The organism is Tenacibaculum sp. SSH1-16 (genome assembly GCF_040104435.1).
In the GTDB taxonomy this organism is placed as follows: Bacteria; Bacteroidota; Bacteroidia; order Flavobacteriales; family Flavobacteriaceae; genus Polaribacter; species Polaribacter mesophilus.
Window position 1 is genome coordinate 1 of sequence record NZ_JBECOV010000015.1, and the last position, 57671, is coordinate 57671.

General features: G+C 31.3%; 56 protein-coding genes (1 of these 56 running past the window's edge). 36 read left to right on the top strand and 20 right to left on the bottom strand.

Going from position 1 to position 57671, the window contains the following annotated elements:
* The first annotated feature begins 281 nt into the window (after positions 1 to 281).
* The 9 genes from ABMY20_RS14380 to ABMY20_RS14420 all read left to right on the top strand — a co-directional run bounded on the left by ABMY20_RS14380 (position 282) and on the right by ABMY20_RS14420 (position 10721).
* Positions 282 to 713 carry a RusA family crossover junction endodeoxyribonuclease gene (locus ABMY20_RS14380; protein ID WP_349265616.1) on the top strand — a complete coding sequence of 144 codons (432 nt, stop codon included), beginning with the start codon at positions 282 to 284 and terminating at the stop codon, positions 711 to 713.
* A 1-nt stretch (position 714) separates the two neighbouring features.
* Entirely contained in the window at positions 715 to 1350 is a 636-nt protein-coding gene (locus tag ABMY20_RS14385) for a hypothetical protein (protein WP_349265617.1), read from the top strand.
* Between the two features lie 76 nt (positions 1351 to 1426).
* Complete coding sequence (locus ABMY20_RS14390; RefSeq protein ID WP_349265618.1) at positions 1427 to 1939, top strand: hypothetical protein; 513 nt, start codon at positions 1427 to 1429, stop codon at positions 1937 to 1939.
* Between the two features lie 35 nt (positions 1940 to 1974).
* On the top strand, positions 1975 to 2514 hold the full coding sequence (locus ABMY20_RS14395) for an HD domain-containing protein (RefSeq protein WP_349265619.1): 540 nt from the start codon (positions 1975 to 1977) through the stop codon (positions 2512 to 2514).
* 254 nt (positions 2515 to 2768) lie between these two features.
* On the top strand, positions 2769 to 3794 hold the full coding sequence (locus ABMY20_RS14400) for an OmpA family protein (protein WP_239180305.1): 1026 nt from the start codon (positions 2769 to 2771) through the stop codon (positions 3792 to 3794).
* A 255-nt stretch (positions 3795 to 4049) separates the two neighbouring features.
* The gene (locus ABMY20_RS14405) at positions 4050 to 6188 is read left to right on the top strand and encodes an amino acid permease (protein WP_349265620.1); all 2139 of its coding nucleotides are present in this window, start codon (positions 4050 to 4052) and stop codon (positions 6186 to 6188) included.
* Between the two features lie 114 nt (positions 6189 to 6302).
* Positions 6303 to 7607: an erythromycin esterase family protein gene (locus tag ABMY20_RS14410; RefSeq protein WP_349265621.1), complete on the top strand. Its 1305-nt coding sequence runs from the start codon at positions 6303 to 6305 to the stop codon at positions 7605 to 7607.
* Between the two features lie 113 nt (positions 7608 to 7720).
* Complete coding sequence (locus tag ABMY20_RS14415) at positions 7721 to 9562, top strand: cystathionine beta-synthase (protein ID WP_349265622.1); 1842 nt, start codon at positions 7721 to 7723, stop codon at positions 9560 to 9562.
* 160 nt (positions 9563 to 9722) lie between these two features.
* Entirely contained in the window at positions 9723 to 10721 is a 999-nt protein-coding gene (locus ABMY20_RS14420) for a glycosyltransferase family 2 protein (protein WP_173361065.1), read from the top strand.
* Here ABMY20_RS14420 and ABMY20_RS14425 read toward each other — a convergent pair.
* The 3 genes from ABMY20_RS14425 to ABMY20_RS14435 form a co-directional block, all read right to left on the bottom strand.
* Positions 10713 to 11381: a ceramidase domain-containing protein gene (locus ABMY20_RS14425; RefSeq protein ID WP_173361064.1), complete on the bottom strand. Its 669-nt coding sequence runs from the start codon at positions 11379 to 11381 to the stop codon at positions 10713 to 10715. The two genes, ABMY20_RS14420 and ABMY20_RS14425, sit on opposite strands and share 9 nt — an antisense overlap.
* An 89-nt stretch (positions 11382 to 11470) precedes the next feature.
* Positions 11471 to 12091: an L-threonylcarbamoyladenylate synthase gene (locus ABMY20_RS14430; RefSeq protein ID WP_159616482.1), complete on the bottom strand. Its 621-nt coding sequence runs from the start codon at positions 12089 to 12091 to the stop codon at positions 11471 to 11473.
* Between the two features lie 3 nt (positions 12092 to 12094).
* The gene (locus ABMY20_RS14435; RefSeq protein WP_349265623.1) at positions 12095 to 12595 is read right to left on the bottom strand and encodes a hypothetical protein; all 501 of its coding nucleotides are present in this window, start codon (positions 12593 to 12595) and stop codon (positions 12095 to 12097) included.
* A gap of 58 nt (positions 12596 to 12653) precedes the next feature.
* On the opposite strand from ABMY20_RS14435, the gene ABMY20_RS14440 reads away from it, so the two are divergent.
* Genes ABMY20_RS14440 through ABMY20_RS14450 form a run of 3 tightly spaced genes read left to right on the top strand, consistent with a single transcriptional unit; the run spans position 12654 to position 14957 of the window.
* Positions 12654 to 13070, top strand: a complete 417-nt coding sequence (locus ABMY20_RS14440; RefSeq protein ID WP_073181248.1) for a PaaI family thioesterase — start codon at positions 12654 to 12656, stop codon at positions 13068 to 13070.
* Between the two features lies 1 nt (position 13071).
* On the top strand, positions 13072 to 13923 hold the full coding sequence (locus tag ABMY20_RS14445) for an alpha/beta hydrolase (RefSeq protein WP_349265624.1): 852 nt from the start codon (positions 13072 to 13074) through the stop codon (positions 13921 to 13923).
* Positions 13920 to 14957 carry a chorismate-binding protein gene (locus ABMY20_RS14450; RefSeq protein ID WP_349265625.1) on the top strand — a complete coding sequence of 346 codons (1038 nt, stop codon included), beginning with the start codon at positions 13920 to 13922 and terminating at the stop codon, positions 14955 to 14957. Before ABMY20_RS14445 ends, ABMY20_RS14450 begins: the two co-directional genes overlap by 4 nt.
* Before the next feature lie 380 nt (positions 14958 to 15337).
* Here ABMY20_RS14450 and ABMY20_RS14455 read toward each other — a convergent pair whose 3' ends face one another.
* Positions 15338 to 15700, bottom strand: a complete 363-nt coding sequence (locus ABMY20_RS14455) for a PUR family DNA/RNA-binding protein (RefSeq protein ID WP_047789260.1) — start codon at positions 15698 to 15700, stop codon at positions 15338 to 15340.
* 82 nt (positions 15701 to 15782) lie between these two features.
* Complete coding sequence (locus ABMY20_RS14460) at positions 15783 to 17537, bottom strand: ABC transporter ATP-binding protein (protein WP_239180323.1); 1755 nt, start codon at positions 17535 to 17537, stop codon at positions 15783 to 15785.
* A gap of 155 nt (positions 17538 to 17692) precedes the next feature.
* Between ABMY20_RS14460 and ABMY20_RS14465 the strand changes: the two genes are divergently transcribed.
* The 8 genes from ABMY20_RS14465 (at position 17693) to ABMY20_RS14500 (ending at position 24624) form a co-directional block, all read left to right on the top strand.
* Positions 17693 to 18793 (top strand): Glu/Leu/Phe/Val dehydrogenase, encoded by a 1101-nt coding sequence (locus ABMY20_RS14465; protein ID WP_047789262.1) that lies wholly within the window; start codon positions 17693 to 17695, stop codon positions 18791 to 18793.
* A gap of 77 nt (positions 18794 to 18870) precedes the next feature.
* Positions 18871 to 19809, top strand: coding sequence for a transcription antitermination factor NusB (gene nusB / locus ABMY20_RS14470; RefSeq protein ID WP_349265626.1), 939 nt, complete (start codon positions 18871 to 18873; stop codon positions 19807 to 19809).
* Positions 19810 to 19848: 39 nt separating this feature from the next.
* On the top strand, positions 19849 to 20316 hold the full coding sequence (locus ABMY20_RS14475) for a DUF1573 domain-containing protein (protein ID WP_047789264.1): 468 nt from the start codon (positions 19849 to 19851) through the stop codon (positions 20314 to 20316).
* Entirely contained in the window at positions 20316 to 20636 is a 321-nt protein-coding gene (gene yajC, locus ABMY20_RS14480; protein ID WP_047789265.1) for a preprotein translocase subunit YajC, read from the top strand. The genes ABMY20_RS14475 and yajC overlap by 1 nt, the downstream gene beginning before the upstream one ends.
* Before the next feature lie 81 nt (positions 20637 to 20717).
* Positions 20718 to 21647, top strand: coding sequence for a hypothetical protein (locus ABMY20_RS14485; RefSeq protein WP_349265627.1), 930 nt, complete (start codon positions 20718 to 20720; stop codon positions 21645 to 21647).
* Position 21648: 1 nt separating this feature from the next.
* Positions 21649 to 22239, top strand: a complete 591-nt coding sequence (gene coaE / locus ABMY20_RS14490) for a dephospho-CoA kinase (protein ID WP_239180327.1) — start codon at positions 21649 to 21651, stop codon at positions 22237 to 22239.
* A 109-nt stretch (positions 22240 to 22348) separates the two neighbouring features.
* The gene (locus ABMY20_RS14495; protein WP_047789268.1) at positions 22349 to 23914 is read left to right on the top strand and encodes a HAMP domain-containing sensor histidine kinase; all 1566 of its coding nucleotides are present in this window, start codon (positions 22349 to 22351) and stop codon (positions 23912 to 23914) included.
* 11 nt (positions 23915 to 23925) lie between these two features.
* The gene (locus ABMY20_RS14500; RefSeq protein WP_047789269.1) at positions 23926 to 24624 is read left to right on the top strand and encodes a response regulator transcription factor; all 699 of its coding nucleotides are present in this window, start codon (positions 23926 to 23928) and stop codon (positions 24622 to 24624) included.
* 67 nt (positions 24625 to 24691) lie between these two features.
* Here ABMY20_RS14500 and ABMY20_RS14505 read toward each other — a convergent pair whose 3' ends face one another.
* Complete coding sequence (locus tag ABMY20_RS14505) at positions 24692 to 25225, bottom strand: hypothetical protein (RefSeq protein WP_159492472.1); 534 nt, start codon at positions 25223 to 25225, stop codon at positions 24692 to 24694.
* 192 nt (positions 25226 to 25417) lie between these two features.
* On the opposite strand from ABMY20_RS14505, the gene ABMY20_RS14510 reads away from it, so the two are divergent.
* From ABMY20_RS14510 to ABMY20_RS14535, 6 genes are all read left to right on the top strand, one after another.
* A complete protein-coding gene (locus ABMY20_RS14510) occupies positions 25418 to 26314 on the top strand; it encodes an ATP-binding cassette domain-containing protein (RefSeq protein WP_073181260.1) in 897 nt (298 codons plus the stop codon).
* Positions 26315 to 26323: 9 nt separating this feature from the next.
* Entirely contained in the window at positions 26324 to 27172 is an 849-nt protein-coding gene (locus ABMY20_RS14515; RefSeq protein ID WP_349265628.1) for an ABC transporter permease, read from the top strand.
* Between the two features lie 50 nt (positions 27173 to 27222).
* Positions 27223 to 30072 carry a T9SS type B sorting domain-containing protein gene (locus tag ABMY20_RS14520; RefSeq protein WP_349265629.1) on the top strand — a complete coding sequence of 950 codons (2850 nt, stop codon included), beginning with the start codon at positions 27223 to 27225 and terminating at the stop codon, positions 30070 to 30072.
* Between the two features lie 11 nt (positions 30073 to 30083).
* Positions 30084 to 32696 (top strand): T9SS type B sorting domain-containing protein, encoded by a 2613-nt coding sequence (locus ABMY20_RS14525; RefSeq protein ID WP_349265630.1) that lies wholly within the window; start codon positions 30084 to 30086, stop codon positions 32694 to 32696.
* Between the two features lie 65 nt (positions 32697 to 32761).
* On the top strand, positions 32762 to 34750 hold the full coding sequence (uvrB, locus tag ABMY20_RS14530) for an excinuclease ABC subunit UvrB (protein WP_349265631.1): 1989 nt from the start codon (positions 32762 to 32764) through the stop codon (positions 34748 to 34750).
* A gap of 32 nt (positions 34751 to 34782) precedes the next feature.
* Positions 34783 to 35406 carry a hypothetical protein gene (locus tag ABMY20_RS14535; RefSeq protein WP_349265632.1) on the top strand — a complete coding sequence of 208 codons (624 nt, stop codon included), beginning with the start codon at positions 34783 to 34785 and terminating at the stop codon, positions 35404 to 35406.
* Between the two features lie 101 nt (positions 35407 to 35507).
* Here the strand turns inward: ABMY20_RS14535 and sucC are convergent, their stop codons facing one another.
* Positions 35508 to 36704, bottom strand: a complete 1197-nt coding sequence (gene sucC / locus ABMY20_RS14540) for an ADP-forming succinate--CoA ligase subunit beta (protein ID WP_239180343.1) — start codon at positions 36702 to 36704, stop codon at positions 35508 to 35510.
* A 243-nt stretch (positions 36705 to 36947) separates the two neighbouring features.
* Here sucC and ABMY20_RS14545 point away from each other — a divergent pair, with 243 nt between their 5' ends.
* The 6 genes from ABMY20_RS14545 (at position 36948) to ABMY20_RS14570 (ending at position 42575) form a co-directional block, all read left to right on the top strand.
* On the top strand, positions 36948 to 39482 hold the full coding sequence (locus tag ABMY20_RS14545; protein ID WP_349265633.1) for a DUF5916 domain-containing protein: 2535 nt from the start codon (positions 36948 to 36950) through the stop codon (positions 39480 to 39482).
* Between the two features lie 88 nt (positions 39483 to 39570).
* Positions 39571 to 40233, top strand: a complete 663-nt coding sequence (locus ABMY20_RS14550; protein ID WP_047790643.1) for an ABC transporter ATP-binding protein — start codon at positions 39571 to 39573, stop codon at positions 40231 to 40233.
* A gap of 45 nt (positions 40234 to 40278) precedes the next feature.
* Positions 40279 to 40830: a CPBP family intramembrane glutamic endopeptidase gene (locus ABMY20_RS14555; protein ID WP_349265634.1), complete on the top strand. Its 552-nt coding sequence runs from the start codon at positions 40279 to 40281 to the stop codon at positions 40828 to 40830.
* A gap of 1 nt (position 40831) precedes the next feature.
* A complete protein-coding gene (locus tag ABMY20_RS14560; RefSeq protein ID WP_349265635.1) occupies positions 40832 to 41596 on the top strand; it encodes a TIGR02757 family protein in 765 nt (254 codons plus the stop codon).
* Positions 41597 to 41626: 30 nt separating this feature from the next.
* The gene (locus ABMY20_RS14565) at positions 41627 to 42187 is read left to right on the top strand and encodes a PAS domain-containing protein (protein WP_053056780.1); all 561 of its coding nucleotides are present in this window, start codon (positions 41627 to 41629) and stop codon (positions 42185 to 42187) included.
* Between the two features lie 4 nt (positions 42188 to 42191).
* A complete protein-coding gene (locus tag ABMY20_RS14570; RefSeq protein WP_206337276.1) occupies positions 42192 to 42575 on the top strand; it encodes a DUF6122 family protein in 384 nt (127 codons plus the stop codon).
* Here ABMY20_RS14570 and ABMY20_RS14575 read toward each other — a convergent pair.
* Positions 42564 to 43322 carry a diphthine--ammonia ligase gene (locus ABMY20_RS14575; protein ID WP_349265636.1) on the bottom strand — a complete coding sequence of 253 codons (759 nt, stop codon included), beginning with the start codon at positions 43320 to 43322 and terminating at the stop codon, positions 42564 to 42566. The two genes, ABMY20_RS14570 and ABMY20_RS14575, sit on opposite strands and share 12 nt — an antisense overlap.
* A gap of 44 nt (positions 43323 to 43366) precedes the next feature.
* Complete coding sequence (rimO, locus tag ABMY20_RS14580; RefSeq protein ID WP_349265637.1) at positions 43367 to 44719, bottom strand: 30S ribosomal protein S12 methylthiotransferase RimO; 1353 nt, start codon at positions 44717 to 44719, stop codon at positions 43367 to 43369.
* 152 nt (positions 44720 to 44871) lie between these two features.
* Between rimO and ABMY20_RS14585 the strand changes: the two genes are divergently transcribed.
* Both ABMY20_RS14585 and ABMY20_RS14590 read left to right on the top strand, forming a co-directional pair.
* Entirely contained in the window at positions 44872 to 45447 is a 576-nt protein-coding gene (locus tag ABMY20_RS14585; protein ID WP_349265638.1) for a Crp/Fnr family transcriptional regulator, read from the top strand.
* Positions 45448 to 45514: 67 nt separating this feature from the next.
* Positions 45515 to 46618 (top strand): SMP-30/gluconolactonase/LRE family protein, encoded by a 1104-nt coding sequence (locus tag ABMY20_RS14590; RefSeq protein ID WP_349265639.1) that lies wholly within the window; start codon positions 45515 to 45517, stop codon positions 46616 to 46618.
* A gap of 46 nt (positions 46619 to 46664) precedes the next feature.
* Here the strand turns inward: ABMY20_RS14590 and ABMY20_RS14595 are convergent, their stop codons facing one another.
* Complete coding sequence (locus ABMY20_RS14595) at positions 46665 to 48311, bottom strand: amidase family protein (protein WP_349265640.1); 1647 nt, start codon at positions 48309 to 48311, stop codon at positions 46665 to 46667.
* Positions 48312 to 48422: 111 nt separating this feature from the next.
* Positions 48423 to 48779, bottom strand: coding sequence for a winged helix-turn-helix transcriptional regulator (locus ABMY20_RS14600; protein ID WP_047790634.1), 357 nt, complete (start codon positions 48777 to 48779; stop codon positions 48423 to 48425).
* 95 nt (positions 48780 to 48874) lie between these two features.
* Here ABMY20_RS14600 and ABMY20_RS14605 point away from each other — a divergent pair, with 95 nt between their 5' ends.
* Complete coding sequence (locus tag ABMY20_RS14605) at positions 48875 to 49474, top strand: nitroreductase family protein (protein WP_047790633.1); 600 nt, start codon at positions 48875 to 48877, stop codon at positions 49472 to 49474.
* A gap of 48 nt (positions 49475 to 49522) precedes the next feature.
* Here ABMY20_RS14605 and ftsY read toward each other — a convergent pair whose 3' ends face one another.
* The 7 genes from ftsY to ABMY20_RS14640 form a co-directional block, all read right to left on the bottom strand.
* Positions 49523 to 50476: a signal recognition particle-docking protein FtsY gene (ftsY, locus tag ABMY20_RS14610; RefSeq protein ID WP_047790632.1), complete on the bottom strand. Its 954-nt coding sequence runs from the start codon at positions 50474 to 50476 to the stop codon at positions 49523 to 49525.
* 263 nt (positions 50477 to 50739) lie between these two features.
* Positions 50740 to 50892: a DUF4295 domain-containing protein gene (locus ABMY20_RS14615; RefSeq protein ID WP_073183390.1), complete on the bottom strand. Its 153-nt coding sequence runs from the start codon at positions 50890 to 50892 to the stop codon at positions 50740 to 50742.
* Between the two features lie 28 nt (positions 50893 to 50920).
* On the bottom strand, positions 50921 to 51103 hold the full coding sequence (gene rpmG, locus ABMY20_RS14620) for a 50S ribosomal protein L33 (protein ID WP_013070733.1): 183 nt from the start codon (positions 51101 to 51103) through the stop codon (positions 50921 to 50923).
* A gap of 27 nt (positions 51104 to 51130) precedes the next feature.
* A complete protein-coding gene (gene rpmB / locus ABMY20_RS14625; RefSeq protein ID WP_047790661.1) occupies positions 51131 to 51370 on the bottom strand; it encodes a 50S ribosomal protein L28 in 240 nt (79 codons plus the stop codon).
* A gap of 165 nt (positions 51371 to 51535) precedes the next feature.
* Positions 51536 to 52780 carry a competence/damage-inducible protein A gene (locus ABMY20_RS14630; RefSeq protein WP_349265641.1) on the bottom strand — a complete coding sequence of 415 codons (1245 nt, stop codon included), beginning with the start codon at positions 52778 to 52780 and terminating at the stop codon, positions 51536 to 51538.
* A gap of 41 nt (positions 52781 to 52821) precedes the next feature.
* Positions 52822 to 53430, bottom strand: coding sequence for a fumarylacetoacetate hydrolase family protein (locus ABMY20_RS14635; protein WP_159509482.1), 609 nt, complete (start codon positions 53428 to 53430; stop codon positions 52822 to 52824).
* An 83-nt stretch (positions 53431 to 53513) separates the two neighbouring features.
* A complete protein-coding gene (locus ABMY20_RS14640; protein WP_047790629.1) occupies positions 53514 to 54353 on the bottom strand; it encodes a 1,4-dihydroxy-2-naphthoyl-CoA synthase in 840 nt (279 codons plus the stop codon).
* A gap of 95 nt (positions 54354 to 54448) precedes the next feature.
* Here ABMY20_RS14640 and ABMY20_RS14645 point away from each other — a divergent pair, with 95 nt between their 5' ends.
* Positions 54449 to 55681, top strand: a complete 1233-nt coding sequence (locus ABMY20_RS14645) for an alpha/beta hydrolase-fold protein (RefSeq protein ID WP_349265642.1) — start codon at positions 54449 to 54451, stop codon at positions 55679 to 55681.
* 1 nt (position 55682) lies between these two features.
* On the opposite strand, the gene ABMY20_RS14650 is transcribed toward ABMY20_RS14645, so the two are convergent.
* Positions 55683 to 56093 (bottom strand): hypothetical protein, encoded by a 411-nt coding sequence (locus ABMY20_RS14650; protein ID WP_047790627.1) that lies wholly within the window; start codon positions 56091 to 56093, stop codon positions 55683 to 55685.
* 1 nt (position 56094) lies between these two features.
* Positions 56095 to 57671, bottom strand: partial view of a 2-succinyl-5-enolpyruvyl-6-hydroxy-3-cyclohexene-1-carboxylic-acid synthase gene (gene menD / locus ABMY20_RS14655; protein ID WP_349265643.1) — the 3' portion only. The gene runs 103 nt beyond the window's last position; 1577 of the gene's 1680 nt are visible here — the last part of the coding sequence; the start codon falls outside the window, past its right edge; its stop codon occupies positions 56095 to 56097.

A 57671-nucleotide genomic window follows, 5' to 3' on the forward strand; every position in this document is an offset into this window, starting at 1 on the left:
TGTTGACCCGATTAGGCTTCGTGTGTTGACCCGATTAGGCTTCGTGTGTTGACCCGATTAGGCTTCGTGTGTTGACCCGATTAGGCTTCGTGTGTTGACCCGATTAGGCTTCGTGTGTTGACCCGATAAAAAAGTTACACTTTTTTATCTTACTTTTTTTATATTTGAATGAATAAAAATTGCTAAAAGTTCCATTTATCCTACCGTAAAAAGAATATAACAGTAATTTTATTACGTATATAAGCTAGTTTTAGCTGTAATTTAAGAACCTCATAAATTTTATGTATAATTTTATTTTTAAAGAGAAGCCAAAATCCTATAACAGTCTTAAAGGAACTAAAAAAGATAATTACAAAATTGCACTTGAAAAAGCATTCAAAGCATTTTACGCAAATCATTCATTGTTGAAAGGACATCTATACGCTACAATTTATTATTTCTTTAATAAAAATTTCCATTTAGATGTAGACAATTTAAGCAAACCTGTTTGGGATTGTTTAGGTGGTTTACTTTATGATGATGACAAACAAATTAGAATAAGGACTGCTGGAAGCTTAAACTTGGAATTAGAAGATTATAGTGTAATTGATGTTTCTGGTTTAAGTGGAGACTTTGTTTTAAAGCTTTTAGATGCCTTCGAGAATGAGGAGCATATTGTCTACATAGAATGCGGAAAATTTCAACCTTCAATGTTTAAATTTAATATCGAGTAGTATGGAAATCAAAAAAAAGTATCTTTCAAAATATCTGCACGATATTGCTATTTTACAAATAAAAGAAGATTATGAAAATAGAGGATATGAAGTATATCTTGAAAAAAGAATAGGAAAATATATTGCAGATATAGTTGCAGAACGAAAAGATGATAAAGTTGTATTAGAAATTAAAACAGGAAAAATGACCAGTGAAAGGCGTAAAAAATTATCGTCTATCGCTGATTACATCAAAGAAAGTGGCGAATATAGATTTATGGTTGTCGTTGCTACACCACCTAAAGAAAAACGGCTTGAAATTAAAAATTTTGAAGAGATTTTATGGGACTATCTTTTTGGAAATTTACCTAATGAAATTTATATACTTTCTACTCATTCTCGTATCGATGAAATAATCGAAATTGATATAGATGAAATTGAAATTAATGGTAATGCCATATTTGTTATCGGAGACGGAGTTCTAAGCGTTGAACTGCAATACGGTTCAGATGGTGACCAATTAAAAGGTGATGGATTAAAAATGTTTGACTCTTATCCATTTAATTTCAAATTTACATTAGAATATGATACTGACAAGAATTTGAAAATAACTGAAGTTCACAATTTTGAAGTTGACACAAGCTCATTTTATGAATAAAAAACTACCTACAACAATGACTATAAGTAATTGCTTGTTCTCGCCTACTTTTTATCCTTTTGAACAATAATATGCTATGCTAAAAAAACTCTTTCGTAAAAAGAAACTATCTGATATTTATTCTAATTACGAAAAAAATCTACGACAAGGGAAAGACTTTTTTGAGGGTATTTCTCTTAACAGGAAAAAATATAAAACTCAAGTTTTAAAACTATTTAGAGAGGCTATTGAAAACAAGGATAATGATAAACTTACCTTTTGTATTACCATGTGCTTTTATGATGGTACTGATAATGAGTATATAAATGTTTTTGAGGAAATTATTTTAGCTGAATGGCATGAAGAACATGAAAATATTGTTGATATAGTTAGAAGTTTTAAAGATGATAGGTTTACTGAGCCTCTAAAAGAAATTGCTGTAAAAGAAGAGATTTACAGAAAATATGATGATGAAAACGAATCAACTTTAAGAAAATGTATTCATGCATTGAAAGCTATAAACTCCCCTAAAAGCAATCAAATAATAAAGGAGTTAATAGACAGCGGAAATGAAAATGTAAGATATGCCTTAGAAAACTATAAAGATTAAACAAGTTGTAGCCTATTAATAGAAAAACACCTCAAATGACACAAGAACTATATCAAAAAGCAATAAAATTTGCTGGAGAAAAGCACAAAGATCAAAAAGTTCCTGGAACAAATTCTAACTATTTGCTACATATTTCTAACGTTGCTATGGAAATAATCTTAGCATATAATGCAAATAACAATTTCGATTTAAATTATGCTGTTCAATTAGCGCTACTCCACGATACATTAGAAGATACTGATACCAACTTTTCGGAGTTATTGAACATGTTTGGAGAAAAAGTTGCTAATGGAGTTCTAGCATTGACTAAAGATAAAAACCTAGATTCTAAAAAAGAGAAAATGACAGACAGCTTGAACCGAATAAACAAACTTGAAAAAGAGGTTGGAATGGTAAAATTAGCAGACAGAATTACAAACCTTCAAGAACCACCAAAACATTGGAAAAAAGATAAAATTCAACACTATTTATCTGAAGCTATCGTAATTAATGAAGCACTAAATAACAAGAATGAATATTTAAATAAAAGATTAGAAAATAAAATTGCTGAATACAAAAAGTATACTACTAAATAAGAATAACTTATTATTAAACTCTCCCGAGAAATAACTATAAAATTAATCTTTATAATGTTTAACTGTAGTAATAAACTCTTAATTACAAATATAACCTACTTTCAATCTCAAGAAGATGTAAGAAACTTCAAAAAACCACTAAAATAATTAATAACATTAAACTAAACTTAAAAATATTATATTTAACTCCATAATTAACAATCACATAAAAGCTGTTATTAACAATTAGAAGCCAAACTTAAATAAGAATTACAATGAAAAGAATTTACTCAATCTGTTTGTTATCAATAATTACTTTAATTTCATGTAAAAATGAGAAAGAGACTTCCAAAAACAACTTAGATGAAGTTGTTAATAATGAAGTTACAACCAAAGAAAAAAAAGAATTAAAGAATAACACTAAAAAATTTTCTTGGAAAAACATAATTGAATCTAAAGTTGATATTGGTGCATACCCTTATATAACACCACCAAAAGGTATGTTAGTAAATAAAAATACTAGCAGCACAGAGTCTTATGACTTTCACAAACTTGAAATGTTTGACGGTAATTCATTTTTTGACATAGAAGGACGAGTAGATAAAATGGGAATTATGATGGATGGAAATCAAAAATGGAATCAATACTATTTTGATAAAAGCATTAAAGACTACTTAACAGCTATTGGCGCTCAACTTATTTTTGAAGGAAAAATACCTAATGAACTTGTAAATCAAAAAGGAGAAAGCGTAAACGATCGTTATACTTACTTTAATAATTTTTATGTTGGAGATGTTGTAAACCATCCTATTCGTATGTATGTATTAAAAACACCAACTAAAAAAATAGGAATTCAAATCTATTCTGATGTGGCTAATGCACAAATTGGAGTTGTGGAATCAAAAGAATTTGAACAAACAATAGAGAAAATAACAGCAGATAAAATCATAAATGAAATAAACACTAAAGGCTTTGCTACATTACATATTAATTTCGATACTGGCAAATCAAGAATTAAAGCTGACTCTTACGAAATAGTGAGTGAAATATCTAAAATGTTAAAAACAAATCCCAATTTAAAAATAAGTATTGAAGGACATACTGATAATGTGGGTAATGAAGGTTTTAATATGAAACTATCTAAAAACAGAGCCAAATCTGTTCTTATGTCACTCGTAGATGAAGGTATTGAAGAATCAAGACTAGAAAGTAAAGGCTTTGGGCACACGAAACCTATAGGTAATAACGCTACAGAAGAAGGAAAAGCACAAAATAGAAGAGTTGAACTAAGAAAAATTTAAAGAAATATCGTGTAAGCAGTATAAAAACTGCTGCTTACACAAAACACAAGATATTATAATTTATAAAAAACCATTGGGACCTCATCCCAATAAAAACTGTACTTCTCTACTATCAAACTAGTATTTGCAACAAAAAAATCTCTAAAAGAGCACATTACAAACATTACCTTAACCAAATAGCACCTAAAAAGTGTAATTTTTTTCATATCTTCTCATGGTCTAACCACTTAATAATAAGCCTTAAACACAAAAGCCATGAGGAATAAACTAAAAAAAGACTTAGGATTATTTGATGTTTTTGCCATAAGTACTGGAGCCATGTTTAGCTCTGGTTTCTTTTTACTACCAGGAATCGCCTCACATTATACAGGCCCTTCTGTATTTTTAGCCTACTTACTTGCAGGTGTATTAATACTACCTACCATGTTTAGTATTGCTGAAATATCAACAGCCTTACCACGATCAGGAGGTGCTTACTTTTTTTTAGACAGAAGCTTAGGTCCACTTATGGGAACTATTGGCGGACTAGGTACATATTTTGCTTTAATGCTAAAAACAGCCTTTGCTATTATTGGTATTGGTGCTTACGCCGCTATATTTTGGGAAGTTCCTACCAAGGTAGTTGCTATCATAGCCACTCTTTTTTTTATGGCATTAAACTTAGTGGGGGCTAAAAAAACCTCCGCTTTTCAAAAGGTGTTTGTCATATTCCTATTAGTCATTTTAATTGGTTTTATTGCAGATGGTCTTTTTTCTATCTTCACCTCAGATACTATCACCAATGAATCTATTAACAAACAATTTACTCCTTTCTTTTCAAACGGATTTGGAGGAATGTTTACTACCATAGGTTTTGTTTTCGTTTCCTATTTAGGGCTCACTCAAATAGTAAGCGTTGCAGAAGAAATTAAAAACCCTGAAAGAAACATTCCTTTAGGCATGATACTTTCTTTAGTCGTTACAGGATTAATTTATGGTTTGGGTGTTTTTATTATGGTAACTCTTATTGAGCCTACTGCCTTTGCCAACGAATTGGCACCAGCTGCTACAGCTGCAGAACAACTTTTTAAATGGCTACCCGATAATGTGGGAGTCTTATTAATGTCGGTAGCTGCACTTGCCGCTTTTGCTTCTACAGGGAACGCAGGACTATTATCTGCATCGCGATACCCGTTTGCTATGGGACGCGATAAACTGTTTCCTGCTATTCTGGCTAGAATTGGTAAAAAAGGAAGTCCTGTAGTCGCTATATTTTTAACTACAGCATTAATTATTGTATTCATTCTACTACTATCAGAAGAAGGTATTGTAAAGCTTGCTAGTACGTTCCAATTATTGATTTTTATCTTTATTAACTTCTCTGTTATTGTTTTTAGAAAAAGTAAAATAGAATCATACGATCCAGGGTATTTATCTCCATTATATCCGTTTATGCAAGTTGTCGGAATTATCATTTCATTCATCCTTATTATTTATTTAGGATGGATGCCAGTGCTTTTTACCTCTGGTATTATTGTTATTGGGGTACTTTGGTATCATTTCTATTCCAAAGGAAAAGTAAAACGAGAAGGCGCTATTTTTCATTGGTTTGCGCTTTTAGGGAGGCATCAATACGATGAATTGGAAAATGAATTAATGACCATTTTAAAAGAAAAAGGACTCCGTGAAGGTGATCCGTTTGATGAAACCGTAATTACATCGAAAATAAAAATACTTAAGGATACCACTAACTTTGACAAGGTCTTAAATATCGCTTCCGATTACTTTTGTAGAGAGTTAGACCTCAACAAAGAAGGTGTACTCCACAAATTTTTCCAGTCTATACCCGATGAATCTGTCATCACTTTACCAGGTATTTTAGTTTTTCATGCCAAGTTTAAAAGTGTTTCGCATCCATCCATGAAAATTGTGATTTCTAAAAAACCAATTGAAGGAACACTTCCCTCTGAAGACTATGAGTTTAAAAAGCCCATACAAATCTGTGCTTTTCTAATTAATTCTGATGAAAACCCAAAACAGCAACTCCGTATGCTATCGAGACTTCTTGATATTTTAGAACGAGAGCAAATCGTAAAAACCTTGCTTAAAATGAATAGCCACAGAGAGATTAAGGAGTTTTTACTACAAAACGAGAGATTTGTAAGCATCAAACTACTCGAAGGAACTCCGCAAGACACCATGATTGGAAAACAGCTAAAAGAAATTCAGTTACCAAAAGATGTTTTAGTGGCTTTGGTTGAAAGAAACGACAAAACGTTTACGCCTAACGGTTCAACTGTTTTACTAACAGATGATGTACTCACCATACTTGGAGAAACCAAGTCTATCGCAAAACTGTATAAAGAATATATGAGTTATGAAATAGATAAACTGGATACTGAAGAGACTTCTTAATTTTTGGTTTGGTTCTAATTTTTAAACGGTTATCTTCGTTATATTTAATATATCTATTTTAATAAAGTTGTATTAACAAAAAGTGTTATTTAATTTTTATAAAAAAGTTTAAAAATGAAAAAGATTCTTTCAGTTTTTATATTTATTTCTCATTTTCTTATTTACTCTCAGAATAAAGAAACCATCAATTGGCTCAACATTAACTCCATAGAGATTGAAGATGCAAACCCTAACTCTAAACTTACAATTTTTAAACAAAATACACCTAATAAATTTTCCAATGCAAAAATTTATGGATTTGGAGAAGCATCTCATAATACAAAAGAGTTTTTTAACTTAAAAGCTAAGTTTTTCAAACATTTAGTAAAAACGCAAGGTATAAAAACTTTTATAATGGAGGAATCTTACCAAGCTGAAAAAGGCATAAATGAATGGATAAGTGGAGGTAAAGGAAATATTAAAACGATTGCTAAAAATTTTAATACTGGTTTTTGGTACACCAAAGAAATTGTAAATCTTTTACAGTGGATAAGAAATTACAACTTGAATAAACCAAAAGAAGAACAAATTCGTTTTTATGGAATGGATATCCAACTAGGAAAAGGTATTAATCATGAGGTACGTCATTTTATTGAAAAAAATAAAGTCCCTATTGACGAAAATATTTTAAAAGTTGTAGATAATTGTTCAAACAAAAAAATAAATTATAGTAAACACTCTAATTGGTGGTTAGCTCAAATCCCTAAATTATATAAACTAAAACAGCAAATATTAAATTCAAAAATAGAAAGCAACCAATCTAAGCTTGTTATTAGAAGTTTAGATTATTTAATAAAACATACTCAATATGCATCAAAAATTAAAACCAATTACACAGAGACAACTGAATTTAGGGATTTAAAAATGTTTGAGAATGTTAAATGGATTTTAGAAAATAGTTCTAAAAATGGAAAAGCCTTTATTTGGGCTCATAATGAACATATAAACAAAAAAGAAATGTATGGCTCTGGTAGTGGTATAACTAATCTAGGTAAGTATTTGAAGAATTATTATAAGAAGGACTATTATAGCGTAGGTTTTGATTTTGGTACAGGAAGTATAAAAGGTTATGTAATAGACAAAAAGAAAGGAAATCATTGGAAAACTTACCACATAACAAAACCGTTTCGAAAAACTTATGCTAAAACACTGATGTCTGTAAACAAAGAAATTTATTTTATTGATCTTCTTCAAGCTATCGAAAATGAGCCAACAAAATTCTTTAACAAAAAAAACAAACACTTATTAATAGGAGCAGGAGGATACCAGCCTAAACCGTTATATAAAATTATGATTAGTAAAACATATGCTGAAACGTATGATGGATTAATTTTTATCAAAAAAATATCAATTCCAAACTATAATTTAACTGAAATATAAAACAATCTTCAACTATTAACTTTACAAATGACTTAACAATAAAACTCCCCTCTACTCTCTTTCTAAAAAAATCTAATTAACGTATCTTGCAGTCTTATTAAAAGACACCTATAATGCAAGACAAAAACTTACATACTTATATAAAAAATGTTGTAGAAAATATGCCAGCAGATTGGTTAAACTTAACCACACATAGACTGGATATTTATGTAGAAAAGCTAGCGAAAACTCAGTTTTTAGATCAGTTTGAAGATTTGTATAACAACAACAATGCTACTGCTTCATCTCTAAACGAGTTACCAACTGCATACGATTATATTCGTTTAGGGCATCCATTATCATCTGTATTAGAATGGACGATTGCCAAACTATACAACACTAAAGCAGCAAATGTAATTAGTTTTTCATCACAAACGGTTCCTGTTTTGGCTGTGTTAAGAGCGAATTTATTTGCTAATAAAAACACGCAAATAGTGTATACCAATGAAATTCCTAGCTTTTTTGATGCTGAAGTAATTAAAAATGTATACGGATATCAATTTGAACTAAAAAAAGTGGATAGTGTTGAAGCTATTCCTGAATTTGATGGTAGTACCGTATTGATTGTTGAACAAGAAGCTATTTGCAACTTTACGATTGTACCAAACGTTGATTTTTACATCAACACACACACAGAATTAGGAAGCTTTTTATTGGTAAACGGAGAGCAAAACGATTCTTATATTTCAGACATTCAACATGTAAGAAGAAGAGAAACTATTGCCATGACTCCTGCTAATTCGTTTAAAGCGTTAAAAAACCTTATCGATGAGCCGTATGAGGTTACAGTAACTGACGTAGCACAAAACAAAGCAAAGGTTGAGAGACTCATCAATGAGATTACCAATACCAGCACAAAAGCGTTAGTAGCTTCAAGTGGACTTTCAATACAATACGCCATTTTAATGGGATTGATTGACGATGCTCTTGAAAACCATAAGGGAAAAACGATTAAAATTGTAGTGCCTCCAAACTGTTATGGTGGTACAAACGACCAAGCGAGACGTGTTGCTGCTTGTTTAAACAACGTAGACATTGTTGATTTACCTGTTGATGGAGACAACGACATGGTAGAGAGCATTGATACCGTATTAGCCAACATTGCAGCACAAGATGCGGTTCCGTATATCATTGCAGAAATTCCGACCAACCCAAGAGTAGAAGTACCTAACCTTACCGATTTAAGAGATGTTTTAAGTAAAAAACGTACGACTCCAACGGGTGAAACAGCCGTTGATCCTGTGTTTATTTTAGACCAAACTTTCTGTCCGAATGTTCACTTTTTAGGAGATACAGACATGTTAGCCAATATTAGAACTATTTCGTTTGCTAGTGGATCTAAATTCCCTAGTGGTGGAAAATGTACTGCTGGATACTGTGTTGGAAATAAAACAACCAACGCGTTAATCAAAAAAATAGAAAAACACTTACATATTTGCGATAACGAGGCTACACCGCTTCAATACGAAATATTAGCTGCACAAATGCCTTCGATGACGCAACGAATTAGTGATGCTTATAAAAATACACGTGAATTTGTAAACTTTATTCATGAAGTATTACCTGGTGCTAAAATCAATTTTGTTTCAGAAGAACTAGCTGCGCAAGGATTTACACCATCAGTATTTTCGTTAGACCTTCCTACCAAAGGGAATACTGCGGAAGAAAAAGAAGCCTATAAAAGAGCCTTAAACTTAAAGCTTATCAATTTAATGATTACTGAAATTCCTAATGAAAGTAAGTATTGTGTAAGCTACGGACAGTTAAAAGGTTGTTACTGGACAATTCCTGCAACCTCAACCCAAGGAACTACCAAAGAAGGTGATAAAGATTATATTGCTCGTGTAGCACTTTCTCCTAATATGGATTTAGCGCTTCATAAAAAAGTTTTCCTTGATTTTGTAAAAAGTATCTAAGAACCACAAAACGTCATTTCAACCGTAGGGAGAAATCAAAAAAGATTCAGCATAACTAAATCTTAACGATTGGAATTTCTCTATTAATAAATTTCTCCCTTCGGTCGAGATGATTCTTTTTGATCTACAAAATTCATTTATAAACTGTAAATTTACCGTCTTGAAAATAGCTATCGTCATATTAAACTGGAACGGAAAAAAGTTGCTTGAGCAATTTTTACCTTCTGTCATAACTTTTAGTTCAGAAGAAGCTGAAGTGTATGTTGCAGACAATGCTTCTACAGATGATTCTATTGCATTTGTAAAGCAACATTTTCCTACTGTAAAAATTGTACAGAACTCAGAAAATGGTGGTTATGCAAAAGGTTACAACGATGCGTTACAACATATTGATGCAGATGTATATTGTTTGGTAAATTCTGACATTGAGGTTACCAAGAACTGGTTAACTCCCATTATTGATACTTTTAAAAAGGAACCTAATACGGCAATTATCCAACCGAAGATTTTAGACTTTAAAGATAAATCGAAGTTTGAATATGCAGGAGCAGGTGGTGGCTTTATTGATGCTTTTGGGTACCCTTATTGTCGTGGTCGTTTGTTTAGCGACTTAGAAACTGATAACGGACAATTTAACGATACTACTGAAATATTTTGGGCGTCTGGAGCTTGTTTTTTTATCCGCTCTGAAGTTTTTCATCAACTACAAGGTTTTGATGAAGATTTTTTTGCGCATCAAGAAGAGATTGATTTGTGTTGGCGCGCTAAAAATAGTGAGCATACTATAAAATATGTAGGAGCATCCACTGTATATCACGTAGGTGGGGCTACATTAGACACGTTAAACCCGAAGAAAACCTTTTTAAACTTCAGGAATAGTTTACTCAACCTAGTTAAAAACTTACCCTCTGCTAAATTATTCCCAATTATTTTTTCTCGTTTAATCTTAGACGGATTGGCTAGTGTTAAATTTTTATTGGAAGGGAAACCTAACCACTTATTTGCTATTTTAAAAGCTCATTTTAGTTTTTATATGCATCTTCCTAAATTCATAAAAAAGAGAAAAGAATCTCCTAAAAAACCAAATTACTACGAGCACACATCTGCGGTTTGGCAGTATTATGCTAAAGGAAGAAAAAAGTTTACCGAATTACGTTAATTTTTGCTCGTCCTTATAGATATAATAGAGTAAAAAGAAAACTGCTATTCCGCCGAAAGTATGCCATAACCAGTGCGTTCCCATGGGCAATACAACTACTTTATTATCTAATGTCCTAAATAGTAAAGCTATTCCAAAAACTGCTCCTCCATATACAATGTATTTTACATTTCTCCAACGGGTCTTATAAGCATACCATATTAACGGGGTTATTACAGCAAATGCTGTTACTGCATATCCAAACGATGTTCTATATCCTGAAGGTATTGGTAAAAATCGTGGAAAAATAGACACTAAAAGTATAGCTACAATTATCGCTAATCGTTCCCACCATTTCTTTTTAATTTTTCCTATGAAATAAATAATAGCTCCTAAACATACAATCATGATAGGAACCCAATCTAACAACAACCAAAATTCATGACTTCTTGTACCGTGAAACATGGTACCACCTATCCAACTGATGAATATTACTGGAATGGCAAACAAAAAAAATGGGTATTGTTTAGGGTTTTGATAAATTCTTCTTCCGAAGTAAATCAGTAGAACAATAAAAATTAAGTTGCTAAAAGTATTGAAAGGCTCAACAGGCAATCTGCCTGCTATGGTTTCTTGATATATTGGTCCGCTGTCGTTGGGGAATCTATCCAGTAAAAACATATATCCTTTTTCTATTCTATACTAAGATAGGGATTGTGTTTTTAATTAAAAAGTGGTTTTGTAAGATTTCAACTAAACTTATTTTATTATTACAAAATATCTAAGCTTCCTTTTCCTTCACGAATTACTTCTGGTTCATCGGTTGTTAAATCGATTACAGTAGATGCATGGTTGTCTCCGTATCCTCCATCAACCACGATATCAACAATATTCTGCCATTTCTCGAAAATTAATTCAGGATCGGTTGTATATTCTAATACTTCATCTTCATCATGAATAGATGTAGATACAATCGGATTTCCTAAAGCTGCTACAATGGCTCTTGCTATATTATTATCGGGTACACGAATACCTACTGTTTTTCGTTTTTTATAAGCTTTTGGTAGTGAATTACTACCAGGTAACACAAAAGTATATGGACCTGGTAAAGCTCTTTTTAAAATTTTATAAGTTGCAGTATCTATTTGCTTTACGTAATCAGATAAATGGCTTAAGTCGTTACAAACAAATGAGAAGTTGGCTTTTTCTGGCTTTACTTTTTTTATTCTTGCTACTTTTTCTAGTGCTTTAGTATTGGTAATATCACAGCCTAAACCATAAACAGTATCGGTTGGATATATAATTAACCCTCCATTTTGTAAAACTTTTACAATTTTTTCAATCTCTTTTGGATTTGGGTTCTCATTATACAGTTTTATAAATTGTGCCATAGCTTAGTAATTATCAAAGTCAAAATCGTCTAGGCTTTCAAAGTTATTAAATTCATCATCAATTTCATCATCTATATTTTTTGAAATATCTTCTGCCTTAAATTCTTTTTCTGGAGCTTGATCTGGGATTTCTCCTACAGATAAGATCACTTTTGTTTCTGTAACTTCTTCATTTGACTGTTCTATTACCTCTACATAAAACGTCCACATTTGTAAGAAATCGTACACATAAATCAACTTATCGTGTTGGTTTGGTAAGGCTTCATGCAAAATACATGTTGCCATTGAAATTCCTTCTCCTGCTTCTGACATATTGAATAAAGGAATTTCTTCACCTTGATTCCAATCTTCATCGGTACGGTAAAAAGATGCCATTTCTTGTCCGTTAAAACCAAACGCTTTTGCAATATCAAAGTGTAGGTTTTCTAATGAAGCTTTTTCGTTTACTAACAGGGTTCGTATTACATCTTCTTTCGTATCTAAAATTACGCGTACTTTATACATTCTATCATTTTTTGTCAGTACAAAAATACGTATTTTTGGGTGATAATTTTTAGTTACCATGAATAAGCAAGCATCTCTTACAGTCTTAAACAGTTACAACAAAAACACCTTGATGGAAACTTTAGAAATAGAGTTTGTTGATGTAGGAGATGATTTTATTACAGCAAAAATGCCTGTGACATCTAAAGTACATCAACCCTATGGAATATTACATGGTGGTGCTACAGCTGCTTTAGCAGAATCGGTTGGTAGTTGTGCTTCTGCATTTTTTTTAAGAGACTCTAATAAAATTATCAAAGGAATTGAGCTGAGTATCAATCATGTAAAAAGTAAGAGAGAAGGACATGTTTTCGCTACTGCTAAGGCAATTCATAAAGGTAGAACTACACATTTGTGGGAAGTGAGAATTGTTGATGAGGATGACAATTTGATTTCACTTTGTAAGATTACCAATATTGTTTTGGATAAACAATAGCATGAAATTGCTAAAAAAAATCTTGAAAATTATTGGAATTGTACTCTTTGTGCTTTTCCTTGTTTTGTATTATTTATTCTGGAATTTTTCTGCTCCTAAATCTGATGTAAAAGTACTTGAAAAATTTTCAGGAAGCTCTGCTACTCCTGTCCTTACTTATGAAGACTTTAAAGGTTTTAAGTACAGAAAACTTTCAATTATAAAAGATACTACTTTACCTACACTGGTTTTTGTTCATGGAACAATAGGTTCTTCTAGCGATTTTGTAAAATATATAAAGGATAGCGCATTACTTAGCAAAACTAATATGATATCGTACGACAGAATTGGCTACAATTATCAAGACAAAAATCCGGTTCAAGAAAGTATTGCTTTTGAACGTGACATGTTGAAGAACATTTTACATAATATTAATCCCGATAAAACGATTCTTGTAGGCTATTCTTATGGAGGACCTATTGCCTTAGCTATACAAGAAAAAGTTAGAAAAGTAATTTTGCTGGCTCCTGCTATATATAGTGAAGTAGAACCCATGCCATGGTCTTTAAATTTATATAAATGGAAAATTACTCGATGGTTGGTTCCTCCAATATGGCAAGAAGCGAGCAAAGAAAAGTTATCTCATAAACAAGATTTACAACTATTTGAAAACAACTGGAAATCTACTCCTAACAACATAGTAAGTATCCATGGAACTAATGATTGGATTGTACCTATTGAAAACTCTTTATTTTTGAAAGAGCAATTTCCTGAAAATCAGCTTGAGTTAATTAGCATTCCTGATGCTGGTCATGGATTTATTTGGAGTAAATTTGACACGATTAAAGAACATTTAATACAACAATTAGATTGAGTATTTTTTTAAACATAAAAGAAGCCTTCAACAAAGAATTACCTTTTGTTACTTACAAAAAACCTAACAGTTCTATAATTAAAGGGAGGTTTCAACAAAACAACGACTTAATTACCTCTGAAAATTATAATGAGAGTGGATTTATTTTTGCTCCGTTTGATAGCAGAGAAAAAGCTATCTTAATTCCTAGAAATCAATCTACTTGTGTTGAAGAAAAAGTTACTATTGACGATACTCAAACTAACAACACTAATCACGCTCCTGATGCAGCTTCCGAAGAGAACCACATTCAACTAGTTGAAAAAGGAATAGCCGCTATTAAAAATCAGCAGTTTAAAAAAGTAGTTCTTTCCAGAAAAGAAAAAATTGAGTTATCAGATTTCAGCCTTATTAATACTTTTCAAAAACTTCTGAATAACTACCCAACAGCTTTTGTATATGTTTGGTATCATCCTAAAATTGGGTTATGGTTAGGAGCTACCCCAGAAACTTTAGTTAGTATTAAAGATAAAAATTTTACTACTATGGCTTTAGCGGGAACACAAGTTTACAATGGCACAACTAATGTTACTTGGCAGCCAAAAGAATTAGAAGAACAACAATTTGTAACTGACTACATCACTGATAGGTTATCTGATATTTCCTTAAACATTACAACATCTGGTATTGAAACTATAAAAGCGGGTAAATTACTCCATTTAAGAACCATTATTAATGGAAAGTTAAAAACGAGTACTGCTTCTTTAATCAAAAGCTTACATCCTACCCCTGCCGTTTGTGGAATGCCTTTAGAGGCTTCAAAACAATTTATTTTAAATAATGAGAACTATCATAGAAGCTTTTATACAGGTTTTTTAGGAGAATTGAATACAGACAATAAGGAAAGTCATTTATTTGTTAATCTTCGTTGTATGGAAGTTTCTAACAACACTGTGTATATTTATGTTGGAGGTGGAATTACAAACGACAGTAATGCTATAAAAGAATGGCAAGAAACAGTAGCAAAAACTACTACTATGAAAAAAGTTTTATAGGAAAAACACCTACTCTACAAAATACTTTACCCCAAAACAAACATAACCTACTGAAATTCAGTTTTTTTTTATTATATTTAGGTGAACTCAAAACTCGCTTTCCTATGAAACAAAAATTACTTAGGATTAACCAGCGTGAAGACAAACTTAATAGTAGAGTGGGTAGAACTTTAACTTATAAGCAGCTGGTTGAATTCGCATCAAAACTACCAAACAAAATAAAATCGCTTATGTAAAAAATAAAACCACCAATTGCTGTGCAACAATTGGCAGTTTTCTAAGTGTAAATTGAATTTGAATTGATTTTTTTCTGCACATTATCATCTCTAAACACAAGTAATATCACTTGTGTTTAGAGTTATGCATAACAGTTTCTTCTGTTAAATATCGTCGAAAGAAACGTCTGTAAAGCTTTCTGTAGAAGCTACTTCTGTAGTTACGTTTTCTTCTTTTTTATAGTCTTTTTGATGACGTTCACTTATAACTTCAGATCCTTTTTCGTTTACAATAAAGTCTGTTGCCTTGTTCAACATCTCTTTAAAATCACTAAAATCCTCTTTATATAAGTAAATTTTATGTTTTTGATAATGAAAAGAACCATCATCATGAGTAAACTTCTTACTCTCAGTCACTGTTAAATAATAATCATCTGCCTTTGTAGATCTAACATCAAAAAAATATGTTCTTCTTCCTGCTCTTAAAACCTGTGAAAAGATTTCCTCTTGTTCTACTCTCTCGCTCATAATTCGTTACTTAAAATAATAGTTGGTTATTTAAATTTTCTCAACAAATCTAACAAAATATTTGACTTGACAATACGAAATGCTATATTTCTTTTTCTAAAAGCTGTTGTTCGTATAAATCTTTATAATACCCTTTTTCTTTTACTAATTGATTGTGAACACCTTGCTGAATAATCTTTCCTTCATCTAATATTATTATTTTATCTGCATTTTTTGCAGATGATACCCTATGGCTTATTATTATCGTTGTTTTATCACTAGAAACTCTTTCTAAATTTGATAAAATTTTCTCTTCAGTCTCAGTATCTACAGCTGATAGACAATCGTCAAAAATTAAAATTTTAGGGTCTTTTATAATAGCTCTTGCTATAGAAGTTCTTTGTTTTTGTCCTCCAGAAAGCGTAACACCACGCTCTCCTAAAATAGTTTTATAGCCTTGTTTAAAGTCAATAATATTATCGTGTATAACCGCATTTTTGGCTGCTTCAATAATTTCTTCTTCTGTAGCATCTTCTTTTCCAAATTTTATATTGTTTTCAATGGTATCTGAAAACAAGAACGGTTCTTGCGGCACAAAACCAATTTGGTTTCTTATGTCATATAAATTGCAGGTTTTAATATCTTTTCCGTCCATTAATACAGTCCCTCCTGTAGTATCATACAAACGTGAAACTAAGTTGATTATAGATGACTTACCACTTCCTGTTTTTCCTAATATTGCTAGTGTTTCTCCTTTTTCTACCTTAAAACTTACATCTTTTAACGCTGTGATATTTGTGTCTTCATAGACTAAAGAAACATGATTAAACTCAATATCTCCTTCAATGATAGTTTCTCCTTCATTTGCATTTTCAATTTCAGGAACTTGTTCTAAAAATTCATTAATTCTTTCTTGAGAAGCTTCAGCCTGCTGCACCATTGAAGTTACCCAACCAACTACAGCTACTGGCCATGTTAAAATATTTACATACATAACAAAAGCACCAATGGCTCCTACTTTAATTTCTTCATTAATATATAAAGTACCACCAACATACAAAACAATGATATTACTAATTCCTATTAATAAAATCATTAATGGAAAAAATAACGCTTGTACTTTATATAGGTTTATATTTTTATCTTTACTAGCATCTGCCAACGTATCGAAGTTATTAATCACAGCGCTTTCTATTGCATATGATTTTACTACATTAATACCAGAGAAAAACTCCTGATTAAACGTTGTTAATTTTGAAAGGTATTGCTGAACTACTGTACTTCGTTTATTAATTTGCTTGCTTAAAATAAATACTGATACTGATAAAACAGGAAAAGGTATCATTGTATACAAGGTGAGCTTTGGTGATATTGCATACATTTGAGTAAAACCGACTGCAAAAGACACTAACATATTTAATGAATACATGATGGCTGGTCCAAAATACATACGAACTTTAGAAACATCTTCACTAATACGGTTCATTAAATCACCAGTTCTATTTTGTTTGTAAAAATTAAGTGACAGTCGTTGATATTGCTGATAAATTTCATTTTTTAAATCAAACTCTATTAATCGAGACATTACAATTATAGTTTGACGCATTAAGAATGTAAAGAAACCACCTAACAGTGTTACCCCTACTATAAGCAAAATATTTGTAAAAAGGATGCTTTTAACTTCTGATATTTCAGTTATTTTACCTAATTGATAATCTTCCACAACATTTAAAGAAGTTAACACATAATTAGGCACTTTTAATGTAAATATTTTAGCTAATACAGTTATAAAAACTCCTAATAATAACCTCCATTTGTATTTAACAAAGTACTTGTTTAAGTATTGTAATGCTTTCAATTCTATTTTATTATAAAAATTAAACTTTATAAAAGGGTCTTGTTAAAGATACCTTAATTGAGACCTCTTTTTTTGCTTATGTTTTAACGATTTCTTACTTTTGTTATCTAATTTTTGAGATTACCCAAATCATCTCAAATAAAAAAACAAAACAAATGACATCAGAAATCATTGATACTAAAGATCTTAAGAATGACCCAGTGTTCGGTCAGTTATCTTTTGACAATCACGAGCAAATCGTTTTTTGCAACGACGAAGATACAGGTTTAAAAGCAATTATCGGTATCCACAATACAACTTTAGGGCCTGCTTTAGGAGGTACTAGAATGTGGCAATATAGAAGTGAATGGGAAGCTTTAAACGATGTGTTACGTTTGTCTCGTGGTATGACTTACAAATCTGCTGTTACTGGATTAAACCTTGGAGGTGGTAAAGCAGTTATTATTGGTGATGCTAAAACTCAAAAAAATGACGCTTTAATGCGTAAATTTGGTGAGTTTGTTAATTCTTTAAGTGGAAAATATATTACTGCTGAAGATGTAGGAATGGAAACCCGTGACATGGATATAATCCGTGAAGTTACTCCACATGTAACAGGTGTTTCTGAAAGTATTGGAGGCTCTGGAAACCCTTCTCCTGTAACAGCTTATGGTGTTTACATGGGAATGAAAGCTGCTGCTAAATACAAGTTTGGAACTGATAACTTAGACGGTAAAAAAGTATTAGTTCAAGGTGTTGGTCATGTTGGAGAAACTTTAGTTAAACACATTACCGACGAAGGAGCTCAAGTTATTTTAAACGATATTAACGAGGCTCGTTTAGAAGAATTAAGTAAAAAATATGGTGCAAACGTAGTGTTAGGAAATGACATTTTTGGATTAGATGTTGATATTTACGCTCCATGTGCTTTAGGTGCTACTATTAATGATGAAAGTATCGCTCAATTAAAAGCTAAGGTAATTGCAGGTGCTGCTAACAACCAATTAGCAAATGAATTAAAACACGGTACAATGTTAAAAGAAAAGGGAATTGCTTATGCTCCTGATTTCTTAATTAACGCTGGTGGAATTATTAATGTATATGCTGAAGTTGTTGGTTACGATAAAGCTGAGAGCTTAAAAAGAACTGAAAACATTTACAATACTACATTAGAAATTTTTAATTTATCAGAAAAAGAGAATATCACTACACATCAAGCTGCTTTCAATATTGCACAAGCAAGAATTGATGCTCGCAAAAAAGAGCAAAATAGCTAGATAAAAAATAAAAAAGTTTTACTTTTGCAGAGCGTTAGAAATAGTTTCTATCGCTCTTTTTTTTAAAGTTCTTTAGAATGATTAACAGAAGACATATTCGTGTTAAAGTAATGCAGTCGGTTTATGCGATGCAACAATCGCATAGCGATGATTTAGTTAAGGAAGAAAAATTCTTAAAACACAGCATTCAAAAAATGTACGATTTGTACGTTTTAAACCTTCAATTATTAGTTGAAGTACAAAAATTAGCTCGTAAGAGAATAGAGCTTTCTAAAAAGAAAATACTAGCTACAAAAGAGGAACTCAACCCAAATACAAAATTTATAGACAATAAACTTTTAAACTCACTTAATGAAAGTGTAAGTTTAGAAGGGTATGTTGAGCTTAACAAGCTTAATTATTGGGATATTGATGATGAGTATGTGAAAATCTTATTAGATGAATTACAAAGAAGTGACCTTTACAAAAAGTATATGGACACTGTTGAAAACTCTTACAACATAGATAAAGCCTTTGTCATTGACTTTTTTAGAGATATAGTAGCCCCTAATGAAAAGTTAGCTGATTATTTTGAAGATCAAATGATTTCTTGGGTTGATGATATTCCTTTTGTAAATACTTGGATTCTTAAATCTTTAAACAAACAAAAAGCAAATAAGCCTTTCATATTAGGTAGTTTGTATAAAGACAATGATGATAAAGTTTTTGTTTCTGATTTATTTACAAAAACAATGTTACATCAACACAAATACGAAGAGGACATTAAAGAGAAAACTCCTAACTGGGAAGCTGATAGGATTGCTGATATTGATATGATTATTATTAAAATGGCTATTACAGAATTTTTACACTTCCCTTCAATTCCAAGTAGAGTTACCATAAATGAATATATTGAGTTAGCAAAAGATTATTCAACAAACAAAAGTGGTTACTTTATTAATGGAGTTTTAGATAAATTAGCCAAAGACTACCTAGGTTCAAATAAGATGGTTAAAATAGGTAGAGGTTTATTATAATAAATTAGTATTTTTACATCAAACTAAAAATATTTTAAAATGAAGAAAATAGCAGTAATGGTAGCATTTGTTGTTTCTGCAGGAATGTTAGTTTCATGCGGACAAGGGAATGCTTCATCAAAAGTTAAAAAAGAAAATCTTGAAAAAGCAGAAAAAAGAGATAGCTCTATAGGTTTAGGAGCTCCTGTGATTTCTTTCGATAAAGAAGAATTTGACTTTGGTACTGTTAACGAAGGTGAAGTTGTTAAAACCACTTTCGTAGTAACAAATACTGGTAAGAGTGATTTAATTATTACAAATGCGCAGGCATCTTGTGGTTGTACTGTTCCTGAATGGCCAAAAGAAGCTATTGCTCCTGGTAAAACAGGAAATATTAAAGTTAGCTTCAATACCAATGGTAGAGTTAACAAACAATCTAAATCTATTACTTTAACTACCAACACAGAAAAAGGAAGAGAAATTATTAAAATTTCTGGAATGGTAACCCCAAAAAACAATAACTCATAATGTTCGAAACTATCTTCTTACAAGCTAGCTCTCAAGAAAGCTTAATGAATATGCTTCCTTTTGTAGCAATGATTGCTGTTTTTTACTTTTTAATTATTCGTCCACAAATGAGACGTCAAAAAAAAGAAAAACTATTTCAAGCAGAAATTAAAAAAGGAGCTAAAATAGTTACCACCAGTGGAATTCATGGTAAAATTGTAGAAATTAATGATACCGATAACACCGTTACTATTGAAACAGGAGCTGGTAAAATAAAGTTTGAACGTTCAGCCATTTCTATGGAAATGAGTAAAAAACATACTTCAGAAGCTAAAAAATAAAAGAGATTTATTTTATAAAAAAAGTGGGCTTAAGAGCCCACTTTTTTCTTTTTTTAGTAGATTGCACTAATAAACAATTTCTTGAAAACAAAATTTAACATACCTAAAACATTTTTTGGCTTTTTAACCGTATCTATATTTTTCTGGTTGCTTATTAATTTATCAAAGGAGTATAATACAACTATAGTATATGATATTGAATACACACAACTTCCGCAACAAAAAACATTAATAGAAACACCAATAAAAAAAATTCCTTTAAAATTAAAAAGTAGTGGATACAATCTTTTAATTACTAGTATTAACCATACCCCCATTAAACTAGACCTAAAAAAAGCTTCAAAAAAAAGGGGTACAAATTACTATTTTTTATCGAAAAACCTTTTTAATGAAATTCAAGAACAACTAAAATCAAATATTGAATTAATTAAAATAGAAAAAGACACCATTCCTTTAAAAATTGGTTTTCTCAGCTCAAAAAAAGTTCCCTTAAAACCAAATTTAAACATTTCTTTTCAGCTAGGATATGACTTTTCTAAACCCATAACAATTGTACCTGACAGTGTTTTAATCTCTGGTGATGAAGCCTATGTTACTGAGACTAATTTTTTAAATTTAAAAAACATTACATTAGAAAACTTATCTAAAAATACTAGTATCAATTCTTCTATTATTTTACCCAAAGACTTAAAGCTTAAATTGAGTCATTCTACTGCACAAATTAACATTGTTGTTGATAAATTTACAGAAGGTGAAATTGAAGTTCCTATTTTTGTTAAAAATGCACCCAAAGGAATTAATATATTCCCCAAAAAGGTTAAGGTTATATACAAAGTGGGCTTGCAAAACTTTAATGACATTACCTCCGATTTATTTATAGTTGAATGTGATTATTTACAATCTAAAAAAAAAGAAATAAACTATCTTATTCCTAAAATAAAAGACATCCCTAAAACGGTAGATTTAGTGAGGATAGTTCCAGAAAAAGTTGATTTTTTAATATACAAATAGCATGGTAATAGGTTTAACAGGAGGAATTGGTAGTGGAAAATCTACTGTAATTAATATCTTTTCAGAATTTGAAAATATTGCTATTTATATTGCTGATGATGAAGCCAAAAAGTTAATGAACACATCAAAAAGGATAAAAGAACAATTAATCACTGAATTTGGGGAGGAAGTATATATAAACCACAAACTAAATAGGTCTTATTTAGCCTCAATAGTTTTTAATAACAAGAAAAAGTTAGCTATTCTTAATGCCATTGTACACCCTGCTGTTAACAAACATTTGCAACAGTTCTTAAAAAAAAATAGTGTTAAAGATTATATATTATACGAAAATGCAATTCTTTTCGAAAACGGAAGTGACTCTTTTTGTGATAAAATAATTACAGTAACCGCTCCAGAGCATATAAGAATTGAACGCGTTATCAAAAGAGATAGGACTACAATACAAGAGGTAAAAAATAGAATTAAAAACCAATGGAGTGAAACAAAAAAAATACTACAATCTAATTATTTAATTAACAATATTTCACTATTAAAAACAAAAGATGAAGTATTAAAAATCCATAATTATTTAACAAAAAGTAGAAAATAATTTACGTTTCAATAACCTTTTGTGTTAAAATTGTCTTAATTTTATAGTAAGTTTGTTAATCTAAGTTAAAAGATTATACGCCTAAAATTTATTAATTTATTTTTGAGTAATGGGCAAGAAAATTTTTATTCTCATTGTTGTTTTAATGAGTATTTCTCTAATAGGTATCATCTCCATTCAAGTATATTGGATAAATGATGCTATTAAAAATAAAAAGGAACAATTTAAAAATAATGTAAAAATTGCTTTAGCTCGTACCTCCGAAAATATTAAGGAAAGAGAGTATTTAGAATTTAAGCAAAATTATAAAGATTATTTTGAAAACAATAAACTCAGAACAGACGCAGAAATAACAACTTTTCTTTTCCAACAAGTTGATACTGTAAGTAAAAAAAAGTTTTCATTTGGTAGTACTATTTTAGAAGAAAGTATTAAAATGCCTAACGAGTTTGTTGATAATGATTCTATCATTATAAAACGTTACTCAGGAAAAGAAGATATTTATTTTTCACAAATAATAAAATCTGAAAACAAAGATTTTAAACCTTTTTTAGATGAAAATCGTTATTCTTCTTTCAGAACATATAACACATGGAATGATGAAGTTATGGAACATGCTTTTAGAAGAAGTAAAGCTGTGTTTCCTATTAATCAAAGAATAAGTAATAAGGAGCTAAGTAATACTTTAGAGGAAGAGTTTGCTAAAATGAATATTACACAAGATTTTAAATATGTTGTTTATGAAGATGGTTTAGCTACTCAATTAAAATCTGGGTATTTTAATATACAACCAGAGGATATTAATTACCCTTTACTAGAAGATGAAGACGGAAATAGCAATTATAAGCTATATGTTAAGTTTCCTAATGAAAAAAAGAACCTGTTATCAGGTATGATGAAAATATTGATACTATCTTTATTTTTTATAGGAATTATTATTGCTGCTTTTTCCACCTCATTGTATCAGTTAATTCGCCAAAAAAAGATTTCTGAAATAAAAACAGATTTCATTAACAATATGACACATGAGTTTAAAACACCTATTGCTACCATAAACTTGGCTTTAGATGCTATTAAAAACCCAAGAATTATATCAGATGAAGAAAAGGTGAAACGGTATGTTCAAATGATTCGTGATGAAAACAAACGAATGCACGGGCAGGTAGAAAATGTATTACGAATTTCAAGGTTAGAAAAAAATCAAATAGAAATTAGTAAGGATGCAGTAGACATGCACGATATAATTGAAGAAGCTGTTGAACATATACAACTATTAACTGATGATAAAAAAGGAAGTGTTACAACGCACCTCAAAGCTATTTCTTCTGAAGTACTTGGTAATCAGTTTCATCTAACAAATGTAGTTGTTAACATGTTGGAAAATGCTTTAAAATATTCTGAAAGTGCACCTAAAATAGATGTATTTTCTGAAAACACAAATAAATACTTTATCTTTAAGATTAAAGACGAAGGTATAGGAATGAGCAGAAATGCTCAAAAGTATGTGTTCGATAAATTTTATAGAGAACATAAAGGGAATATACACAATGTAAAAGGTCATGGATTAGGTTTAGCTTATGTAAAAGAAATCATAGACAGTCACCAAGGCACCGTTTACGTTGAAAGTGAAAAAGGGAAAGGAAGCACATTTACAGTTAAATTACCATTAATATAAAATATTAAGAAATGGGGAGTAAAAAAATATTATTAGTAGAAGACGATCCTAATTTTGGAACAGTTCTTAAAGATTATTTAGCATTAAATGATTACAATGTTACACATGCTAAAGACGGAATAGATGGTTTAATTATGTTTAAAAATGCAGAATATGACTTATGTATTTTAGATGTAATGATGCCACGTAAAGATGGTTTTTCTTTAGCTGAAGACATTCGTTCAACTAACAAAGAAATTCCTATTATCTTCTTAACTGCAAAAACATTAAAAGAAGATGTTTTAAAAGGGTATCAAGTTGGTGCAGACGATTACTTAAATAAACCTTTTGATTCTGAAGTTTTATTACATAAAATTAAAGCAATTTTACAACGTAAAGAAACAGAAAAGACAAACGACAGTGATGAATTTGAGTTTAAAATTGGGTCTTTTGATTTTAACTCTAAACTACGTCATTTAATATATAAAGGTGGAGAACCTCAAAAGTTATCACCTAAAGAAAGTAAACTTTTACGAATGTTAGCTGTGCATAAAAATGACTTAATGCCACGTGAATTGGCGTTGACAAAGATTTGGCGAGATGACAACTATTTTACTTCTCGTAGTATGGATGTATACATTGCTAAACTTCGTAAATACCTGAAGAATGATGAAAATGTAGAAATTTTAAATATACATGGTGAAGGGTTTAGGTTAATTGATAACAAATAATGTCATTTTAAATAAGAAAAGCTTAGGTAAACCCTAAGCTTTTTTTATTATCTATCCTATTTGTTTTCTAACTACGTTCTAATGATTTATCAACAGTACTGTACTTTCCGTTATAACTTCCTGTTACTACACTTCCATTAGCCTTTTTAACTTTGAATTCTAATGAAATATCAGTTTCATTAATTGAATTTATAGTTAAAGTAACTTCATCTCCTGTTTCATACTCCATTAACAATTGCTCATTATCATACTCTCCTAAAAACTCTCCATCCGTCATAAATTCATACCATAAACTGTCTGTTGTATAAGTTTTTGAAGTTAAGCCTTTATCACGAACAGTAATTGTAAATAAATCCACCTCAGTTAAAGCTGTACCAGAGTTTCGAGCAGCTTCTATATCTTCTTCAGTAACATTCAATAAGTGTAAGAATACAGAAGGCGTATCTCCTTTCATGAATTTCTCTACCAAAATTGATTCTATCGAATAATTTTCACCTTCAATTATAAATTGATTTGGTGTTTCTTGAACATCATCAGATGAACAGCTTACATAAAAAACAGTTGTTAAAATAATTGCTAATAAGTAGTCTATTTTTTTCATAATTGTATAATTTGACATGCAAAACTACCTTAGTTTTAAAGCATCTAGTTAAATTTACTTCTGAATATATCATGCATTTTTCTAAAAAGCTAAACTTTCCTTTTAAACTATTTTCTACTACTTTTTTTATACATTGTAACAATAATTTACATCAATCGTCAAATACATATAATCAACAAAAACCAAAATAGCTTGGAAACAATTTTATCTATTCGAAACCTCGATAAAAAATACGGAAAAGTTCATGCCGTAAACAATCTTTCTTTCGATATACAAAAAGGCACAGTGTACGGAATTTTAGGACCTAACGGAAGTGGTAAATCTACTACTTTAGGTATTATTTTAAATGTAGTAAACAAAACCTCAGGGAGTTTTAGCTGGTTCAATGGAAACTTATCTACACATGAAGCATTAAAAAAAGTAGGAGCTATCATTGAACGCCCTAATTTTTACCCTTACATGAGCGCCGTTCAAAACTTGCAGTTAATTTGTAAAATTAAAGGAGTTTCGTACGATAAAATTGAAGAAAAACTCAAGATTGTTAATCTTTTTGAACGTAGAAATAGTAAGTTTAAAACTTACTCTTTAGGAATGAAACAGCGCTTAGCTATCGCTTCTGCCCTATTAAATGATCCAGAAATTTTGATTTTGGACGAACCTACAAACGGACTTGACCCACAAGGAATTCACGAGATTCGTCAAATAATTAAAGAAATTGCTAAAAATGGTACTACAATTTTACTAGCCTCTCACTTACTCGATGAAGTTGAAAAAGTATGTTCTCATGTAGTCGTAATAAGAAATGGTATAAAATTATATAGCGGTAGAGTTGATGAGATGACTGCTTCCAATGGATTTTTTGAACTTCAAGCAGATAATCAAGAAATACTTACTCAGCTTTTAGAAAATCATCCAGCAATAGGAAACATCAAAGAAGAAAATGGAATTTTAATAGCTAGTCTAGCTTCAGAATTATCTGCTTCAGAAATTAATACATTTTTATTTGACAAAGGAATTTCTCTTTCTCACTTAGTGAAACGTAAACCTAGTTTAGAGCAACAATTCTTAGACCTTACCAACAACCAATAAACTTACACCATGTTACGACTTTTAAATATAGAAATTCATAAATTAAAATATAACAGAGCTAGTAAAGTTCTTTCAATTATCTATTTCGCATTATTAACCTCTATTGCTTTAATTGCAGCAATAAAGTTTGATATTGGCCCCATTAAATTTCATTTAGCTGAACAAGGAATTTTTAATTTTCCATATATCTGGCACTTTAACACATATATGGCTGCCATATTTAAATTCTTTTTACTACTAGTTATTGTTTCCATGATGGCCAACGAGTACAGTTATAAAACGTTAAAACAAAACTTAATAGACGGTTTAAGTAAAAAGGAATTTATTCTATCAAAATTTTATACCGTTATAGCTTTTGCTTTTATTTCAACCATCTTTGTTTTTATTGTCTCTTTAATTCTTGGAGCTATCTATTCTGATTTTAATGAAATAGCCATTATATTTTCAGACTTAGATTATTTATTCGCTTTCTTCGTAAAATTATTAGGCTTTTTCTCCTTTGGGTTGTTTTTAGGTGTCTTGATTAAACGCTCTGCATTTGCTGTTGCTGCCATGATTGTTTGGTTAATTGTTGAAAGTTTAATTAAAGGATATTTATACTGGACTTTTAGAAACGTAAAAACGGGGGTTGAGGAAGCTGTAAACTCAATCATGCAATTTTTCCCGCTAGAGTCTATGGCTAATTTAATTAAAGAACCATTTACAAGATTAGGTGCAGTAAAATCAGTAGCTAATCAAATAGGAGAAAATTTCACTAAAGATTATTCAGTTAGCCTATTCAACATAACAATTGTATTAATTTGGACAGCTATTTTTATTTACTCATCATACGCTTTGTTAAAAAAAAGAGATTTATAGAGGATTTTATGTAGTTTAGTTGTTTTATTTATATAATTAAATTCATTTTAATGAAAAAACAACTACTTCTAGCGTTTTTTATTATTGTCTCTATATCACTTTATAGCCAAAAAGAAGCAAATGTTTGGTATTTTGGAAATAATGCAGGGCTCGATTTTAACTCTGGAAGTCCGGTAGCTTTAAATGATGGATTATTGAAAACCGATGAAGGTTGTTCATCTATTTCTGACGAAAACGGGAACCTTTTATTTTATTCAGATGGTATTAATATTTGGACGAAAAACCATGAACTAATGCGTTACTCTAACGGTAATTTAGCTAATGACCTGCAAGGTAACCCTTCAAGTTCACAGTCTGGTTTAATTATTCCAAACCCTGAAGATAAAAATCTTTATTATATTTTTACTGTAGGAACAGATTTTATTGGTAACCTTCCTTACCCTGACAATCCAGGGTTTAGGTTTTACACCATAGATATTTCTAAAGGAAATGGAGGAGAAATTATTTCTGGCCCTGTTAACCTTTCTAATGGTCGAGATAGAGAATGGTCTGAAAAAGTTACAGCCGTTCAAGGAAAAGACTGTAAAGAAATATGGATTTTATCTATCGTACAAGATACTTTTTACGCCTATAAAATTGATAAAAACGGAGTGGACTCTACAAACCCTGTTACCTCATCTTCATCTTACTATTTAAGAGATAAAAGAGGATATTTAAAAACATCTCCAGATGGAAGTAAAGTAGCACTTGCTGACTTTACAAATGATGGAAGTGGAAAATTAGTTTTATACGATTTTGATAACGCAACAGGTAAAGTAGCTTCTAACGGGCTAATTCTTACAAGTGGTCCAACTGATGGTTCTCCTTATGGTGTTGAGTTTTCTCAAGAATCTACAAAACTATACTCTTCTTTATATCATGAAAACAGTAACTCTTTCAGAGTTTTTCAATATAATTTATTAGATGCTAACATCGCACAAACTAAAACTCAAGTCCATCAAGAGCAAGGTTATAGAGGTGCTTTACAATTAGCTCCAAACGGAAAGATATATGCTTCCATACCAGATAGAGCCTATTTGGGAGCTATAGAGAATCCAGAAGATAATGCTACTGATATTCAATATACTTCAAACGCTGTAAACTTAGGTGGCGCCATGTCTTCACAAGGATTACCTCCTTTTATTCAGTCGTTTTTTGCACCTGTAAAATTAATCAATCTAGCTAACAATGAGGTTTTAAACAATAGCAACCAAGTTTTTTGTATTGGAGAAAGTTATCAAATTCAACCAGAAAAAAACAACCCTAGCGATACATATACATGGTTTAAAGATGGAAAAGAAATAGCCAAAACAAGAATATTAACTGTTGATAACACTAATTTTGGAAGTGGTTTATACGAAATAAAAATAGAATCTAATTCTTACTGTAAAAAAACATTCACTGGTAAAGTACAAATAACATTTGAACCAAAACCTACAATTAATCCGATTCAACCTTATATACAATGTGACTTTGATAATAATCGTTACGATGGGTTTACTACCTTTAATCTTAAGCTTTTGGAAATATTATTGGTTGATGACTCTTCTAATCTTTCAATAGATTTTTTTGAAACCACTGACACTAGTTTTTCATCTCCAATTAACAAAAATAATTACACTAATTTAATAGCAATAAACCACTCCATAACTGTAAAAATTACAAATAACACTACTCAATGTTATCAAACGGATATTATTAATTTACAAGTAAACCCAACGGGATTAACTTATTATAGCGATGAACACATCCATGAATTAGATGAAAATGCATCCAATCCTGATGCCAAATTTAGCGTTGGCACTAACAACGGTTTTCTTGACTTCTCTTTGAAGACGCAACAAATAATTAATAATTCAGGTGGATCGCTATCAGAAAATACTCACGATTTTCAATACTACAGAACAGCAGAAGATGCTTCCTTACAAATAAATCAAATTATCCCCCCATACGAAGATGACTTATTTACCAACAATTCTGATGTATATATTAGAATTTCAAATAAAGGAGCTACATCTTGTGAAGCAGTTGGTAATTTTAAAATTTTTGTAGAAAAAATCCCTATCCCCAAAGGTAATTTAAATAACATTATCCTATGTGTTGATAACCCAAGGCTAAGCCCTCAACCACATACAGTTGAATTAAATGCCGATACAGGTAATGCTACAGACACATACAAATGGTATCTAGATGGTAAATTACTCTCTGGAGAAACATCTGCTATATACAATGCTAATTCTTCAGGAGAATATAAAGTTGAAGCCTATAGGACTCATCCAAACATCACCTCCCCTTTTATGGGATATAATACATTTTTTGTAAAAGAATCCAATCAAGCGTTAATTGTAAACATTAAATCAGTAGACGATCAAGACAATCCAGATAATAATAAAATTGAAATTACTGTTGATGGATTAGGAGACTATAAATACGCTTTAAATAGTACAAACCTTAGTGACTTTGTTAAAGGAGATGAAAATGTCTCATACACATTTACCAATATTCCTCCTGGACTAAATTCTATTTCAATTACAGATCGTAACGGATGTGGAATTACTACATCTAATCAGATTTCAACTATCTATTTTCAACGTCATTTCACCCCAAATAATGACGGACATTTTGATACATGGAAAGTTTTAGGTGTCGATAATGATTACTATGATGTTGTTAAAGTTCAAATTTTTAATCGCTTTGGAAAATTAATTAATGAAATTACTGATAAAAATAGTCAGGGTTGGGATGGTATATACAACGGTACTATTCTTCCTTCAAATGATTATTGGTACAATGCTGAGTTAATTGATAAAAGTGGAAGAACCCGAAAAAAGACAGGGCATTTCTCTTTACTGAGGAAATAATTTACACATTTATGAAAAAGACATTTTTTTTTAGTTTATTTTTTATTTGCTTACACGTATTTGCTCAAAATGATTGCTCAGATGCAATCGTAGTTTGCGGTAACAGTGGTTTTCAAAACTTAAATGCTACCGGTGTAGGTATTCAAGAGCTTTCAGGTTCAAATACATGCTCTAGCCAAGAAAATAATAGTTTATGGATTAAAATTAAAATTGATAAAGGAGGAACATTAGGTTTTACACTTACTCCTACCAACTCAAATGGTAGTCATAATACAGATATTAATATCGATTTTGATTTTTTTATCTTTGGACCAAATGTAAGTTGTGGAAACATCGGTCAAGCCATACGCTGTTCTACTACAAACCCAGCAGCAAGTAACCAAGGAAATAACCTAACAGGTATTAGAGCATCTGAAACAGATGTCTCTGAAGGCCCAGGCCCTCAAGGCAATAGCTTTGTTCGTTCATTAAATGTAAACGATAATGATTCTTATTTTTTGGTCATTGATAGGCCTATAGGTAATAGTAGTTTCAAAATTGATTGGACTGGTAGTGCTACTTTTAACAAGCCTCCAACAATCAATCCTCCGACAGTTGGTCAATCGTACGACTTGGAAGAATGTGACAGCGATGGTACTTTCGATAATAGCACTAATTTTGACCTTACTACCAACGACAATCTAATATTAAACGGTCAAACAGATGTTAAAATTAGCTATCATTTGAGTAATAATGATGCTCAAACTAACACAAACCCTATTCCAAATCCAAATACCTTTAAAAACACAAGCAATCCTCAAAAAATATTTATACGGTTAACAAACATAAAATCAGAATGTTTCTCTGTAACCGATTATAATATTATTGTAAACAACAATATTAATGTTACTCCTCCATCAGATTATATTGTATGTGATGATACTGATAGTGGAAGCAATACCGATGGTTTATATAGTTCTTTTTTACTATCTTCAAAAGATAATGAAATTTTAGGTATGTTAGACCCAAATACACATACCATAAACTACTATCATAGTCTTTCAGATGCACAAAACAACTTAAACCCTATTAATAAAAACTCTCTTTATACTAATGTTTCAAAAAATACTCAAACTGTTTTTGTTAGAGTTGAGAATAATGTTGGATGCTTAAATACTTCAACTAGTTTTAATCTAATTATAAATCCTGTTCCCTCATTTATTATGTTACCTCCTTATCAGCAATGTGATTTTGACAACAATCCTGCTGATGGTTTTACTACATTTAACTTACAGAGTAAAGAAGCAGAGTTATCAAATAACGATACAAATGTGACTATTCTCTTTTTTAACGATCAAACTGATTTTGACAATAACATATCAATAACATCACCACAAAATTACACTAACACTTCACCTTTCAACCAAACACTACTTGTAAAAATTATAAATAATACAACACAATGCTTCAATACAGGAAGCTTAGATTTAGTTGTTAACTCATCTGGTCTAGATACTTTTGACGACATGTATTCTTGTGAACTAGATATTAATGCTTCTAACCCTAATGCTACTCAAAGTATAGGTAGTCAAAACACATTCTTTAATTTTGATATAAAAAAGAATGATATTATTACAAAATCAAATGGCGCGTTAACAAGTAACACCCATTCTATTGAGTTTTATAGAACAGCAAACGATGCCTCATTACAAACAAACAAAATTCTACCTCCATATGATGATGATTTATTTACTAATAACACAGAAGTATTTGTAAGAATTATATCAAAAAATAACAACGCTTGCGAAAGTGTCGGTAAGTTTACCCTACATGTTATAGATTTGCCTGTTCCTCAAGGAAACCCTGATAATATTATTCTTTGCGTTGATAACCCAAGGTTAAATCCTCAACCACATACGACCCTTTTGAATGCTGATTCAGGAAATACTGCTGACACTTACAAGTGGTATTTAAATGGAAAATTACTCTCTGGAGAAACATCAGCTGTATACAATGCTAATTCTTCAGGAGAATATAAAGTTGAAGCCTATAGAACTCACCCAAACATCACTTCCCCTTTTATGGGATATAATACATTTTTTGTTAAAGAATCCAATCAAGCGTTAATTGTAAACATTAAATCAGTAGACGATCAAGACAATCCAGATAATAATAAAATTGAAATTACTGTGGACGGAATTGGTGATTATGAGTTTGCTTTAAATAGTACAAACCTTAGTGACTTTGTTAAAGGAGATGAAAATCTATCATACACATTTACCAATATTCCTCCTGGACTAAATTCTATTTCAATTACAGATCGTAACGGATGCGGAATTACTACATCTAATCAAATTTCAACTATCTATTTTCAACGTCATTTCACTCCAAATAATGACGGACACTTTGATACATGGAAAGTTTTAGGTGTCGATAATGATTATTATGATGTTGTTAAAGTTCAAATTTTTAATCGCTTTGGAAAATTAATTAATGAAATTACTGATAAAAATAGTCAGGGTTGGGATGGTATATACAACGGTACTATTCTTCCTTCAAATGATTATTGGTACAATGCTGAATTGATAGACTCTAATGGGAAAGTTAGAAAAAAGACAGGACATTTTTCATTAATTAGAAAGTAAGTTTATAATCAAACAGATAATAAATACGGATAGTTTAATTGAAAAGCTATCCGTATTTTTGTTGAATGAACTTCGAATTAAACTCAGAATTTAAACCTACAGGTGATCAACCCCAAGCGATTAAACAATTAGCTAATGGGATTTTAGTTAATGAAAAGTACCAAACACTTTTAGGTGTTACTGGTTCAGGAAAAACATTTTCTGTTGCCAACGTAGTTGCAGAAGTAAATCGACCAACACTTGTTTTAGCCCATAACAAAACCTTAGCTGCTCAATTATACTCTGAGTTCAAGCAGTTCTTTCCTAACAATGCTGTGGAGTATTTTGTTTCATACTATGATTACTACCAACCCGAAGCTTATATTCCTGTTACGGGAACGTACATTGAGAAAGATCTGTCTATCAATGATGAAATAGAACGCTTGCGAATTAGTACTTCCTCTTCCCTTCTTTCAGGACGTCGAGATGTATTAGTTGTAGCCTCAGTTTCTTGTTTATACGGTATTGGTAATCCAACTGAATTCAAAAAAAACGTTATTACTATTGAAGTTGATCAGCAAATATCTCGCACCAAATTTTTACATCGCTTAGTAACCAGTTTATATGCCCGTACAGAAGTTGAGATAAAAAGCGGAACATTTAAAGTAAAAGGAGATGTAGTAACCATTTATCCATCCTACGGTGAAAATGGTTATAAAATTCATTTTTTTGGTGATGAAATCGAAGAAATTGAGACCTTCGACATAGAAACTAATGAAATTATTACACGTTTAGAAAAACTCAATATTTATCCTGCCAACTTATTTGTAACCTCACCTGATATACTACAAAATGCCATTCATCAAATTCAGGAAGATATGGTAAAACAAGTAGATTACTTTAAAGAAATCGGTAAACATCTAGAAGCAAAACGTTTACAAGAGCGCACCGAATTCGACTTAGAAATGATTCGTGAGCTGGGATATTGTTCAGGAATTGAAAATTATTCTCGTTATTTAGACGGTCGAGAAGCAGGTACACGACCTTTCTGTTTGTTAGATTATTTTCCTGATGATTATTTGATGGTGATTGATGAAAGTCACGTAACCGTTCCACAAGTTCACGCAATGTACGGAGGAGATAGAAGCCGAAAAGAAAACTTGGTAGAATATGGCTTCCGCTTACCTGCTGCGATGGATAACCGCCCGTTAAAGTTTGAAGAATTTGAAGCTCTACAAAATCAAGTGATTTATGTTTCGGCAACTCCAGCTGATTACGAATTACAAAAAACCGAAGGTCTATTTGTAGAGCAAGTTATTCGACCTACAGGACTGTTAGATCCTGAAATTGAAGTTCGACCGAGTTTAAATCAAATTGATGATTTAATTGAAGAAATTCAAATTCGTATAGAAAAAGACGAACGTACCTTGGTTACCACACTTACCAAACGTATGGCAGAAGAATTAGCCAAGTACTTAACTCGTATTCAAGTACGTTGTCGTTATATTCATTCTGATGTTGACACCTTAGAACGTGTAGAAATTATGCAAGACTTACGTAAAGGCTTGTTTGATGTACTCATTGGAGTAAACTTACTTCGTGAAGGATTAGATCTTCCAGAAGTCTCTTTAGTAGCTATTTTAGATGCTGACAAAGAAGGTTTTTTACGTTCACACCGTTCGTTAACACAAACCGTAGGTCGTGCTGCACGTAACGTAAATGGAAAAGCAATTATGTATGCAGATAAAATTACCAATAGCATGCAACTCACCATTGACGAGACCACTCGTAGACGCGAAAAACAAATTAATTACAACACAGCACATGGAATTACACCAAAGCAAATCAACAAAAGGATAGACAATACTTTATCTAAAAACGCGATTACTTCTTATCATTACGATAATGCCACACAAAAAGCTGCAGAGCAAGATTTAGAATACCTATCAAAACAAGAAATAGAAAAACGTATACGCGACAAACGCAAACAAATGGAAGAAGCTGCCAAAGCTTTAGACTTTTTAGTTGCAGCGCAATTACGTGATGAAATTGAAGTTTTGAAAGAAAAATTGTGATTCTATAAAAATCATGTATTTTTATAGAAAAAATGCAAAAATTTTTAACTTCACTTTTTACTATAATTACTTTAGGTGCTTATGCTCAATTGAAAGATACTATTTTTCTTAATGAAAATTCTATAAAACTCACTAAAGAAGCGTATTTTTCAAACGAAAAAAATGAGCATTTTTTTCATTTCAAAACACAAAAAGATTCAACTACAACAATCCTAATAAAAGTTGCTCAAAGAAAATATGGGAGAATTGATATCAATACCCATAATAAAATAAAAAAATATCTTTTCTTTTTATCTAACAAAGAAATTGACTCATCAAAAACTATTATTATTAATTATTTCCCAAAGCAAGACAACTGTTGTATTCCTAACAATCCTTGGAGCATTGCTAGTATTAAAAGTTTTAAGCGTTTCGTTCAAAAATTAAAGAATAAAGAACATATATATCAGTTTTTTATTTTTAAAGATACACGTACAGTTAATAACTTTAGTGATTACTTTTCTTGGTACGCAGATAAAGAGTCAATTATAGAAAAAACGTTCTTTAAATTCCAATATCCTTGTTACAGTTATATCATTATTAAACCTAATGGGAACTATTTTACATTTAGAGGAGAATATTATGCACCAGAAATAATAGGTCTCCTTAGCAGGTAAACTTTTGAAGCTTTAAATCTCTTTGTTTAAAACAAAAAACCTCACTGTAACAGTGAGGTTTTTAAATATATTACTAAGAATTAATTAAAAAAAGCTTTAAGTTAAGCACCTAAAACTTCCCCTACTTTGTCAGCAGCCTCTTGGAACTCAGTAGCTGAGATTATCTCCATTCCGCTATTGTCTATTAATTCTTTTGCTTCTTTAGCATTTGTTCCTTGTAAACGACAAATAATAGGCACATTAATTTTGTCTCCCATATTTTTATAAGCATCTACAACACCTTGAGCAACACGATCACAACGAACGATTCCTCCAAAAATATTTACTAAGATAGCTTTTACATTAGGGTCTTTTAAAATGATTCCGAAAGCAGTTTCAACACGCTGTGCATCTGCAGTACCACCAACATCTAAGAAGTTAGCTGGATCACCACCTGCTTGCTTAATTAAATCCATAGTTCCCATTGCTAAACCAGCTCCGTTTACCATGCATCCAACATTACCATCTAAATCTACATAGTTTAATCCTGCAGCTTTAGCTTCTACCTCAATTGGATTTTCTTCACGTAAATCACGCATTGCTGCATAATCTTTATGACGATATAATGCATTCTCATCTAACGATACTTTAGCATCTACTGCCATAATTTTATCATCAGATGTTTTTAATACTGGGTTAATTTCAAACATCGAAGAATCAGACTTGATGTATGCAGTATATAAAGCAGTAACAAATTTTACCATTTCTTTTAAAGCCCCACCGCTTAAACCTAAATTAAAAGCAATTTTACGAGCTTGAAAAGGTAATAATCCTGTTCCTGGATCAATTTCTTCTGTAAAAATTAAGTGTGGAGTTTCTTCTGCCACAGTTTCAATATCCATACCTCCTTCAGTAGAGTACATAATCATGTTTCTACCCGTAGCACGGTTTAATAAAACTGACATATAAAATTCATCTGGCTCACTATCACCAGGATAATATACATCCTCAGCAATTAACACTTGGTTAACTAACTTTCCTTCTGCTGAAGTTTGAGGAGTTACTAACATCATTCCTAAAATATCATCAGAAATGCTCTTTACTTCGTCTAAGTTTTTAGCTAACTTAACACCTCCACCTTTTCCACGACCACCTGCGTGTACTTGAGCTTTGATTACGTGCCAACCAGTACCTGTTTCTTCTGTTAATTTTTTTGCTGCTTCAACAGCTTCTTCTGGAGTATTTGCAACAATTCCGCGTTGAATACGAACGCCAAAACTGCTTAATATTTCTTTACCTTGATATTCGTGTAAGTTCATTAGATATGAATTTTTAAAAGTCGAACAAAAATACAAATTCAATTTATAATACCTTATAATTTGTACTTTAATTTATAATTAAATCAAGTTTTATTTAATTTTCATTCTACTATTTTTTTAACATTTAAACTTTTAACATTCTTTTTTTTAACACGTTTTTACTGTAATTAACATGATTTTATGATTTATTAATCCAAATCATAATAATTTAGCGCAACAACTAACACTATACATCAATAAATTATGCTTAAGATTTTAGCATTTATTATAACTTGTTTCTTCTTTATTGAAGTTACAACCGCCCAAACCATTAATAAAAATAGAAAAAAACTAAATGTAGTACGTGTAGATACCCCTCCAAAAATTGACGGAAAATTAAATGACATTGCCTGGAAAAATACTCCAGCCGCAAAAGATTTTGTAATGTTGCGTCCTGATAACGGAAAAGCAGAACCTGACACCCATAAAACAATAGTAAAATTAGTATACGATGATAATGCTATTTATATCTGTGCTAAAATGTACGATCCTGAACCATCTAAAATACCTGCAGAGTTTACTAACAGAGACAATATTGGTAACAGCGATTTCTTTTTAATAACTATTAACCCTAACGATGACGGACAAAATCCTTTTGAGTTTATAGTAACCAGTTCAGGAGCCCAAGCAGACTCAAAAGTATCTAACGGAAATGAAGATTTTAACTGGAGTGCTGTATGGGATAGCGATATTAGTATGAATGATGATTCTTGGGTTGTAGAAATGAAAATCCCTTATAGAGCTTTGCGTTTTGCTAATACTCCTGTTCAATCATGGGGAATCAATTACCACAGAAAAGTGCTCAATTTAAATGCTCAATTTACATGGAACCATATTGATAATCAACAAGGGAATTGGACTCAATATGATGGTTTATATGAAAACTTCACCAATATAAAACCTCCTACCCGATTAAACTTTTATCCGTATGCCTCGGCAACTACGACCACTAAAGATGGAAATACTGACTTTGATTGGAGTGTAGGAATGGATGTAAAGTATGGTATTACCGAAAACTTTACCTTAGATGCTACTTTAATTCCTGATTTCAGCCAAGTAGGTTTTGACAATGTTACCTTAAATTTAGGGCCTTTTGAACAGCAATTTACAGAACAACGTCAGTTTTTTACTGAAGGAACTGAACTATTTAGTAAAGGTAATTTGTTTTACTCAAGAAGAATTGGAGGACGACCAATAGATCAATTTTCTAACGAACGAAAAGACGATGATGAGTTTATTAATGGAAAAAAAATAAATGATGAAGTTATAGATGTTCCTGATAAAGTTCAAATGCTAAACGCCATAAAAATATCTGGAAGAACCAAAGGTGGTTTAGGAATAGGATTCTTTAATGCCATTACTGAAAAAACAGAAGCTACTGTTGAAAGAACTAAGCAAACAATTAATGGATTAGATACTATTAGCAATGTAAGTACTTATAAAACTACAGTTAATCCATTTTCTAATTACAATATTATGGTGTTAGACCAACAGTTTAATCAAAACTCATCTATTACCTTAATTAACACCAATGTAACTCGTGATGGACGATTTAGAGATGCTAATGTTACTGGACTTCTATGGCATGTTGAGGATAAAAAAAGTAGGTATAATATAGACGGAAGTTTTAAAATGAGTAGTATCTCTGACGATGAAGACAACCCTAATACGGGGTACACTTTCGATACCAGTATAGGTAAACATTCAGGGAATTGGCGTGGAGAAATTGGATATAATTTTGAAAATAAAGACTACAACCCTAACGATATGGGGATTCTTTTTAGCAACAACGAACAAGCTATTTATGGTTTTGTTGGCTATCGATTATTAAAACCTAAAGGAATATTCAATAATTATAGAATTAATGTTTTTTATGATATTAACTTCTTACACAATCCAGGAACGTATGTAGGTACAAATGTTAGTTTATCTTTTGGCGCTGATACAAAAAAGCGATTCAGTTTTGGAGGAAACTTGAATTATAGCACAGAACGAAAAGATTTTTTTGAACCTAGACAAGGAACTACTAGTGGAGTTTTTTTTAACAGACCTGAAAGGCTAAATGTGAATCATTGGGGGTCTACTGATTATAGAAAAAAGTTTGCAATAGACTACGATTGGTATTATACTTTTTACAAAAACAACCCTAAAGAAGATTATGGGTTTAGAGTTTCTCCTAGATATCGTTTCACTAATAAGTTTTCTTTGATTTATGGTTTTAGATATGGCAAAACCAATAACGGTCAGGGGTATGTTACAAAGATTGATAAAGATGATGTAGAAGAAAAACCTTTATTAGCTCCTTTAAAAAATCACATTATTTTCGGGCAACGAGATTGGGATACTTATGACAATTCATTAACTGGAAAATACACTTTTAGTACAAAATCAGCAGCGTCGTTATCGTTTAGGCATAATTGGAGTAAAGTTCCATATTTAGGTCTATTTTATAGTTTGAATGAAGATAATGGAGAACTTGTTTCAAATAATTATCAAGGAGAACACGATAAAAACTTTAATAGCTGGAACTTAGACTTAAACTATCAATGGCAATTTGCTCCTGGTAGTCAATTGATTTTTTTCTACAGAAACTCAATAAGGCCTGATCATGATTTTGCTCCGGCTAATATTGATTTTAAAGACAACATCTCAAAACTTTTTGACCAAAGTATGCAGCATAGATTCTCTGTTCGATTGGTTTATTTTATCGATTACAACAACATCAAAAACATAATTTAAATACTCGTTCATTTATTATTTGAAATCAGGTAAACCCTAAAGTTTATCTGATTTCTTTTTTATACATTCGTACTAAGAAAATAACACTATGATTGTTGCTAAAAACATCCACAAACATTACGGAGAGGTAGAAATATTAAAAGGCGTTGATCTTCATATAAAAAAAGGAGAAATCGTCGCTATTGTTGGTCCGTCAGGAGCAGGAAAAACAACCTTATTACAAATTTTAGGAACTTTAGATAAGCCTTTAAAAAATCAGAGCTACGAATTATTGGTCGATGGTGTTTCTATAAAAGATTTAAACGATATAAAAGTTTCTGCTTTCCGAAATAAACATATCGGATTCATTTTTCAATTTCATCAGTTGTTACCAGAGTTTACTGCCTTAGAAAACGTTTGTATTCCTGCCTTTATCGGAGGAAAAGGAAAAGTAGAAACCGAAAAAAGAGCCAAAGAATTACTAGCCTTTTTAGGATTATCACATAGAGAAAACCACAAACCTAACGAGCTTTCTGGAGGAGAGCAACAACGTGTTGCTGTTGCTAGAGCTTTAATTAACGAACCTTCTGTTATTTTTGCAGATGAACCTTCTGGAAACTTGGATTCAACCTCAGCAAAAAACTTACATGAACTGTTTTTTAAGTTACGTGATGAGTTTGGCCAAACGTTTGTATTAGTTACACACAACAAAGAATTAGCAAAAATGGCTGATAGAACACTTACAATGAAAGACGGAATTATTGTTGAATAGTGTAACTATTTAAAGTTTCTTGCTACTAACTAATAAATCAATTCCATGAAAGAAACTTTTCAAGAGCTCATTACCTATTTAAAAAATCCTGTTTTAGAAAAAGATACTAACCAAGATATTTCATATCGATTTCAAAAATTCTTTCATTTACTTATTATAAGTATTATAACAGGTGCTGTATTATCTCCTCTTTTTCTTCTTGTTGAAGAGTTAGGTTTGATCAATATGAATGAACACGCTGTAGAAGATTTACTAAAAGCTCATACCAAATGGTTTATTGCTTTTCTTACCATTATTTTAGCTCCTTTGCTTGAAGAACTGTTTTTTAGAGCACCAATCACCTTATTTCATGGGAAGAAAAACTTCAAAATAGCCTTTTATGTGTTTGCACTACTTTTTGGTTTAGTACATTTAACTAACTTTGGTATTACCACCAACGTACTTTTATTAGCTCCAATACTAGTAGCTCCACAAACTATTTTAGGCGGTTATTTAGGGTTTATTAGAGTTCGTTTTGGCTTAGGATGGAGTATATTATTACACGCTTGCTATAATGCTTTCTTTGTTTTGCTTAGTTTTGCAGGAGATTTAGCATAAAATGAACAAAAAGGAGCTTAAAGAGTTTTTAGACGAAAAAGTAATACAGTACAACAATCCTGATTTTATTGATAGTGATCCTATTCAAATTCCACACCAATTTTCAGTAAAAGAAGATATTGAAATTGCTGGTTTTTTAGCAGCAACTATTGCTTGGGGAAATCGTAAAATGATTATTAACAACTCCCATAAAATGATGGATTTAATGGGAAGTTCTCCTTATGATTTTGTTCTCAATCATTCTGAAGAAGATTTAGCTAATTTTGACGGATTTGTACACAGAACATTTAATGCCGATGATTTTAAGTTCTTTGTTCAAGCATTAAAAAACATCTATCAGAATCATGGGGGATTAGAAGCTGTTTTAAAACCAAAAGATAAAGTAGATAATTACCAACATGCTATACATCGTTTCAAACAAGTTTTTTTTGAAATCCCTCATCAACCAAGAACTCTAAAACATGTTTCTGACCCTTTAAAAGGCTCTGCATCTAAAAGAATTAATATGTTTTTACGTTGGATGGTTCGCGATAATACCACTGGAGTCGATTTAGGCATATGGAAAACACACTCGTCAGCACACTTACATTGTCCGTTAGATGTTCACACAGGAAATATTGCTAGAAAACTAAAAATACTTACTAGGAAGCAAAATGATTGGAAAGCTATTCAAGAACTTGATCTTACTTTAAGAACGTTTGATAAAAAGGATCCTGTGAAATATGATTTTGCCCTTTTTGGTTTAGGTGTATTTGAAAAGTTTTAATTTTTTACATTTACAAAAAATTATATTAGTATGAAAAACTGTTTTGACAAAATGATGTCTCTTGATATTTATACATCTAACTTAACTAATGATGAGTATTCTAAAATAGCCAATAATCTTACACTCGCTTCCAAAAAAAGTATAAATATTTTAAGTTGGGGAATTCAACAGTTATTTATGAGTTCAACAGTTTCTAATGATATTAATGTTTTAAAAAACTTACGTAAAAACTACAACTGGAAAAATAACATAACTTCTATTTTAAACGAGAACTATTATGAAGCGCTTGTATTAACAGATGTTACAAAAAAAATTATTTGGGCTAACGATGGCTTCTCTAAAATGACTGGATATGACATTGATTTTGTTATTAACAAAACTGGACGTTTTTTTCAAGGAGAAAAGACAAAAGAAAGTACTCGAAAACGAATTAGAAATAAATTATTAAAAGGGAAACCTTTTAAAGATATTATTGTTAATTATAGAAAAGATAAGTCCTACTACAAGTGTGAGTTATATATTATTCCTTTATATAAAAACAGCCCTACAGAAGTTACTCATTTTTTAGCTTTAGAAAAAGAAATAGCTTAGCATAGTGCAACAATTCATCCATTATTTTTTACATTTCGGATTTCCTGTTTTTATCGCTTTCTTCTTTTTTAAAAAAAATTGGATAAAAGTTGCTATAACACTACTAGCAACTATGCTAGTAGATATAGATCACTTATTAGCAAGCCCTATATTTGACCCAAACCGATGTAGTTTTGGGTTTCACCTATTTCATTCCTACTATGCTATTGGAGTGTATGTTATTTTACTTTTTTTTAAAAGACCATACAACATTATTGGCTTAGGGCTATTATTACATATGCTAACCGACTTTATCGATTGTTTGTTTATGTACAATACTTGTAGTTCTTGCCTAGAGAATGCTCCTGCTCAAAGACTATTAGAAGCTATAAATAAATTACTTTTTTAGCTGTAAATCACAGTACCAAAAACTTCTATCATAGTTTTTAGTAGTCGTTTCTTCTAATTTCTTAGTTTTCTTTGAATCTTGATAACAATTGTCATCATCGTTTTTATGTAACGTATACGATTTCAATACCTTCTCTCCTATTTCAAACTCCACAGGTTTCTTAAAAATAGGACCGTCATAACAAAACGTATGGAACTCTCCATTCTCCCCACAAACATCAACTCCATCAGGAAGTTCATTAATAAAATCTTCATCAATAACTCTCCCTACAAATTCTTCTCCTAGCAATTTTGCATTCACACAAACAGTAATTGTTTTAAAGCCTAAATCTAAAAACTCTCTAAGTAATTCTTTTGTATCTTGTTTCCAAAGTGGGTAAACACCAGTAATTCCAACCTCTTGTAGCTTCGAATCGCGATATGCTCTCAAGTCTTCCAAGAAAATATCACCAAAAATACCATTTACAAGTCCTGCTTCTTTTAACTCCGCAGTCTTCTTTTTCATTCTTTGATTATATAAATCCATTGTAACCTCAGCTGGAAAATATATTTTTTCTAACGGAATACCAATGCTTTCAGTCTGTGCATTCAGTAAATCCTCATGTAAACCATGCATTGAAACACGCTGATAATCTTGATTTACATTTGTAATCAATTTTTGTACATCGTATTCTTTTTGTTGTAAAATTTTATACAATGCTAATGACGAATCTTTTCCTGAACTCCAGTTAAAATAGGCTTTTTTCATGCGACAAATATGCATAAAAAAACCTGCATTGCGCAGGTTTGATTTTATTTTCTCTTTTGATTTAAAGGAACTGGTCTTTCTTGTTTTACTACTGGTTTTCCGTGCAAGTCAAAGTCACCTGCATCAAAAATTTCGATATCTATAAATTCTCCTAATTTAATATAATGTTCACGAGCATCTACAATAACATCATTATCTACATCTGGTGAGTCAAATTCGGTACGTCCGTAATAGTACTCTCCATCTTTTCTATCGAATAAACATTTGAACGTCTTTCCTATTTTCTCTTGATTCAATTCCCAAGAAATTTGCGACTGCACTTCCATGATTTCATTCACCCTTCTAAACTTTACATCCGCAGGTACATCGTCTTCTAAAACATACGCTCCTGTATTTTCTTCATGCGAGTATTCAAAAGCTCCTAAACGCTCAAAACGCATCTCTTCTACCCAGTCTTTTAATTCTTGGAATTGCTCTTCAGTTTCTCCCGGATATCCAACAATTAATGTTGTACGAATTGCCATGTTTGGCACTGCCTCTCGAAATTTATGAATCAGCGAAGTCGTTTTTTCGTGCGTTGTACCACGCTTCATCGACTTTAAAATTTCGGTATTGATATGCTGTAACGGAATATCTAAATAATTACAAACCTTTGGTTCGTTCTTCATCACTTCTAGCACATCCATCGGAAAACCAGTTGGAAAGGCATAATGCAAACGAATCCATTCTATACCTTCAACTTTTACTAATTCTTTTAATAAATCTGCTAAAGCACGCTTTTTATAGATATCCAATCCGTAATAGGTTAAATCTTGTGCGATTAGCATAATTTCCTTAATCCCTTTTTCTGCCAATTTCGTTGCTTCTGTAACCAAATCTTCAATTGGTGTCGATTTATGCTTGCCACGCATTAACGGAATGGCACAGAACGAACACGGACGATCACATCCTTCTGCAATCTTTAAATAGGCATAATGCTCTGGAGTCGTGGTTAAACGTTCACCGATTAACTCATGCTTATAATCTGCTTCTAAAACTTTTAACAAATTTGGTAAATCGTGTGTACCAAAATACTGATCTACATTGGTAATTTCAGCTTCTAAGTCTGGCTTGTAACGTTCGCTTAAACAACCTGTAACAAACACTTTGTCTACTTCACCTTCTTCTTTCTTTTGTGCATAGTGTAAAATAGTTTCTACACTTTCTTCTTTGGCTTTACCAATAAAACCACACGTATTAATTACTACAATATTTCCATCGTCATTTTCATCTTCATGAACCACTTCTTTACCATTAGCTTTTAACTGCCCCATTAACACTTCACTATCGTAAACGTTTTTAGAGCAACCTAAAGTAACTACATTAATTTTGTTTTGTTTTGTTGTTTTGGTACGCATACTATAAAAATTCGGTGTGCAAAGATACGTTTTAATTGAACTTCTTTAACTTTAAACCTCTAAAAATTAGTTTGATTCTTATCCTTGTTTTCGGTAACTTCGTTATTAAGAAACTTGTATGTTTACAAACTACGTTAACCTCTTATTAAAAAATGAGCGAACTCAAAAGATTATTATACGACTTAATCGGACTTACTGAAAATGAGTTTAAAACATTTTATAATCAATTAGAAAAAAAAGAGTATAAAGCAAAAACATTAGTTATTAAAGAAGGGAGAAAAGCTAAGGATTTATACTTTATTGAATCTGGTTTTTTTAGAACATTTAAAAATATAGAAGGTAAAGAGTTTACAACCTATTTTTCTTGCGATAACCAGTTTATAACAGTTTTTGATAGTTTTATATACCAAACTCCTTCTCTTGAGTTTCTAGAAGCTATTGAAGATAGCGTAGTTTATAAAATTTCTTTTGAAAGTTTAACTCAATTATATAAAGAATCTCCCAACTTTGAGAAGTTTGGTAGAATTTTAGCTGAGAGAAATCACCTTTGTGCACAACAAAGAGCTCTAACTATGCAAACAAAATCGGCTAAGAAAAAGTACTTAGACTTTATTAAAAACTATGATAAGAAAATTGTTTTAAGAGCTCCTCAATACCAAATCGCAAGCTTTCTTGGTATAGCTGCCGAATCTTTGAGTAGGATTCGAAAAGAAGTTACTATTTCCTAACATTTGTCAAGATAGAAATAAATTACTGTCATTTTCTTTGTCTTTATAAATTATAAAAACAAATACAATGAAAATTGCATCATTAGTAAAATACGCTACATTATTAATCTTACTCATTTTTATAACCAGTGTTACTTTTAAATCATGTTCAATTAATCCAGAAGCTTGGTTTCCTCCTACACCTCCTAAATTAGTAGGCGCGCTTCATGAAAATGAACTACTAAGCTCAACTCAACACATCGATTTAGACGGTTGGTATGGGCCTGAGGATATTGCCATAGATAAACAAGGAAATCTATATTGTGGAGTTCATATTTCTGAAACAGACTTTTCAGATGGTAGAATTTTAAAAATTGACACATCGGGAAAAGTTTCTGTCTTTTGTAATACGGAATCTTGGGTTGCTGGTTTACATTTTGACAGCAATCAAAATCTAATTGCTTGTGACTTAGAAAGAGGGTTGATTAGTGTAGATAAAAAAGGAAAAATTACCACTTTAGCAAGTGAAGATAAAAACGGGAACAAGTTTCTTATCCCCAATGATGTAGACATTGCTTCTGATGGGATTATTTACTTTACCAATACTTCTTCTAAAATTCCTTTTAGTAGAACACATATTTGGAAACTATTAATGGAAGCTAAACCTGATGGAGGTCTTTATAGTTACAATCCGAAAACCAAAGAAGTAAAAACACTTATAGAGGGTACTTATTTTGGAAACGGTGTTGCAGTTTCTCAAAAGGATGACTTTGTGTTAATGGTAGATTTGGCTAAATATAGAATTCTTAGATACTGGTTAAAAGGCAGTAATAAAGGAATAACAGATATTTTTCTTGATAACCTACCTGGTTTTCCTAATGGAGTCTCTAGAAGAACCGATGGTAGTTTTTGGCTTGGTTTTTCAACTAAAAGAGATCCTTCTTTAGATGCAATACATTCTAAACCCCTTGTAAAAAAGTTAGTATATGGTCTTCCTCTATTTTTACAACCTAAAGTAGCTCGCTATGGAATGATTATGCATTTGAGTGCTGATGGAGAGATTTTAAAAACTTATTATGACACGACTGGTAAAGTTGTGTCAGAAGCTAGTTCTGTTGAAGAGCATGATGGATATCTTTATCTTGGCGGAGATGTGTCTGGTTATATTGGAAAATACAAATTAGAGAATTAAAATAAAAACTCCCGAATTGGGAGTTTTTATTTTATATGTAGTCCTATTAATGATAATCAACTGGAGTCTTTCTTGCTTTCGTTAGTTTCTCAAAAGCATACCCTAGCTGCAATAATTCTTTTTCAGTAAAAGGCTTCCCTATAAACGTTAAACTAACAGGTTCTCCAGAGTTTTTATATCCCATAGGAACTGTTAATGTCGGATACTTCGCTACTGCTGCAATACCAGAATGATAATTATTAATTGATAGAATACCATCTAAATTTTGGGCTTTTAAAGCTTGTAAAAATTTCTTTCCATTATAACTTAGACTATCTTTTACCACCTCTAACTGAGCTAAACTAGTCGTATCTTTTATTATTCCTTCAAATAGCTGTTGTCCGTAAGGAGCTCTTTTTGTAGAATCTTTTTTATTAAACTCAACCACATCTTGTATATTTTTCACTGTTAGCTTTTTGTTTCCGTGAGTAGCTAAGTATTCAGGTAAATCATGTTTCATATCTATATTCAACAGTGTAATAAATCCATCAAAAGAAATTTCAGGTGGTATTATCTCAATAATTTCTGCACCAGCTTCTTGTAACTTTTCTACACTTGCTTTATAAATAGAATCTGTTAAAATAGGTTTTAGCACTCCTATTCTTTTTCCTTGGATTGTGTAGCTTTCATTAAGTAATTCTTTAGGTTTAAAATCTTCTATTTCTAAAGAAGCAGCATCCTCATTATCTTTTCCTAGCATCGCTTCAAATAAAATAACATTGTCTACGACACTTTTAGTCATCGGACCTGGAGTATCTAACGTACTTGAAATCGGAACAATTCCTGAGCGACTTAAAACACCAATTGTTGGTTTTAATCCAACCACTGAGTTTTGACTTGATGGTGAAGTTATAGACCCTGCTGTTTCTGTACCTACAGCAGCTACGGCATAGTTTGCTGCTACAGAAACTCCACTTCCTGAGCTAGAACCTCCTGTTTCAAAAACTTTTCTTCCATAAGGATTTAAGGTTTGCCCTCCAGTGGCACTATACCCTAACGGACAATCTTCACAAAAGAAGTATGCCCATTCACTTAAGTTTACTTTTCCTAAAATTAATGCTCCCGCTTCTCTTAATTTTTTGACAATAAAAGCATCCTTGTCAGTTGAGTTGTTTTGTAAAGCTACAGCTCCAGCAGTCGTTATCATTCCTGCGGCATCAATATTATCCTTTATCAAAATTGGAATTCCATTCAAGGAAAATTCATTTGCTTCTTTTGATTCTTTATCTTTTGCTCTTGCTTCTTCTAATACCTTTTGATTTAGAGATATAATTGCATTCAAATACTTTGTACTATCACTTTCAAACTTTCGTATTCTATATAAATAGAATAATGTTAGTTTTTCGTACGTGAGTTTTTTATTTGTTATGCTCTTTTGAATAGTTGGAATATCTTTTTCTAAAATTAATGGCTTTAGTTGTTGATATTCTTCTTCTGAAAATCTTGATAGCTCCTTTTCAAAAGGTTTGAGTTCTTTATTTAAATCTAAAAAATGAGACTGAAGTAATTTGAACTGCATTCTCTTTTTCTCGTGATCTTGCTGTTTTTCTATTTCTGATGATTCATCATAACTTTTAAAATATACCTTTACAGCTTTTTGCTTACATGCACTTATAAATAGAAGTGTTAATAATAAAAAAGTAGCTTTTCTCATTGGTCAAATATTTGATACTCAAATGTAATTATAAAAATTGAAAAGCTTTATTTAGGATAACAAAACTGCCTTATTATCTAAACTCTAATAGTTGATAATATACGGAGATTATTATTTAGAATGGTTTGTTACGGCAAAATCTCCCCAGTCTGCGATAGACTGAATTATAGGAATTAAACTTTTTCCTAAATCAGTTAAAGAATACTCTACTTTTAATGGTGGTTTTGAGGTGTACACTTTTCTTTTTATTACACCATCTTCTTCCAAGGCTTTTAACTGTAAACTTAAAGTTCGTTCTGTAACCATTGGAATTTCTTTTCTTAACTCACTGTAACGAAGCGTTCCTTTTATTAAATGAAAAAGAATTACTGTTTTCCATTTCCCTCCAATAACTCCCATAGTAAGACTCGTACAGCAGGGGAACTCTCTTCCTTTAAACTTAAGTGTTTTAGATTCTTGTACCTCCATAATTTATACTATCCTTTTTGACCGTTATTGCAAAGATAAAAAACTATACTTACTTTTGATACTATAATTTTTATAGTTTAATTAAAAAATAGAATATGAGCTTTATAACATCAATGCAGCAACGTTATACAACAAAAAAATATAATGCTTCAAAAAAAATTGAATCAGAAAAAATCAAAGAGTTACAACAGGTTTTACAATTAAGTCCTTCTTCAATAAATAGCCAACCATGGAAATTCACTTTTGTTTCTGACACTGATACTAAAGAACAACTTTCAAAAGTATCTTGGTTAAATACTAGCAAGGTTATTGAAAGTGATACCATTGTTGTTTTTAATCGAATTAATGATATTGATTTGTTTGAAAAACAAATTGAAGAAGAGCTCCCTGAGGGTGCTGTTGGTTATTATAAAGAATTTATAAAGCCAAAACCTGAAGAAGAAATTAAAGCCTGGTTTAACAGACAAGTATATTTGGCTTTAGGAGTTTTTTTAAGTGCTTGTGCTGAAATGGGAATCGATGCCACTCCAATGGAAGGTATTGAACCAGAAAATTATGACAAAATTTTAAACAACAAAGATTACGCAACTGTTGTTGCTGTGGCTATTGGCTATAGAGATGAAGAGGATTTTAATCAACCAGACAGAAAACCTAAATCGAGATTGGCTTTTAACAAGGTTATTGAAACTGTTTAGAATAAAAAAACTCCCAAATTGGGAGTTTTTTTATTTACTTATGTTTTTCTATTTAAAAAACGAATCTACAAATTCATGTTTGTTGAATACTTGTAGGTCATCAATACCTTCTCCTACTCCAATATATTTCACAGGTATTTTAAATTGATCTGAAATTCCGATAACAACGCCTCCTTTTGCGGTACCATCTAATTTAGTTACTGCTAACGAAGTTACTTCTGTTGCTTTCGTAAATTGTTTTGCTTGTTCAAAAGCATTTTGTCCTGTTGAACCATCTAACACTAACAATACATCGTGTGGTGCATTTGGTATTACTTTTTGCATTACACGTTTTATTTTTGTTAGCTCATTCATTAGGTTTACTTTATTATGTAAACGTCCTGCAGTGTCGATAATTATAACATCTGCTCCTTGATTTACACCTGATTGTACTGTATCAAAAGCTACAGAGGCAGGATCGGAACCCATTTCTTGTCTTACAATTGGTACGTCTGTTCTATCTGCCCAAACTTGTAGCTGATCTATTGCTGCGGCTCTAAAGGTATCCGCTGCTCCTAAAACAACTTTTAACCCTTTCTTTTTAAATTGTGAAGCTAGTTTACCTATCGTAGTTGTTTTTCCTACTCCATTAACACCTACAACCATTAACACATAAGGTTTCGTATTTGCTGGAATAGTAAAATCGGTGTCGTCACCAGTATTGGTTTCTGATAATAAACCCGCTATTTCTTCACGTAAAATTTGGTTTAGCTCTTCTGTTCCTAAATATTTGTCGCGAGATACACGTTCTTCTATTCTATCTATTATTTTCAGGGTAGTTTCTACTCCTACATCAGACGATACCAATACTTCTTCTAAATTATCTAATACATCATCATCAACCTTAGCTTTACCAGCAACTGCTTTTGATAATTTAGAGAAAAAACTTGTTTTGGTTTTTTCTAATCCCTTGTCTAAGGTTTCCTTTTTCTCTTTAGAGAAGATTTTCTTAAAAAAACTCATTTTTAAATATTATAATCGCTTACATAGGTTAAAAACTATACCATTTTACTAATACAGTCAAATTGTCATTGTTCCACAGCTTTAGTGTTAAGGATTGAGGCATTTGTTAAAACTCTCCCGATACTTCGGGAAGCGACTGCCGAAAGTCCGACTTGCTAGGATAATTCCCAAATCTTTAACGTATTCAAAAAACTTGAGACTGTCAAATATAAAAAAAGCTACTCTCTAATGAAAGTAGCTTTTCTTTAAACTGTATACAAGAATTACTTTTTTGCTAAAAAGTCATTCACGCTTTCTGGATCCATAATAGCTTCAACAAATGTATAAGCTCCTGATTTTGGAGACTTTACCATTTTGATAGCTTTGGTTAATCTTTTTGAACCTGTTTGTAACGATGCTACTGATTTCTTTGCCATTTTATATTAAAGTTTACGCCGTAGCTTATTATTTAATTTCTTTATGAACTGTCATCTTCTTTAAGATTGGATTAAATTTCTTTAATTCCATTCTATCAGGAGTATTCTTTTTGTTCTTTGTTGTAATATAACGAGAAGTTCCTGGTTGACCAGAAGCTTTGTGCTCAGTACACTCTAAAATTACTTGAACTCTGTTTCCTTTTTTTGCCATCTCTCTAAAATTTTATCTAGTAAGGAATTATTTAGTTAAGAAACCTTTTTCTCTAGCTTCTTTAATAACCGCAGAGATTCCTTTTTTATTAATATTTTTTAATGCAGAAGCAGATACTTTTAAAGTTACCCATTTATCTTCTTCTGGAATATAGAAACGCTTAGTCATTAAATTAGCGTTAAATCTTCTTTTAGTTCTATTTAAAGCGTGAGATACATTGTTACCTACCATCGCTTTTTTTCCTGTTAATTCACAAACTCTAGACATCTTCTTGACAGTTTTTAGTGTTATTTCTAAACGAGGTGCAAATTTATGCATTTTAATTTACTGCACAAAAATATTCTCGATTAAATTTTAATTAATTTTAATCTTTTCAAAACTAGGCTCAGCATCTAACCTATTTGGAAGCGTAACGGCTGCAAAAATACTAATTTATTTTAATATGGCAGCTTGTAAAAGTTCTAAAGATTTGGTTACCGTTCTATTAATTACCTTTTCTCTTGGCTCACCAAAATTAAACTCATAAACATCTACTCCACTTTTAGTTGCTATGCCAATATATACCAATCCTACACTTTTATCATTATGATCTGTTGTTGGACCTGCATTTCCTGTTACAGCTATCGTGTAATCTGTTTGTAACTTCTCCAAACATCCTTTTGCCATTGCTAAAGCTACTTCTTTACTTACTACCGTATATTTATCAATAACTTCTTTAGAAACATTGAGTAGTTGTTCTTTTAAAGCTGCTGTATACGTAACGAATCCTCCCATAAAATATGAAGATGCTCCTGGAACTGAAACTATGGTTGACGCTATTTTCCCTCCTGTTAAGCTTTCTGCTGTAGCAACAGTTTTCCCATGTTTTTTTAACAGTTTACCCACTTCTTTTTCTAAAGATGTTTCATTATCATCTCCTACGATAATTTCTGGTATTAGCATATATAATGCTGCAACTTGCTTTTCCATCTCTTTCACTAATACCTCTTTATCTTTTCCTTTAGCTGATAAACGTAAACGAACACGTCCATAAGATGGTAAGTAGGCTAGCTTTATAAAATTAGGTAAACTCTCTTCCCAATCAGAAATTCTTTCTGCAATAATTGTTTCCCCTGTACCTACCGTCATAATTGTCCTATGTAAAATGAATGGCAATTTAAAAGTAGACCGTAGCTTAGGCAATACATGATACTTCATTAACCCTTTCATTTCATATGGCACTCCCGGAAGAGATACAAAAACAGTATTATTTTCATAGAACCACATTCCTGGTGCAGTTCCTAAACGATTCATTAATAAGGTTGCTTTCGAAGGAAGCTGCGCTTGATACTTCTGTATTTCGTTGAACGGATGATTAACTTTTTTGAATAGATATTTAATATTATCAATTACTTCTGGATATTCAATAATCTTTTCATCTTTAAAATATTCAGCAATTGTTTTTTTAGTAATATCATCTTTTGTAGGTCCTAACCCCCCAGTTATTATCACAATATCTGCTCTACTTTCTGCTTCTTTTAACGCATTTAAAATATGTTGTTTTTCATCCTGGACTGAGGAGATTTGATATACCGAAATTCCAATTTTATTAAGTTCTTGACCAATCCATTGTGAATTGGTATCTATAATTTGTCCGATAAGAATTTCATCTCCTATCGTAATGATTTCTGCATTCATGTATATATCTAAAAAAGAATCCCGCCGAAGCGGGATATATTTTATTTTACTTTAATTTGAAAAGCTTGTTTTCCTTCAATAGTTCCTGTTAAAATGTCATTTTCTGCCACTTTTCCAACTCCTGCTGGTGTTCCTGTAAAGATAATATCTCCTTTTTTCAACGTGAAATATTGCGACACGTAACTAATCAACTCATCAATTTTCCACAACATACTAGTGGTATTTCCATCTTGTACAACCTCATCGTTCTTTTGTAATTGAAAAGACAAGTTTTCTAAGTCAAAATCTTCTTTCGGGAAAAACTCTCCTACTATAGCACTACCATCAAAAGCTTTTGCTTTTTCCCAAGGCAATCCTTTTTCTTTACATTGTGCTTGCACATCACGCGCAGTAAAATCAATTCCTAAGCCTACAGTGTCATAATATTTATGGGCAAATTTTGGAGAAATATGTTTTCCTACTTTGTTTATTTTTACCAATACCTCTACCTCATAATGGATATCATTTGAAAACGGAGGAATAAAAAATGGCATTTTTTTAGGAAGAATAGCCGAATCTGGTTTTAGAAAAACTACTGGGTTTTCTGGTCTTTCATTCGCTAACTCTTCTATATGTTTTGCGTAATTACGCCCTATACAAATTATTTTCATTTCTTCAAGTACGAATTATGATTTTAGAATTACGAATTAAAAACCTCCAACTCGTAATTCATAATTCTTAAATTATCAATCAGTTATGGTATCCAAGTTTTAGGGAAGTTAGGCTTACGCTTTTCTAAAAATGCATCACGTCCTTCTTTAGCTTCATCAGTCATATAAGCTAAACGAGTTACTTCTCCTGCAAATACTTGTTGCCCTACCATTCCATCGTCCGTTAAGTTCATTGCAAACTTTAACATTTTTATTGAAGTTGGTGATTTTGCTAAAATTTCTTGTGCCCAATCAAAAGCTGTTTGCTCTAGCTCATCATGTGGAATTACGGCATTTACCATACCCATTTCATACGCTTCTTGTGCTGAGTAGTTTCTTCCTAAGAAAAATATTTCACGGGCCTTCTTTTGCCCCACCATTTTAGCTAAATATGCTGAACCATAACCTGCGTCAAACGAAGTAACATCGGCATCAGTTTGCTTAAAAATAGCATGTTCTTTACTCGCTAAAGTTAAATCACAAGTTACGTGCAAACTATGTCCGCCACCTACAGCCCAACCTGGAACCACGCATATTACTGCTTTTGGCATAAAACGTATTAAACGCTGTACTTCTAAAATATTCAAACGGTGGTAACCATCATCTCCAACATAACCTTGGTGTCCACGTGCATTTTGATCTCCTCCAGAACAAAAACTCCAAACTCCATCTTTAGTTGATGGCCCTTCAGCAGACAACAATACCACTCCTATATTCGTATCTTCATGTGCATCATGAAACGCATCCAATAACTCTGAAGTAGTTTTTGGTCGAAACGCATTACGTACATTGGGTCTATTAAATGCTATTCTTGCAACGTTGTGTGACTTTTTATAGGTAATATCTTCGTACTCTTTGGCAACTTTCCAGTCTGGTTGTATCATAATTTTAAAATATTGTCGTTATTTAGTTGTACAAAAATAACATAATAACTTTATTTTTCTTTTCTATATTTGAACGATATAATTTACCCCTAAATATGAAACAAGTATATTTATTATTTACCCTATTAATTAGTATTAGTCTTTTTTCTCAAAAAGTTGTTACTCAAAAAATCAATTCAAAAGAATTAGAAAAAGATAGAAATGTAAAAATCTACCTTCCAGAAGGCTATGATGTAGATGAAACTACTAATTATCCTCTAGCTATTGTTTTAGGTGACGAGTATCTTTTTGATTTATATGTAGGTAATGCTAAACTTTATGCTAATGTAGATAAAGCACCCAGACAAATTGTAGTAGGTATTGATATGAAAAACACTTATGGAAAAGATATTTCTATAATACCTTCTAATAATTCCTTAACCAGTTCAGGGGTACATTTTTTTAATTTTATTAAACATGAGTTAATTCCTTTTATGGAAGGAAACTTTAGAACTTCTCCTTTTATGACAATTGTAGGTGAAGGAAAAGCTGCTAATTTTATTACTCACTACTTAAAAGATGAAAAACCTATTTTTAATTCTTATATCTGTATCACTCCTGATTTTCCTAAGTTTGCTCCAGCTATTATGGAGTCTTATTCTCTTAACAGACTGGGTTCTATAGATAACACTTACTTCTTATATACAAGTAATAACAAAAAGTACATTGACACTAATCAATATAATCGATTTAGTGATATTAAAACGTTATTAACATCCTATGAAGCTAAAAACTTTAATGTTGTTTTTGATGAATTTGATTCTTCTCCAAGCTATTTAGCTATAATTGGAGAAACTATTCCTAGAGCTTTTACACAAATGTTTAGCTTATATTCTAAAATTACTAAAGAAGAGTACGAAGCTAATGTTAAAGATTTGGCTCCTTTAGATGCAATTAAGTATGTGGAAAAAAAATATCTAGATATTCAGTATCTATACGGTTCTAACTTAAATGTTCGTTTAGATGACATTTTTGTTATTGAAGATATTGTAATTGACAGACAAGATGGTGATTACTTGAGAGTTTTAGGGGATTTTGTAATGATAAAATACCCTGATTCTCATATGGGTGATTTTTATATAGGTAAATACCATGAACTTGGAAAAGACTACGAAAAAGCAGATTTTTACTACAAAGCTGCTTATGGAAAAATGGATCCTTCTGATCCTAATGCAAATGCTTTTTACGAAAACATTAAACGTGTAAACGATTTAATGGGAAGTAAAAAGAAAGAAGAAATTAAAAATAATGACGAGGAAATTATTGAAGAAGAAGAAGGACAAGAATAGTTTATTTTAACACTATTCTGTCTTCTTGTAATTCTATTTTTTTACTCTTATACAAGCTGCCAATAGCTCTCTTGAATGCTTTTTTACTCATCTGCAAGTGAAATTTAATTGATTCAGGAGAGCTTTTATCTGTTAACAATAAAAAGCCTTTTTCTTCTAGCTTTTTTAAGATTATATCAACATCTGAATCAATTACGTTTTTAAATCCTTGCGGTCGTAGTGATACATCAATTTTTTCATCTTCACGTATCTTTTTAATATAACCTATTGTTCGCATTCCTTCTTCTACATCACTAAAAACTTCATTGTTATACAATAAGCCTTCATATGCTTCGTTAATTAACACTGAATAACCTAAAGCGGTTTGAACACCAATTACTAAATCTACCTTATCACCTTCTTTTAATTCCATTTTATAAGTTTTTAAAATAGTTTTTTAAAACTACGTCATTTATTTCTTTTGGAGTAAAAACCTCCATTATTTTTGGCTGATCCGATTCTTCATAAAACGAAATCAAACTATTTTGCAAGCTCTTTAAGTCTTTTATTTGAACATATTCAAAACCATACATTTTTGATAAATGCTCTGCAGTTAAATCATGCGGTGTTTCAAAGTACTCCGTAGCATTTGTTGTTAATGGCCCCGGGATATATCTAAAAATACCACCTCCTGCATTGTTTAAAATAATAATTCTAAAATTCTTCGGAATATTTGTGTTCCACAATGCATTGCTGTCGTAAAAGAAACTTAAATCTCCTGTTATAAATATTGTTTGATTTTTTGAGGCATATGCTGCTCCTACAGCTGTACTTGTACTTCCATCAATCCCGCTTGTTCCTCGATTACAAAATACTTTTAGCGTAGAATTTACATCAAACAATTGTGAATATCGAATAATTGAACTGTTACTTATTTGTACTTGCGAATTATCTGGGATACTTTCTAAAATAACTTCAAAAGATTTTAAATCTGAATATTCGCAATCTTTCAAATACTCTTCGTGTTTTACAGATCTTTGTTCTTTTTCTTGTAACCATGTTTGTTGATAATTACTTTCAACATTTTTCTTTTCCTTAGAAAGACTTGTTAACAAGGTTACAGGTTTTACTTGTAAAAATTCTGACAAACAGTGATACGTATCCATCGCCTTTAACTCATCAACATGCCAGTGATGTTTTGGCTGTAATTTTCGTAAAAACTGTTTAATTCTTTTAGAAATTACCATTCCTCCTAAAGTGAGTAATACTTCAGGTTGCAACTCTTTATACCCGTCTTCAGTTAACTTAGAGATTAATTTATCTATGTTATTGATAAACTTAGAATTGTATATATTTGAGGTAGTTTCTGTTAACACTAAAACAGAAGTATCTTCTGCATATACATTCAATATTTTTTGAAGCTCAACATCAGGAAAATGACTTCCTACCAAAATCATTTTTTTGACTGAAGAGTTCCAAATAGAAGCTATTTTTTCTAAATCAAAAGATTTCTCGACTGCGCTCGAAATGACATTCATCTTTTCAAAAGATTGCTTCACTTTGTTCGCAATGACCGAATCTAATTTTTCAAGTGTTTCATATAAAGGTTCATCAAATGGAACGTTTATATGAACTGGTCCTTTTTGAGTGATTGAAGTTTGTAATGCCTGAATTAATAAACTGATATTATTTTTTAACTGACTTTCTTCTTCAATCAAATTAGCTGAGAACAAAATATGGTTCTTAAACACATTCTCTTGACGAATGGTTTGTCCATCACCAATATCAATCAGGTGCTTGGGTCTGTCTGCTGAAATTACAACTAGCGGAATATTGCTATAAAAAGCTTCTGCTATCGCAGGATAATAATTCAACAAAGCAGAACCTGACGAACATACAATGGCAACAGGTTTTTGCTTTTGTTGTGCTATTCCCATAGCAAAAAAGGCAGCACAACGCTCATCTACCACACTTAATGTTTCTATTTCTGGATGATTTGAAAATCCGACAG

Excerpts from the sequence above, each read along its gene's own strand:
- ABMY20_RS14380 (WP_349265616.1), top strand. The coding sequence starts at position 282 with ATGTATAATTTTATTTTTAAAGAGAAGCCAAAATCCTATAACAGTCTT.
- ABMY20_RS14385 (WP_349265617.1), top strand. The coding sequence starts at position 715 with ATGGAAATCAAAAAAAAGTATCTTTCAAAATATCTGCACGATATTGCT.
- ABMY20_RS14390 (WP_349265618.1), top strand. The coding sequence starts at position 1,427 with ATGCTAAAAAAACTCTTTCGTAAAAAGAAACTATCTGATATTTATTCT.
- ABMY20_RS14395 (WP_349265619.1), top strand. The coding sequence starts at position 1,975 with ATGACACAAGAACTATATCAAAAAGCAATAAAATTTGCTGGAGAAAAG.
- ABMY20_RS14400 (WP_239180305.1), top strand. The coding sequence starts at position 2,769 with ATGAAAAGAATTTACTCAATCTGTTTGTTATCAATAATTACTTTAATT.
- ABMY20_RS14405 (WP_349265620.1), top strand. The coding sequence starts at position 4,050 with ATGAGGAATAAACTAAAAAAAGACTTAGGATTATTTGATGTTTTTGCC.
- ABMY20_RS14410 (WP_349265621.1), top strand. The coding sequence starts at position 6,303 with ATGAAAAAGATTCTTTCAGTTTTTATATTTATTTCTCATTTTCTTATT.
- ABMY20_RS14415 (WP_349265622.1), top strand. The coding sequence starts at position 7,721 with ATGCAAGACAAAAACTTACATACTTATATAAAAAATGTTGTAGAAAAT.
- ABMY20_RS14425 (WP_173361064.1), bottom strand. The coding sequence starts at position 11,381 with ATGTTTTTACTGGATAGATTCCCCAACGACAGCGGACCAATATATCAA.
- ABMY20_RS14430 (WP_159616482.1), bottom strand. The coding sequence starts at position 12,091 with ATGGCACAATTTATAAAACTGTATAATGAGAACCCAAATCCAAAAGAG.
- ABMY20_RS14435 (WP_349265623.1), bottom strand. The coding sequence starts at position 12,595 with ATGTATAAAGTACGCGTAATTTTAGATACGAAAGAAGATGTAATACGA.
- ABMY20_RS14440 (WP_073181248.1), top strand. The coding sequence starts at position 12,654 with ATGAATAAGCAAGCATCTCTTACAGTCTTAAACAGTTACAACAAAAAC.
- ABMY20_RS14445 (WP_349265624.1), top strand. The coding sequence starts at position 13,072 with ATGAAATTGCTAAAAAAAATCTTGAAAATTATTGGAATTGTACTCTTT.
- ABMY20_RS14455 (WP_047789260.1), bottom strand. The coding sequence starts at position 15,700 with ATGAGCGAGAGAGTAGAACAAGAGGAAATCTTTTCACAGGTTTTAAGA.
- ABMY20_RS14465 (WP_047789262.1), top strand. The coding sequence starts at position 17,693 with ATGACATCAGAAATCATTGATACTAAAGATCTTAAGAATGACCCAGTG.
- nusB (WP_349265626.1), top strand. The coding sequence starts at position 18,871 with ATGATTAACAGAAGACATATTCGTGTTAAAGTAATGCAGTCGGTTTAT.
- ABMY20_RS14475 (WP_047789264.1), top strand. The coding sequence starts at position 19,849 with ATGAAGAAAATAGCAGTAATGGTAGCATTTGTTGTTTCTGCAGGAATG.
- yajC (WP_047789265.1), top strand. The coding sequence starts at position 20,316 with ATGTTCGAAACTATCTTCTTACAAGCTAGCTCTCAAGAAAGCTTAATG.
- coaE (WP_239180327.1), top strand. The coding sequence starts at position 21,649 with ATGGTAATAGGTTTAACAGGAGGAATTGGTAGTGGAAAATCTACTGTA.
- ABMY20_RS14495 (WP_047789268.1), top strand. The coding sequence starts at position 22,349 with ATGGGCAAGAAAATTTTTATTCTCATTGTTGTTTTAATGAGTATTTCT.
- ABMY20_RS14500 (WP_047789269.1), top strand. The coding sequence starts at position 23,926 with ATGGGGAGTAAAAAAATATTATTAGTAGAAGACGATCCTAATTTTGGA.
- ABMY20_RS14505 (WP_159492472.1), bottom strand. The coding sequence starts at position 25,225 with ATGAAAAAAATAGACTACTTATTAGCAATTATTTTAACAACTGTTTTT.
- ABMY20_RS14515 (WP_349265628.1), top strand. The coding sequence starts at position 26,324 with ATGTTACGACTTTTAAATATAGAAATTCATAAATTAAAATATAACAGA.
- ABMY20_RS14520 (WP_349265629.1), top strand. The coding sequence starts at position 27,223 with ATGAAAAAACAACTACTTCTAGCGTTTTTTATTATTGTCTCTATATCA.
- ABMY20_RS14525 (WP_349265630.1), top strand. The coding sequence starts at position 30,084 with ATGAAAAAGACATTTTTTTTTAGTTTATTTTTTATTTGCTTACACGTA.
- uvrB (WP_349265631.1), top strand. The coding sequence starts at position 32,762 with ATGAACTTCGAATTAAACTCAGAATTTAAACCTACAGGTGATCAACCC.
- ABMY20_RS14535 (WP_349265632.1), top strand. The coding sequence starts at position 34,783 with ATGCAAAAATTTTTAACTTCACTTTTTACTATAATTACTTTAGGTGCT.
- sucC (WP_239180343.1), bottom strand. The coding sequence starts at position 36,704 with ATGAACTTACACGAATATCAAGGTAAAGAAATATTAAGCAGTTTTGGC.
- ABMY20_RS14545 (WP_349265633.1), top strand. The coding sequence starts at position 36,948 with ATGCTTAAGATTTTAGCATTTATTATAACTTGTTTCTTCTTTATTGAA.
- ABMY20_RS14550 (WP_047790643.1), top strand. The coding sequence starts at position 39,571 with ATGATTGTTGCTAAAAACATCCACAAACATTACGGAGAGGTAGAAATA.
- ABMY20_RS14555 (WP_349265634.1), top strand. The coding sequence starts at position 40,279 with ATGAAAGAAACTTTTCAAGAGCTCATTACCTATTTAAAAAATCCTGTT.
- ABMY20_RS14560 (WP_349265635.1), top strand. The coding sequence starts at position 40,832 with ATGAACAAAAAGGAGCTTAAAGAGTTTTTAGACGAAAAAGTAATACAG.
- ABMY20_RS14565 (WP_053056780.1), top strand. The coding sequence starts at position 41,627 with ATGAAAAACTGTTTTGACAAAATGATGTCTCTTGATATTTATACATCT.
- ABMY20_RS14575 (WP_349265636.1), bottom strand. The coding sequence starts at position 43,322 with ATGAAAAAAGCCTATTTTAACTGGAGTTCAGGAAAAGATTCGTCATTA.
- rimO (WP_349265637.1), bottom strand. The coding sequence starts at position 44,719 with ATGCGTACCAAAACAACAAAACAAAACAAAATTAATGTAGTTACTTTA.
- ABMY20_RS14585 (WP_349265638.1), top strand. The coding sequence starts at position 44,872 with ATGAGCGAACTCAAAAGATTATTATACGACTTAATCGGACTTACTGAA.
- ABMY20_RS14590 (WP_349265639.1), top strand. The coding sequence starts at position 45,515 with ATGAAAATTGCATCATTAGTAAAATACGCTACATTATTAATCTTACTC.
- ABMY20_RS14595 (WP_349265640.1), bottom strand. The coding sequence starts at position 48,311 with ATGAGAAAAGCTACTTTTTTATTATTAACACTTCTATTTATAAGTGCA.
- ABMY20_RS14600 (WP_047790634.1), bottom strand. The coding sequence starts at position 48,779 with ATGGAGGTACAAGAATCTAAAACACTTAAGTTTAAAGGAAGAGAGTTC.
- ABMY20_RS14605 (WP_047790633.1), top strand. The coding sequence starts at position 48,875 with ATGAGCTTTATAACATCAATGCAGCAACGTTATACAACAAAAAAATAT.
- ftsY (WP_047790632.1), bottom strand. The coding sequence starts at position 50,476 with ATGAGTTTTTTTAAGAAAATCTTCTCTAAAGAGAAAAAGGAAACCTTA.
- ABMY20_RS14615 (WP_073183390.1), bottom strand. The coding sequence starts at position 50,892 with ATGGCAAAGAAATCAGTAGCATCGTTACAAACAGGTTCAAAAAGATTA.
- rpmG (WP_013070733.1), bottom strand. The coding sequence starts at position 51,103 with ATGGCAAAAAAAGGAAACAGAGTTCAAGTAATTTTAGAGTGTACTGAG.
- rpmB (WP_047790661.1), bottom strand. The coding sequence starts at position 51,370 with ATGTCTAGAGTTTGTGAATTAACAGGAAAAAAAGCGATGGTAGGTAAC.
- ABMY20_RS14630 (WP_349265641.1), bottom strand. The coding sequence starts at position 52,780 with ATGAATGCAGAAATCATTACGATAGGAGATGAAATTCTTATCGGACAA.
- ABMY20_RS14635 (WP_159509482.1), bottom strand. The coding sequence starts at position 53,430 with ATGAAAATAATTTGTATAGGGCGTAATTACGCAAAACATATAGAAGAG.
- ABMY20_RS14640 (WP_047790629.1), bottom strand. The coding sequence starts at position 54,353 with ATGATACAACCAGACTGGAAAGTTGCCAAAGAGTACGAAGATATTACC.
- ABMY20_RS14645 (WP_349265642.1), top strand. The coding sequence starts at position 54,449 with ATGAAACAAGTATATTTATTATTTACCCTATTAATTAGTATTAGTCTT.
- ABMY20_RS14650 (WP_047790627.1), bottom strand. The coding sequence starts at position 56,093 with ATGGAATTAAAAGAAGGTGATAAGGTAGATTTAGTAATTGGTGTTCAA.